Below are 52287 nucleotides of genomic sequence, written 5' to 3'. Positions count from 1 at the left end.
GGAAGCGGCGGTGCTGGCCCGGTTTCACGTGCCGGCCGTGGTACTTGCGGCCCTTGAACGTGCGGTGCAGGCCCTTGCGCATGACGCGTTTGTGGATGGACTTCTTACGGCCGTGGAATTTGCGGTGACCATGGCGGCCCTTCAACGCCCGATGCAGGGCGGTGCCACGCTTCGCGCGCGGGCCGACATGTTTCTTCCGGCCAAGGAAACGGTGATGCCTGCCGGTTTTATTGGTCCGGGCAATCCCGGCCCTGCGGCGCTTCGGCGCGGCCGTCGACGTGTTGCGGACACCGGCGTAGCGGCGGTGGTAGTGATGATGGACCGTGACCCGGCGGCGGGCGATCTTGATGCCGGTCGCTTTCCTGCCCGTCCGTCCGCGCCGGACGTACCGGGAGCGGACCATCAGGCCGGAACCATCTCAGTGACCTTGAACTCGACCCGGAACCAGTTCCGGACCTTCCCGCCGCCCTTGTCCCAGACCGGGAAGTCAAGGTTCACTTCGATGCCGTTGTCCTGGTTTCCTGCCTCCCAGACGGGGAAACCGCCCACGGACCCGAAGGCCCGGTCGGACTCGATGCGGGTGGTGATGGCATCGATGAGGGCGTTGCGGCCATCCACCCACACGTCCTTGGACGCGACATCGGAGGGGATGAGGTATTGGTAGAGGACGACGAGGGCGACTTGGTAGTCGCGCTGCTTCCAGCCGCCATGCTCACCGCCCTGCGCGATCCTCGATTCGGTGATGTGCTCGATGTGGAGGAACGCGGCAGTGCCTGGCATGGAGTTGGTCTGCCAGTTCTCGCCGGTCATCTGCCACGGCACGTCCTTGAACAGGACAGTCAAACCGGGCGTGGGCGCAAGGAAAGACTGGATCTGGGCGATGACCGTCGTGGTACTCACTGGGCGTCCTTACGTTTTGGTGGGTGCCCCGGCACGTATCCCCACATGGCGGGGCACCCTGCATAGGGGGTCAGGCGGCGCGGATGTAGTCCGAGAGGAGGAACTCCGCGAACTCCAGATCGGACGCGACGGCCGGTTCAACACCGGACATGTGGGTGGGCTGGGCGTTCGTGGAGGCAATCTCGATGGCGTCGGATCCGCGGGTCAGGATCAGGGACTTCGCGATGAGGATCACGGCCTGTTTGATTTCGCCGGGCATGTTCGTGACCGTGTCACCCGCCGCGTACGTGCCCACGATCGGGGTAGTGACCGGGATTAGAACGTTCGTGGCCGTGTTCGAGGGAATATAGGCCGGGTCGACCGTGACGATTTCGGAGTTGGACGTGTTCAGCAAGGTCAGTTGCTGGCCCGGCATGATGCCCAAGGCCGTGGTGACGGTGATGGACACGGCGGCGGGGACGGCCGCGGCTTGCAGGGTGGTGTTCGCCCAGCCGTTCAGGTAGCTCACGGTCGCGTACTGCTTACCGGCGCAACGCGAAGCACCAACCGGGATGGTCACGGCCTTCTTCCCGATCCAGACGTTGGACAGGTCCGTCACGGCCGCCATGGATGACGGGGTGGGGCCGGCGCTGGCACCGCACACGGCAATGATGGGGGTGAAATCCAAGGGCACCTTCAGCGCAGGGCCGACCCCGTCGACGTTTTGCACCCGGTAGTACCCGGCCTGCGTGTCAAGGGTCGCGCCAAGTACCTTGCGGCAGATCCTGTCAGCCACGGCACTGGCGCGCTGGAGCTGCATGACGAGCGCCGCGGCCTGGTGCGTCTGGTTGCTGTCGCCGGGGATGAGCTGGGACACGTCAACACCGGTCGGTGCGTTCCGGAACTCAGATGGGGTGACGTAGATGCTGCGGCTCGCGTAGGTGGCGACGTTCGGTGCCGGGATCACTGTGGACGGCGGCACGTTCAGCGTGTAGACGGGCACGGAGGCTCCTAGCTAAAGGAAAGTGTTGGGGTGGTGCCCCCAGCGGCCGTGAGGGTCGCTGGGGGCGCCGGGTGGGGCTGGTTAGCCGATGTTGGACAGGACGGCCTGCGCGATCGGGGCGCGGTTCACCAGCGTGGAGCTGGAGTAAACTTCGCCGTCGAACCGGGGACCGCCGCCGGGGCCGGTACCGCGGGACACGCCGTACTCGAAGTCCTGCACGCCTTCAAGGTCGCGAAGTTCGAACACGTTGGAGATGTTCGAGTTCGGGAAGTTGACGTGGTCGGTGCGGGCGATCAGGGTGCCCGGAACCATGTTCGGGTGAACTTCGATCTTCACCGGCGTGGCCGTGGCCTTGTTGATGTAGTGCCCCACGAAACCGCCGGCGGTGATGTCCGTACGCCCGTCGTTGCCGGGGGTGAAGTACGTGGTGCCGCCGTTGGAAGATCCGAGGATCAGCGCGGACAGCTTGGAGGCGTCCACGCTGGAGCACATGTACGCGGTCGGCGACATGAACGTCTGGTTGAAGAACGCCGTGTTGAGGGCGTCCAGTTCGTTCACGGTCTGACCGGAACCGGTGAACGTTGCGCCGTCCAGGGAAGTGAAGGAAGCGCCGGATGCGAGGCCGGAACCTGCCTGCACGAGGCCGGACGCTCCACCGGTTGCGTAGTCACCGGAGAGGGTGGTGAGCAGGCCGTTGAACTCGTACGGGTTCGCCGAAGAGTCCGAGGACGGGACCGTTGCGGGGGCGGTGGCGAACAGGCCGGGCAGGTTCGCCGGGACGGCGTTGTTCGAGGTCGGGATAGCCGTGATGGTGACCTTGTTGACTACGGTCGTGGTGTAGTAGAAGCCGTTCACGAACCAGTCGTAAGCAACAGCGCCACGCACGGCCGCGACGGTGGCGACCGCGGAGTGGGTGGCTGCGGCGTTCGAGGACGTGGTCACGGAGCCCTGAGCGGATGCGGCCGTGGATCCGCCGTACGAGTAGTTGGTGCCCGTACGTGCAGCGACCTTCACCGGGACGGCCGTGGACGCGGCGATGGTGCCGCCAGTGTCGGACTGGACAACAACCGGTGTGCCCGGGGTGCCAAGCTGGATGTTGGAGCCGTACAGGGACATCTTGTCCGCGCCGACCTTGTACAGGTTCATGGAACCGTACACTTCGATGGCCTTGGCGTCCGCGAAACCGCGGGCCTTCGCGATGGCGTCCTTGGTCACGGTGTAGCCGTAGCCGAGCTTCGCGTACGCAGCCGACACGGTGATCAGGTTGTTCTTGTGCAGCGGGGCCGGTGCGTCGAACTGGGTCGCCGGGTTGGCCTGCTGGTTGTTGATGTTCATCAGCACACGCCAGGTGGCGTAGTCCGCGCCCTGCTCCGGGGTGGAGTGCGCGAGGGAGTTGTAGAAGCTGGACGGCGCCGGGACGAGGGAGATGACACCGGAGAGGTCATAGCCCTGCATGCCCGTGGCGTTGGTGATGCCGGTGGTGGCAGATTTCTTGATTGCATCCAGCGTTTCGCTGGAGATGCCGTTGAGGTCCACGAAGGTTCCTGTTCTTGGGTGTGCGGCAGTAGCCCGCGTTCATTCATGCGGGCTGGCTGGGCGTGAAAAGGGGGTTTTGGTTGGTTAGGTGTTAGAAGCGGTTGAGGGTGTCGGCGTAGCGCCTGTCCGGGTTGATGGCGTCCTTGAGGGCCGCCATGGCCAGGGACTTCTGCGCGACGATTCGTTCGTCCTGCGTGGTGGCCGCTTCTGCTGCCTTGCGGAGTTCGGTGTGCGGGTCGGTTTCGGTTCCGTCCCGTTTGGCGATTCCGGCTGTTCCGGTGGCACCGTTGAGGTACGGTGACTTCCGGTCGTCAGGTTCACGCCCGTATGCTTCGATCTGGTCCTTCAAGACCTGAACCGTTCCCACCAGATCGGCCGTGGTGGCGAGCTGCTTCGCGAGTGGTTCGAGGGCTTCTTTGATCAGGGCGGCAAAGTCGGGTGCTGCCTTCGTGACGTGTTCGGGGTCGTCCTCGACGGGCGACTGGATGGTGTTCGTTCCGGGGATGACGGTTTCGTCGGCGGACGGGTCAGCTTCCGCCGCGACAGGGGATGCCTCGTCGGTTACTGCGGCGTCGGGCTCGGCGGCTGGTTCGTCTTCGACCGCTTCGCCGCCATCCACGATGGTCAGCGCCCCGGGATCCACGACGCCGATAAGGTTGCCCTTGTTGTCGTAGACGGCGAGCAGGTTGTCGGCCTTGGCGACAGGCGCGGCCGGCGCTTCCGCGGCGGGGTCTTCGGTCTTGGTGACCTCGGCGGGCGCGGTGAAGCCCATCTGGGCTTCGATGCTGGCGTTGCGGTCAAGGGGGGTTTCGGCCACGGCGGCCTCCTTCAGGATCAGGGGCGCCTCGTCGGGCGCGGAGGGGAGTGATGCGAGGACTTTCTGGATGGCTTCGGCCGCGCCACGCAAGGCAGCTTCGTTGGCGGCGGACAGTGCCCGGCCCGCTTTGGTGATCGAGGCGATTGCCTCGACGGTTTCGAGGTCGCCGGTGCTGATGGACGCCACAGCCTTGGTGATTTCAGCGGCGTCCTCGGCCAGCATGACTTCAGCGGCTTCCCCGGCGGCGTATCCGGCGAGGATGCTGATGGCCGAGTCAATGGCCATGCATGCGCCTTGCAAATCCCATGCGTTCTCGAAGTCGTCACCGTCTCCGGTGTCGCCTTCCACGGACTCGCGTACGGCGAGGATTTCCACGGCGTTTTTGGCGCGTGCCAGGATCCCGATCCACTTCTGAGCGGTCGCCGCGTCCACGGATTCCCACTCGGGTGAGCCGGGCACCGTCGCGGCAAGCGCGTCCCCCTCAGGGGCGGCGAGAGGCTGAGTCACGTCAGTGTCGGCTTCCTTGAGGAGCTCACGGACGGTGTCAGGGGAGAACATGTTGGGGGCCTCTTCGGCGCCCTTCATGAGGAAAAACTTGGTGCCGTTCGCTGCCTTGCCGACGAGGTCCACGCGGGGGATGTCGGCGTTGACAAGCTCTGACATGTCATCGGGGATCGTGGTCATGGGGTGCTCCTGCTGCGTCGAATGGCCGAACCCTGCGGGCTCCAACCGGTGATTTGGCCCTTCTGGACCATCTGCCATGCGGGCTCGTCGAGGATCGCCTCAAGGACCCAGTCGCCTTGCTTGGCGACCACCACGCCGTCGATGAGCCACGGCTCGGGGTTTCGGTAGATGTACGAGGCAACTACCTGCGCGTGCCCTTCGGTGCCGTCCTCATGGAACAGGCCGGTAATGAGGCCTGTGCCCTTGCGGAGGTACGTGCGTGAGGCGAGTTCCAGTTCGCGGGCGGTGAAGAAGTCCCGGCCCCCGTCCGCGCCTTTCGCGATACGGGGGTCGGGGCCTGCCTGGTAAGCGAGTCCGACGACTAGCCGGTCAGGTACGTCGCTCATGGGTTAGTGTCCTTCGATGTAGGGTGAGGCTGCGCACCGGCAGTAGGGGTGTGCGGGGATGAGGGATTCGCCTACGGGGAAGTGCTTGCCGTCGTTGGGTGCACACACGGACGGGCATGCCCCGGCCGAGGTCACCCACGTCCACTCGGTGACGCCAAGCGCCTGGTATTGGGCCATGGCGGCGTTCGTGAGCATCCGGGCGGTCTCGGTGTGCGCGATCAGTTGCGCACGCCCCTCGTCGCCAAGGACTTCCGCGAGTGCTTTGCCGATGACATCGGCCGGGTCACCTGCATTGACGCCGTCCGCGATGCGGTTCGCGAGACGGTTCATGGTCGTGTCCGTGATGCCTTGGATGGTGTGCCCGGACGCGTCGAGGGCTTCTTTCCAACCGGACGCGGTGATGCTATTCGCGTCGGTCATGCCCGGCTTCCACGCATCCCAACCGGTGGGGATAGTCCCCATCTGCACCGTGGCGGCCATGGTCCCGACGTTGTACGCGTCAGCCCATGCGTCACGCACGATTTCGTCCAACGCTGCGGCCGTCATACGGTCCGTGAGGACTTGACGGGCCGCCTTGCGGTACACGGTCAGCGCCACGTCTCCGAGGCCGTCAGCCGCGGACGTGGCCGCTGTCAAGTCCTGCTCTGACCAGAGCTGCATGATGGCGTCCCGGACCTTCGGGGTCCAATGGTCCGTCAGTTGCAGGTCAACCGCGTGCTGCGGTGCGGCGACCGCCGGCAAGTCCCGCCACGATTGGCTAGGCGTACCAGCGGCCGGTGCTTTTGGGCCAGCATCAGCACCCGCCACCGTGTCAGAGCCGGATTTCGCCAACTCGTTGCGGGCCTGGGCGTTCAACTGGTCCGCGACAGACTCGTGCACGGTCGTGAACGCAAAATCGCGCCACTTCCCAACCTTCGCCCGCGTCTTACGGAACGCGTTGAACCGGGCCATCTCCTTGGCCTGAGCCTTAGCGAGTTCCTCCCGCGGCAGGTCGGCCGCCAACTCCTCGCGGAGTGCGGGGAACCCGTCGAGGTGTGCCGGGTCGAACCACGCCAGCGTCTCGTTGTCTTCACCATTGCCGGTGTTGATCGGGATGGAGGCCTCGGTGTCGATCTTGAACACGTGACCGGCATAGTTGCCGTCCGGCGAGGTCCACTGCCCCGCGAGGGTGGCGTCCGCCGGGAAATCAAGCCCGGTTTCTTCCTCCCACTCACGGATGGCTGCGGTTTGTGCGTCCTCATCCGGGTCAAGGTGCCCGCCCGGGAACTCCCAGCGTCCAGCAGCCGTGTCCTCGGGGTCGAGGTAGCGCTGGATCATCAGGACACGGCCGGTGTCCCGGGCCTTGACGGCAGCGCCGGCAACACTCACGCCAGCGCTTTTTGCCACAGCCGGTGCGGGCTTGACGACAGTCCCCGTTTCGGGGTGGTTGTGTTCAAGTTCCGGGAAGGACGGTTCGTCAGGGTTGATCGGGGCACGCTTGAACTCGTCAATGCCCGGCAACTTGTCCGGCATCAAACCCGGCGTTCCACCGAACGTCTCCTCGTTCAGAGGTACGTCGTCGGAAGGGGCCTTCGTTTCCGGATCCACCGTGCCCGAGATAGCCAGGATCGACTGCAACGGCACAAACCCAAGACGCGGGGTCACAATGCCGCGAGGCACCGGACGCAACGGGTCAGCCGGGAAGCCGAACAGTTCCTCACGGGCCTCGTCCATGGACGCGAAGCCGGACTCGACCGCGATCTTCCACAGTTGCGCTTCCTGCAACCTGTCTTCCTTATCGCGGCCCGTGTTCAGCTTCACCTCGACAGGCAGGCCAAGGTCTTTCTGGACATACCTGTTCAGGTGCGCCTCCACAAACCGGACCCACGGGAGCGTGTTGACCCGGAACTGCGTGTCAGTCTGGGTTTCGCCCGTGGCACGGTTCACGTCATCCGTGATCCCGATATCCTGCGGGACCACACCAAACGCGGCGCAGATTTTCAGATCCAGGAACTTCGGAAATTCCTTGTCGAACGACGCCGGGGCGGTCTGGGTGAACTTCGAACCGGACGGCACGAAAACGATCTTGTGCTTCTGCTCCTGGTCACCGTTGTACAGCGAGTTCCAGAGTTCCTGGAACTCAATGATCTGTTCCGGCGAGGACACGTCCGGCGGGGCTTCCATGAAGCCGCCCGGGATGTTCCCGTCCGTGAACATCTGCAGGAAATGCCACTGCATTCGCATGGACGTGTTGATGGCAAGCAGCACGGTCTCCAGCGGGGCCATCCCGAACGGGGAGTCCGTTTGCGGCCGGAACCGCGGGTACACGATGTCCTCGGCGGTGAACTCCTGGAATATCTGGCCCTTGATGATCTGGTAGTACGCCGGGGCGGGGGCCTTGGGCCGGCGCCCGTGTTCATCGATGTAAGGGTAGATCGTTGAGCCGTCGATGATGTCCAAGCCGATGTATTCCCCGGCCCGGTTCCGGCGCTTCTTGAGCGGCCCGGAGTCGAACGTGAGCATGTTGATCAGCCACAGAGACAGCCACTCGTCATAGGAGTGCTCCCGGTCCGGGTAGGCCAGTGCGGCGCGGGCGGCAGCCACAGCGAGTTTCGTGTCACCTTGCGCGCCGTCGATCGGTGTGAACAGGGGCTCCATGGACCGGATTTCGTCGATCTTGTGGTTCATGCACGTTTGCGCGGTGTCAGAGGCGCGGAGCATCGCACGGAGCGTCTCGTAACTGGTACGCCCATCCCACGCCTGCCGCGACCGGGTGGACGTGTTGATGGACGCCGGGTAATCCATGGCCCGCGGCGTGCCCGAGTACCCTGCGAGAGGCGCCAAGGGCGTGCCGGGGCCGAGCCAGCCGTCAGTGCCCATGCCTTGGGCGTGCTGTGCGGTTGCGATAGCGATGGGGGTACGGTTGCCTCCACGGAAGACGTCAAGCAGGCCCACGGGTCACCTTCCGGTCGGGGGTATTCGGTTTGTTTGGTTAGCGAGGGCGGCTGCCTGCTTTTTCATGGCTGCCAGGAACGCGGAACCCTGCCCTGACTTCACGAGCAGGCGCTGCAGGGCTTGGGACAGTCCGTCGATCTGGTCGTCATGCGCGCCGTTCGGGAACGACGCGGCTTCGTCGATCAGATCCTCAGACCATGCGGCGAGCTCTGCCGTGGGCAGGTACACGTTGTGGGCTTCCACGAACGGGGACACGGCCGCGGCGCGGGCTTCTTTGGACTCGTGCGGGGTGATCGCGATCAGGCCCGGGATTTCCTTCTTCAACATGTCCAGCACGGCGGTGCCGTTTGCTTTGTCCTCGACGAGTTTCGCGGCGGCTTGCGGCCACCTGGCGACCTGCGCTTTGAACGCGGCAAGGGTCTCGGTGAAGGTCATGCGTTTACGGACCTGATCGAGCAGGTACACGTTCGCGCCCCTGTGCAACCAGACCTGACCGACCACGTAGTCGGCGTTCTGCGTGTTCTTGAACGTCATGTCCCACGAGAGGATGATCACGTCGTTGCTGCCGGTGGTGCGCCGTATGCCGGCCTCTTCAACCCAGAGCGGCTGGTTGTAGCGTTGCCAGTCGGCACGCTTGAACAGGCCGCCTTCGGAGGGTGCGGGGCGGCCTTGGTAGAGGGCGTTCCACGTGCGGGCGCCGACGGCGATTTTTGTTGCGGCCCAGTCACGATGGCCCTGCGCGGACACGAGCCCTTCGCCGGGTTTACGCCCGAGCGGGTCAGTCTCGCCCTTGTCCGGGTCGTAATCTGCGACGGCGGGGATGTTGATGACCCGCCACATGTGCCCGTCTTCGGCGTTGATGAACCGCCCGGCCAGGTCGTCCTCGTGCCAGCGGGTCAGGATCAGGATGACCGGCGCGCCGGGGGAGAGGCGGGTGCGGACGGTGGAAGTCCACCAGTCGTACACGTCATCGCGTTGCAGCTCGGAGTCGGCTTCTTTGGCACCCTTGTGGGGGTCGTCGATGATGACCAAGTCGGCTTTTTGACCGGTCAGCGGGCCGCCCACGGACGCAGCGTAAATCCCTCCACGGTCACCGGCGAGCTGCCATTCGGACTGGCTGGCCACGTCCTTGGAAATCGCCAGGCCGAGTAGGTCCCCGTCGGACTTGATCGCGTTCATGACTTCGCGGCTGTTACGGCGCGCGAGCCGGTCCGAGAACGAGGTCATGGCGATGCGCTTGGACGGGTCCTGCGTGAGGACCCACAGCGGGAACGTGATGCCACACCGCAGGCTCTTGCCCTCCTGCGGGGGCATGGACACGATCAGGCGCGAGTCGGGGGTGTTGAAGGCCCGGATCAGTTCTTTGTCGATCAGGTCAAGGGCAGCGGTCTGTTTGATCGCCGGGTTCAGCGCGACGGCCAACTGGCCGGGGGTTTCCCAGACGGTGGGTTCGGGTTCGGGCGGGGCTTCGAATGTCCGGGCCGCGAGTTCTGCCCAGTCGATGCCCATGGCCGGGACTCCTTTTATGGGGTGATGCCGCAGCGGCGGTGCCGCCGGGCGGACAGGTCGTCAAGGGTGACGGACAGGGTGAACAGTGCCGTCCCTTCACTGACGGGCCCGGGGATGATCTTGCGGTTCCAGCCGATCAGGCCGCCACACACCGGGCAGTCCACGGTGAGGGCTACTGGGGCGGCCACCAGCCACGGTCCTTGAAGAGTTGCTGGAATGAGCCGGGGTAGACGAGGCCGAAGTCGCGGCCGTCGGTGAACACTTGGATGCCGGCGCCGAGGGTGAGGGCGGCGTCGGCCAACTCCGCGCACTCGTAGGTGGCGTCGGATGAGAAGTGCCGGGTGATCCAGCGGGGGAACCTGACACCGGTGCGGCACTCAATCCCGATGATGGCGTCGGCCACGAAGTTGTAGGGACGGTGTTCACGGGCCCGTGCCCAGTCCGCGCAGCCCTTGGCTTGGGCTTCGGTGAGGGGGAACCGCGACCAGATCGCTGTCGGCCACGCAGACATGGGGGTGATGGTCACGCCGTTGGGTTGCGCACCGATGCAGGTCTTGTCGTCGAGGGCGATGACAACATGGAACACGTCAGACTTCGTGAACCAGCAGATCGCTTTCGCGATCCAACTGCCCGGGTGCGGGATGAGACCGATCTGACCAGTGAGGCCGCTCATGAACGCAGCCATTCGGGAAGCTCCGGGAGCGCGACAGTCTGGCCCGCAAGTTCATGGGTACAGTCGGACAGGAACTCGATGTGCCCGTTACGGACGAACGAGTGGCAGCGCGGAGACATGGTGATGTTCTCGGGCGCTAGAAGCGCGTCCCACTCCAAGTCCTCGTTGATGAACTTCTTGTGCCCGTAGACGAGTACCGAGGGCGAGATGGTGAGCGATTCTCCCTGACCGGCTACCTGCCATGGCGGATCACTGACCATGTGAAGGTCGTCGCATCCGGGGCACCAGAACTTAGCGTGAGTCATGACGGCCCCTCAGATATTCAGTTGTGGTTGTGCCAGGCGGCCGCGTGGTGCACCGTGCGGCCGTCCGGCGTTGCCAATCTCTTGCCCCGGATTGGCGCGGGGGTCTAATGCTGCTTCAAGGAAGCTTTAGTGCCCCACGTCCGCAACCAGCGTCGCGGACGGTAGAAGAACAAGGGCCGCCGCATCAGGTGCCGTTGATGCGCCCGCGGTGGGCGTCAAGGTCGGTCTGCTTGAAGTACTGCAGGCACCGCGCACAACCACGTGTCGGGCAGATGGTGTCGCAGTGCGGGCAGACGCCGACGTTGTTCCACATGAGTCCGCAGCGGCAGAAGATCCGCGAATCCCGGGCGGTCACCGCGCGGACCTCACGTCAGCTCTTCGGTGTACTTGTCAGCCATCCCCCACTTGATCGCCTTGTCAGCGGGGATCCAGAACGCGTCATCCTTTAGCTGTTCCTCAAGGTCCGGGATGTCGCAATACCGCTTGTAATGGTCAAGGAGCGTCTTCGTCCAACGACGGGACTGCTCCGCTTGCCGCTCGACCTGCAACGGCGTCGACTTCCGGTAACCGTCGAACTGGCCGTAATGGGCCAGGTGTTCCGCGTACCGGGAGATATACCGTTCACCCTTTGTCCCGGCGACCGCGAGCAGCGACCCGCACGAGTAAGCGTGGGACGTGACGATGGTGCGGACCGTGATGTCCCTGCGCTTCGCGAGCTCCACGAGTTCTACGAGCTGGATCAGCACGTGGGCGTAGCCGCCGTTGCTGGAAATGTAGAGCTCAATCAGCCCGTCCTTTTTCTCTCCCTGCGTTTCGATTTCCTTGCGCAAGGGGGAGATGACGGCGGACTCCATGTCCTTGTCAAAGTCGCCGGTGATGTAGAACCGGTTTTCGTCACGGTAGATCAAGGCAGCACTCCATGGGGGATAGGTGAGTGATGGGCTAGAGGATGGCGAGGTCTTGGAACTTGTTGTCCGGGGTGATCAGCCACGACATCATGCCGGGCGCGGACTCGGTGCCGGACCAGTCGGTGAACTGTGGTGACCCGCCGTCCAGGGCCGGGGCTTGCACGAACAGGGTGTTTCCCCAGTCCTGCATGAGCAGGTGGTGGAAGTGCGCGCCGAGGAGCACGTCGGCGTCCCCTGCGGGTTGGCGGCCGGCGGCTTGGTTGCGGAACCAGTTGTAGGCTTTCACCAAGGGGTTGCCGCCTGTGCCTTTGCCGTACACGGAACCGTGCGTGGCCGCGTACACCCAACCATGAACGTCAATGGTTTTCGCGGGTTCGTCCTGCGCGAGCACGAACGACACGTGGCCGAGGCGTTTGTCGCGTTCGGCGACGCGGGCGGCGTCCTCGAAGATCTTCACATCGTCGTTGTCGTGCCGATTCACGCGCTTGCCGTCCACCCGGTGCTCGCCATGGTTCCCGCCAACAGCGAGGACCCGCACCCGGGAGAACAGGGGCGCGAGACGGTCCAGGCCGTCGAGGATCATGGTGGTGCCGGTGTTCAGCTGGTCGCGGCGGTCCATGTCAATTTCGAAGGACTGGTGCGGGTAGATGAAGCAACCCTCGACGAGGTCACCGTTGCCGACGATCAGGAGTTCGCCCGGGTCACGGCCGATCTTCCGGAGCTCCTTCGCCCGGGTCACGGTAGCGTCAATGGCGGCGTCGAAGCGTTCGACCGTGGCAGCGGTGCCGCCGCCGACGCTTTTCCCAAGCTGCCAGTCGTTCCACTCAAGCCCGAGCGTGGTCCCGCCCTCGTAGGTGGGTGCGACACGGCGCCGGTTCGACCTCAGCGCCTTCAAGGTAGCCACGGCATCATAGCCAGAAAGGAAACCATCGGCGCGTTCGATGAACTTGTACTTGTACCACCAACGCTCCGGGACGCTGCCGGCCCCGTTTTGCAGGGTGAGGCGTTCCAGCACAACGTCCAGGTTGTCGGGGATGGTGAGCCCGGTCTGTTCGATGATTTTCGCCCGGTGATCCTCGCTGGTGCGAATTTCCCGGTCGCTGCTGATCGTCGCCGCAACCGGCACATTCGAATCAGTACTGAACCGGACACCCGGTTCGAAGCCTTGCGGGGGACGCACACGCGCGCGACGTGCGTCAGTGTCCGGCGCGGTCGTGCGCGCCAGCTTATCCGCGAGTTCCCCCATCAGATACGCCCACACGTGCACAACGACCGGCGGTGCCGTTCAATCATTTTCTCCGACACGCCAAGGTTCATCGGGGCCAGCCTTTCGAAGACTTCATGATGCCCGGCGGTGGACAAGAGCAGATCGGTCACAGCGGCCCGGTCCGCGTCATCGAGCTTGGGGTCTGTGTAGATGTCGTAGAAGTGGCAGCCGAGATACAGGCGGGGCTTGGGCCGGGAAATGGTGATTGTGGTCATGGTGCACCTCCATGGGGTTTTAGGGTGCCCGTTCTTTATGTCGTGCCGGGGAACGGCGCCGAAGCGGCTTTCTTTAGTCCCACCGGTGGTGGGTGTTTCCGTGCCGCGCGGGGACGCGCTAGGCGTTGCCCTCCCTTGGGGGGTGCCAGTGTCAGGCGGCAAGGTTTTTGTGAGGCAGGCCGCGGGCAGGGTCGTTCATGGCAGGCGCGAGAATGTACGCCCGAACGGTCCTTCACCGGGGATGAGTCGACCCGCGTGTTGACGCGCGGCCTGCCTGGTAATGGGCGAAGCCCGGGGCGGTTCTTTCCGCGTCCCCGGGCTTCGTGATAAATCTTCAATTCTGATTTTGTAGTGTCACAAGGTTTTTGTCAAGTTCACGCGTGCACTTCGCGAAGTAACGCTTCGCTTAGAAGTTACCCTCGGCCACTTGGAACACGGTCAGGCCGATCGCACGCCACATCTCGACAACCTGGTTGCGGTCATCGAAGACGCCGGCCACGTTGTACTTTCCGCGGATGTGCTTGTTGAACAGTTCGTGCTTGACGATTGAGTCTTTGCGGGTGTCACCGGAGGGGCGCATGTGGAGGGCGTGCGCCGGCAGGTTATTCGTGATTAGCCATTGCTCGGTCACGTCGCGGTGGTCTTCGCTGCGGCCGGACATGTAGATGATGCGGGAGCCTCCACCGGCAAGGACTTCGATGACATCGGCTACGTCCACGTTTACCGTGTCCAGATAGGCTTTGGCGCCGTCGTAGATGTCGCGGTCGCCTTTGAGTGCCACGGTCCCGTCGAGGTCCACGAGGTAGACGTACGGCAGGTTTTCGGAGGGCTCCCATGGTTCCCATTCGCTGGTCGATACCGCGTCGGCGGTGGGGTGTGGGAGTGGGCCGTTGGCGATGTACTTGGCGTGCATGGTTTCGATGACCCCGGACGGGATGCGTCCGTCTCCGGTGCGTGCTTCGTTGCGGGTGAGGCAGGTTTCGAGCGGCACGTCGGTGAAGTCCTTCACGACAAGTTCGGCGCCGGTGATGGCGGCGAGAGTGGCCCAGTTGCGGGCGGTGCGCTGGCGAAGGTTCGTGTCATCCACCACGACATCCAGGCCGTTGCGGAGGAATGCTCGCACAAGGTCTGAGGCGGTCTTCGTGATGACGTTCTCGGTGTCTTGCGTGGCTGATTGGGCGTTGATGTGGATCATGCGGCGCAGCGAGTCACGGTTCACGCGGCGGCGGGTGGCGGGAGCTTCTTGGACCCACTGTTCGGCCCACGTGGTTTTCCCGGATCCGGGCAGGCCTCTGGTGATGACTAGCTCAGGCATTGATGGTCTCCTTGGTGAAGGTGGGGCGGATCTGCTTCCATGCCCACTCGCTGATGTCGCGGCCGTCCAAGAGTTGGAACAGGGCCGGGCGCGCTTCGGGGTAGAGGGATGCCGCGTTGGCGTAGTCGCGGCGTTCAAATCCTTCGGGCAGGGCGTCGAGGATTCCGTGGTGTATGGCGTGTGCCATGCCGATGTGGCCGTCGTATGAGTTGTTCAGGTTCTCCGCGATGTCCATTGCCCATTTGTGGAATTCGTCGGGGACGCCGGCGAGGAGGGTTTCATAGTCTTTGCCGGTGGCGAGCATCTCCCAGATAGTGCGTTCGTTCCAGCCGGTGACGATTTTATGCAGCGCAACGTAGTCGTCCTGCTTGATCTTGATGCGCACATCGGAGGTGCGGAAGTGCACGACGTAGCCTTCGGCGTTCTTGCGCGGCTTCCCAGCGAGGGCTTCAGCGAAAGTGGCGAAGCGGAATACTGCAGCCTTCTCACCTGGCCAGTACGCCTCCATGGGACTGGCAGTGATCCCGGTTTCGATGTGGACAGAGCCTAAGAGGATCAGGTCATCCAGTTGGCCGTAATCGAGCACGATTCGGTTTGCCGGGTAGATGATTTCCACGAGGACCGTCACACCCTCAGGTGGGGTCCAGTCCGGGTATTGGGTGCGGAGGATCTGCGTGGCGTGGATGGCCTGCTCGCTGGTGAACGAACCCCGCGTGGCGATGGCGTACCCGTCCGGGGTCGGGTAGACGATCCCGAGGGACCCGTCCAGCTTGTCCGTGACCGTGACAGGTTCGTCAAGGTTGAACGCGGGGTGCTGGTCTTCGGAGTGGTTGAAGAACTTCGGGAACGGTCGGGCCAGGACTTCACCGGTTTCCCGGTGCACGATCAGGCCCCGGCATGCCCGGGTGACAGGGGTCCATGCTTTCTGGAACTGGGCGGTTTCGGTGTAGTTGTACAGCCGGTAGGGCAGGTCCGGGTGGTCGTTGACCCTGATGTGGCCTGCTTCGATGGCGGCGGCGAGGTCACTGTCGCTGAACAGTTCGCTGATGTGCATGGGTTCTCCGTTGTCGGTTTGGTTGTGCCATCGAGTCTACGCGAAGGACGGTAGTAGCGCTACGTTTCCGGGCACTTATCTGCGTGGAAGGCGCGGCCATGTGCGGGTGGGCACGAGCCGGACGAACTTGCCCTCGTAGGTGAGATACCGGCCAATCTCGAAGGCATAGCGCATCAGGACGCGCCGGAACGCGTACCCTTCCACCCCGTCCGGGTCCACCGCGATCACGTCCCCCTTGTACATCCGTGCCTCAGCCAGGACTTTGCGGGCCTGCAAGACACCCGCCCGGATCGCCTTCGCGTGCTTCGTGCTGATAGTCATGGCAGTTTCCTTCCAAGAAAGATCACGATTGGCATGAACATTTTCGCTGCCATCAGCGCGAGGCGGCGTTGGGCAAGGTATGCGTTGAACTGCACGTCGCGTCCGCTGCGACGCAGTGCCGACAGGCAGCGCCGGGCGCGGGGCTCGTCGTCGTAAAGCACCAGGCAGAGGGTTACGAGGTCGTCCGTCCTCGCACTCACAGCCGGTGCGCCTTCACGTAGTCATGGACTACCTTTACGTGCCTCGCATCCTGCAGGGCATCGTGGTGGCCTTCTACTTGGCTTGGGATGGCTTTGATATTGGTGTAGTCGAGGTAGGCGCGGAGGTCGTGCGTGTACATGGGGATGCCATCGGGCAGGTCCAGCATGCGCCCGAACAGTTGCGACAGCACCACGTGGTCATAGGCCGCGAACCATGCCCACAGTTCCGGCTGGCCGGCGGCAAGCAGGAACTGTGTGACCTCGGCCCGGATCTGGGCCTTGGGCTTGTATTCCATCTCGTCGGGCAGTTGCGGGACAACGTTGACCATCAGCCACTCGTGCTTGGCGATCCGGTCCCAGTCAGCGTCCGCGTTCACCGCATAGTATTCGCGCCCGTCATTCGCGACGATGCCGATGCTTATGAACTCGATGGTGTGCCCATCGTCCAGGAACTCGGTGTCGTAGAAGTACTTCATTCGCTTGCCTCCGGCGCCTTGTAGCGGTCGTCGAACTGGCGTTGCTCGTCCATGAAGGTCAGAAGCGCGAGGGCGTGGAACGCGACGGACGCCATGTGAGGCAAGCCCATCTCGGCGTCGTTGTCCTCACCAGCCCAGAACTGTGTGGCGTGGCGTTGCAGAGCGGCGTAGGACTTGGACCACTCGTACCCGCGGCGCCAGTTGTGCGCGGCGTACTTGGCGGCTCCGCGCCCGTAGAGCTGTGCTACCGTCGCTAGGGCCTCTACCGGGATCAGGTCGTGACGCTCAGGCTTGGACCCTTTCTCGCCACCGGTCGCGGACACTGTACGGACCTCGCCTGACGGGCCCGGGGCTGCGGGCATGCCGAGCACGGAGCGCGCCTGCATCCCAGTGAGGAGGTTCTCTTTGTAGACCTTGATCGAGTCCTGCACAGCCTGGGCCTTAGCCTTCTCGTAGGCGGTGGCGGCGTCCTTGAGGGACGGGAGCGTGCCCGAGGGTGGCGTGTCGGCTTTGATGCGGACGTAGTCGGGGATGTGGGTGGCAGGGCCGCCGTGCTGGGTCCAAATCACCGCGTCTTGCCAACGGGCCACAGGAAGGCCAAGGGCGTGCGCCAACGCGACCTCGGCCCGGGCACCACTGGAGTTCTCCCACCCGGCCAGCACGGCCACAGCGTCCGCCCACTCCGCGATCACCCGCATGTCCTCAGCCAGGGCGTTCCGCAGGTCGAAGCCGAGCGCGGCCAAGTCCTCGTGCCCAGTCAGGCCGACAGGGTTGAACCCGTTCCCCCGGTCGTTATCGGCAGGACTGAACGTGGCATGCCCGCGCACCTCAAGGGCGTTGGTGGCCTGGTCGAACGCCTTGAAGTTGAACCCGGGAATGCCACGCATTGGCCCCGCTACGTAGACCTTCATTTCTGGTCTCCTCGTGCGTCGTTGCGGCTGTCCAGTTCCGTTTCGATCTGGTGCAGGGCGCGGCGGTCGGGCAGGGTTTGGCGGGATTCGGTGGAACTCATGATGCTTTCCTCTCGATCAGTGGTGTGTGGTGGGTGCGTTGCGCTTCGGTTTTGGCCCGGCCGTCCGCGATGAGGCGGCCGGCCCCGCAGGACCGGTGGAAGACTGGCATCAGGTCCGTCATGCCCTCTTCGTCCCGTACCGCGCCCATGTGGACACGCATGGCGGGCTGGCCGGGGTGGATCGGGAAACCGCATCCGGGGCACGTTTCGCGAACTACGGCAGTACTGCTTCGTTCGGGGGCAAACATTAGTCGTCGCACCCGCAGCATTCGGAGTCGGCGGCTTCTTCCTCGAGTCGGTACAGTTCCTCGATGACACGGGTTTTCTTGGGCCCGAGTTCCTCGAAGTACTCCTCGAAGTATTCATCCGCGAGCTGCTCGAGGCGTGTGGTGCGGGCGATCTTCGCTGCTGCTTCCGCAGCCTCTTTCTTCTTCGCCTCGTCAGCCTTGGCCTTCTCTTCGCTTTCCAGCAGTGCGGCAACTGCAAGCCAAGTGGCTGCGACCTTACGGACCTTCTCGGCGTCGGCGCCGTCGTTCAGTTGGATGTTTTCGCCGGCGGCGGTGGTGAAGGACCCGCCGTTGACCGTCGTGTTGGTACGACCGATCTTCGGGAGTGCTTCGCGGGGGACGAGGACGAACGCGGACTCCACAGCGTCGGCTACATAGCCCAGATCAGCGATGATTTCCACGCCGCTGTCGGGGCTATACCGGACGGTCCTGCCCGGGGTGCGGTCCAAGATCACGCGCTGCAGGTGCGTAATCGGGCCTTGCACGCCGAAGCTCGCGCCGGGATAAAAATGCTTGGGGTTCATGGGGTGTTCTCCTTGGGTTGGTGTTTGCGGATCTGCATTGCCTGGTAGGTGTCGAGGGCGTCCCCGAGCCGGTACATGGCCGGTATGGGGTGGCCGGTTTCGTCGTGGTCTGGGTTGGCGCGGTGGATGTGGCCGCGGGTGGCCCACATGCGGATGGTGCCGGGCCGGATGTTGAACCCGTAACCGCCGAGTGCGCGGGAGAGTTCGGTGGGTGTGAGGATCGCGTATTCGGCGGCGGTTTTGCTGTGTGCCCGCCAGGTTGCTACTTCGTAGGTGGAGTTGCAGTCCTTGCAGGTGGCGATGGTGTCGCCGGGCAGGGCATAGAGTTCGGCGCCGCACACGATGGGCTCGTCGGGGGTGTCCGGGTGGGATGTCTCGAAACTGCAGGTCCCGGCGAAGACCCTGGGTTGTCGGCGTTCCGCGGCCGTTTGCGCTGTCTTGAGGAGGTTCGCGAGTTCGCGTTTCGCGCCGGGCGCCCACACTGCCATGCGGATCAGGTTGTGTTGGACGATGATCCACGCGGCTAGCTGCTCGTTACCGGGCAGGGACGGTTTCGCGGGCAGTGGCAGGGTCGGGCCGATCACGTGCGCCGTCAGCTTGGCCACCTTGGCTTCCCATGCCTGCACCCAGACCCTGAGGAGCCGCCGGCCCGTGAGCCTGACGTGCAGCTGCAGGTTCGCCTGCGCGGCCATCGCGTCAAGATTCAACGGTGCAGGTGCGTGCTTCGTCCCCGACGAGCCCACACTGTCGCCGTTCACGTCCTGCATTTCCACGGTCGGCCGCAACGTGTCCAGCACGTCGTCCACGGCCCCGAGGTCGTACAAGTACGTGTCCGTGCACGCGTCACACAGGGCCGCACCATCCAGGTTGGGCTTAGCGCAGGAACCGCACTCAGTGGCCGCTGTCATTTGCCCGCCTCGTCATAGTGCGGCAGCAACGCGAACCGCCGGACGATCACCATCTGCTCGAGCCGTGGCTCCTCCTGGTGGACTTTCGCCCGGTACACGGCCAACGTCGCGGCGTGGCACTCAGCGGCTAGCTCCGCGTCCGTGAGCCGCTTGGCTTTCGCGCGCTTGTCCACCGTCTCTGTCATGTGGATGACATCCAGCACCGCACCGCTAGTCATGGTTTTCGGAACGAGGTATCCGGCTGGCCATTCGGTTTCCCGGTATGGGTAGACCGTGAGTTCGAGTTCCTTACTCATGCGGGCATTCTCCTAGTGATGCGGTGTGGTGTTGGTAACAAGTCTACGCGTAGTTCGGTAGTAGCGCTTCGTTTTTGCTCAACTTTTTAGACCGGGCGTGTCGCTGATGGCTCGCAACACTTCTGGGACGACGATGGGCACCAGCCTTGCCTGGGCGTCAGTGAGTTCCAGGCGGGACAGGATGAGTTTGAGGGCGTTGAGGAACTGGCCTGCGGTCTGCTCCGACAGGCGCAGCTGGCGTTCTTCGATGCCTGCCCGGGCCGCTGCGACGGCGAGGTCGCGGGCTTCCTTCTCGGCCTCCCTGAGCAGCTTCCACCAGATGGACGGCTGCGCTTTGAAGGTTTCCTTGTCGATGGGACCATCAGGCCCGGTGCCAAGGTCATGAGAGTCCAGTCCCCACACAAGGTCTGCTTCGGGGAGTTCCTGGACCTTGGCGCGCAACCACAACACCTCAGCCCACTTCATCGAAATCAACCGCATGAGGACTTCCACCGGGTGGATGGTCTCCCCGTCGACGGGTTCGCCAAGGTTCATCAGGATCTTCCTCGCTTCACGGTCCTGCCGACGCTCCTCGGCCTTCATCTTCGACCAGGGGCTCCCAGCCCCGTGGAGCCGGCACCGGGTGGCGTCGGGTTCAGGGGATTTCGTGCATGGGTTCTCTTGCCGGTTCTTCGCCCCGCAGATCAGCCGCCCGTCCACTTGTTGCCCGGCCCGGTAGCGTGGGTCATTGGCCATGGGTGGCTCCTAACTGTCGGACGTGGGCGAGGTATTGGATGGCTTCGTCGGTGGTGAATCCGGCGCGTTCGAGGGCGAGTTTCTCGGTCCATTGCCGGTCCGCCCATGCCTGTGTTGTTTCGTCGGGTTCTTGCAGTGTGGGGTTGGTGACGGCGTGGGTGGTGTCGCGTGGGGATCCGATCGCGCATAGCGGGCCGCAGTACTCGCCCCGCTTCGACGGCCCACCACACGCCCGGCAAACTCCCATAACATAATTTTACCGGTCGATTGGACAAACCAGACTGAAAACGTCCCGCCCGTCCGCGACATGCCCGCACCGGACGCACATCCAACGCTGGGTTTGGATGGCCTCCACGAACGCGACCCACGCCGCGCAGGCCGGGTACACGTTGACCCTCGGTTGCCCGGGGCGCCCGGTGCAGGCGTGGTCAGTGCGGACGTAGTGGGTGGCGGGCCCGTCGTCGTGCCATGCGTGGTCGTGGCCGTGCTGGGAATGAGCGCATCCCAGCACCTCATGGAAGTCCAACGCCTCCAGCACGTCCACGTCGGGCAGGGTCGTGGTCATTCGGGTGCTACTTCCTCGTGGCACCACCGGCAGTACCAGCGACGCAACCACGGCGACCACTGCCCCTTGTGACCGAACAACCGGCAGACGATGTTCATGAGAGGGCGGCTACGGTCTCGGCCATGGCCCGCTGCTGGGTCAGGGTTTTGTGCATGGCCTGGATCAGTGCGTCTTGCGCGGTGATCGTTTCCCGCTGCTCACGGACGAGGGCGCGGGCGGCACGGAGCCGGTCGCCGGTCTTGTCATGCAGGCGTTGGAGGCTGGCGACGGGTCCAACCCACTCGGCATCGGAAGCGCTCATGCCTCTGTAGAGTCCGGCTTGGTAAGCACTCACCACCACCGTGTCCTTAACGAATCCGGCCAAGTCCAGCACGTCGGCTTGGTGCTCACTCATGGTCGAGGTGATGGCCTGCCCGCACCCGTTGCACACGTGCCGGGTTGGGTTGTGCAGCAGCCGCGTCGCGGAATGCTCCTGCAACAGCTTGGCGAGGTCAGACATGGTTCTCCCTGGTGAGTGCTTGCTTCTGTTCCCACGCAGCCATTCGTGCTTGGGAGGGGTTGACGTACCCGCTCGTGACTTCTTCCCGGGTTTGGGGCGCGCCGTCGGGTTCGGCGCGGTGTCTCGGTTCGCGGTCGCTCATATCCCCAGCCTTGCCGCGATTTCGGGGGTGGCCACGACACCATGCGCGGCTCCATGCGCCTGCACTAAGACCAGCGTGAGGGTGCGGACCTCATGTGCCAACGCGAGGGACGCCTGAGCCTGCACGTAGGCGTCGGGTACGCAGTTGCCGGTGTCGGCCTCGTCGGCGTACGGGTTGCCGTCCAGGGCGCGGCTCACTTGGTGGCCTCGGGCTTGATCATGAGTTCCAGCAGTTCGAGCGCGTAGGGCTGCTGTTCCTTGTTGAGGGCGTGGATGTGTTCGAAGATTTCGGGGTGTTCGCGGTAGTACTTGCGGGCCGCGGAGTATGCGGCGCTGTAGCTGGTGCCCCAGGTGTCGTACGGGGCGGCAGCGGCAGCGGCAGCGGCAGCGACAGCGTCAGCGACAGCGACAGCGGCAGCGGCAGCGACAGCGGCAGCGGCAGCGTCAGCGTCAGCGTCAGCGACAGCGGCAGCGTCAGCGGCAGCGTCAGCGACAGCGACAGCGGCAGCGACAGCGGCAGCGTCAGCGACAGCGGCAGCGTCAGCGACAGCGACAGCGGGCTTCTTGGCGTAGTGTTCGCGGACCTTCGCCTCAACCTTCTGGCGGAGTTCGGCGCGGGATGCGGAGCGCTTCTTCCATGCCCGTTCGCGGATTTCGCGGAGCTTGATGATCAGCTCAGCCGCCGGAACGGAGATGAGCGTGGCGAGGAGGTCCGCGTCATCGTGCATGCCGGCCAGCCGCAGCCACGGGCCGAGGAGCTTCTCGATGAGGTAGCGGGTGGCGATGCGCTGGCGTTCCTCATCCAAACCGTCGCCACCGGTGCCGACCATGCGCGGCAGGAACGGGGCGAGGGCTTGGCGTTGCTCGGCGTTCCACCTGTCGTTCAGGCGGATCGTGTATCGGGTCAGGACGGGGGACGCGCATTCTGGTGCGTCGGTGTGGCCTTCACCGGCCAACCAGGCGACGACTTCCATGCTGCAGTGGCCGTCTTCGAAGGAGTTGTGGCTGGATGCGTCGAGGGTGATGAGGCCTTTGTTGAAGGCTTCGAGGCGTTCGGGGATGAGCGTGGTCATGGGGTTCTCCTACTTGGTGGTGGGGGTGAGGATGCTGTCGCGCTGTGCGGGTGGCATGGCGTTGAACTTGGCGATCAGCCGCCAGTTCTTCACGGGGTCAAGCCCGTAGTTTTCGTCCGGCAAGGTGATGGGCCGGGTAGCTGTCGGGATCGCGACTGGCGGGTTCATGATGCGGGCTCGGCTGCGATGCGTGCTTTGAGGTCGCGGATGAGTTCGCGCCTGGTCGCATAGTTGGACGGGGTTTCCTCGATGCCTTCAGCGAGGGCGAGGATCCCGGTGAGGGTGGGGGCTTTCTTGGGTGCCATCGTGTTCTCCTTGGTGGGTGGTTATGTTCGCAATCCTACGCTTGCTACTACCGAACGTCTAGTATTGACGCTTCGTTTTCTTGCAAACTTTTAGGGCGTCCCGAGGGTGAGGAGTTTCACCAAGTCCGAGAGGGTGAGGGTTACGTATTGGTCGCCGGGTTGTCCTTTGCCGCGCCGCTTGTGGACCACGAGGCCGAGGAGTGCCCCGTCGTTCCCTGCTTCTACTTGGGCTTCGGTGACCCAGCCGGCGAGGTTGGTTTTGGCGACGTTTTTGCATTCGATGACGAGTCGGTGGCCGTGGTGGCGTAGTCCGGCGATGTCGCCTTTGTCGGCTGCCCCGGTTTTGACGCGCCGGTCGATGCGGTCGTCGACCTCTTGGGCGAGGTAGTCGGCTATGAGTCGTTCGAAGCTGGTCCCGGCTTGTTTGGCGGTGGCCCTGGTGCGTGTCATGCGGCGTCCTTCGTGGCTAGTCGGCGTGCTTCCCATTCGGCTACTTCTTGGGCGGCGGCTTTGAGTCCTTCCGGGCCGCCGTGGACGGTGGGGGACAGGTCCGCGGGGTGCGTGTCGCGGTAGGCGAGGGCGGACGCGGTGGGCGCATAGGTGGCGGGCCCTCGGCGGACACGCTTCCGGCGCTGCCTGGCGCGGGATGCTTGGATGCGGCGTTCGATGCGTTCCATTTCCGCGACGGCCGCCAGGCGTGCCCGCGCAAGGCCGTCCAGTTCCTTCTGTAGCGCTTCGCGGGAACGGGTGAGGGCTAGTTCCGGGCTTATCACGGCCCCACGCTGGTAACTCATTCCCTGCCTCTTTCCGTAACCGCACGAGCCCGCAGTAGTTCAGCGACTCGGTAGGAGTTGTATGCGCGTCCGTTGCCCGTGCCGTCTGGTAGCCGTGAGTTGAACTCTTCAGCCGCGTCCTCCAACGCCTGTGCGCGCAGGAACGGGGCAGCGGCTTCAAGGGCGGCGCGCATTAGGTTCACGCGGGGCAACCAGCATGTGCAGTCGCGCTCCGGACGAACCTCACAGTCGTCCGAGTGAGGTAGCCACTCCGCCGCCGCTTCTATCGCTTCTTCCGGGATCATTCCGGCCTCCTTGTATCGCACGGCCCATGGTGGGCAAAGTGCAGCCGGCATTTAGGCGCCCTACATGGTCCTTTGAGCTTGAGTAGCTCGGCCTCACGCTCGGCTAGGACGAATTGCGTAGGTCCGAGTTTCCCGTACCCGTTTGCGGCCAACACGGCGGCCTGGTGGGCTTCGAAGTCGGATTCGTAGCGTTCGGGGAATACGTCATCGGAGCTGTCGACTTCATGGAACACGGCCCCACAGGTGCAATCGAGGCTTGATGCGATCCGGTTCTTCGCGAGCACCTCCGCGATTCCCTCGGCCATTGACGCGCTCACTCGGCCACTCCCTTTGCCAACCGAATCTCAATGACATTGGCCTGCTTGCGCAACTTTGAGGCGCGGTCCTTGCACCAATCCGCGAACTCCCGGCGTTCGTCGTTGGACAGGATGATTTCCTCCTGCTGCTCGCCTCGGCCGATGAAGCGGCGGAACCATCGCCCGCGCTTTACGGCTACCTCGCTCACTGTTCCTGGTGTTTCGCATTCAAGCAGCATCCCGAGGCCGTCCAAGACTCTGGCACGATTGCGGTATCTGTCGGCGTAAGCCAAATCGGCGCGCATACTCTCAACCGCGCTCATGCTTGTTCCCCGAGTGCAGCGGTCACGGCGGTCACAGTCGGGCACGGCCACAACGATTCGCGGTAGCCAACCTCTCGGACGCATTGGCCTTCACATGGAGCTTCCTCGATGGTCTTGCAATGGCTGCACAGCTCGAACGGGACAAGATCGGCTTCCGTGAGGTCCGTGCGCTCCTCCAGAGCATCCTGCTTTGTCTGGTATGAGATATCCGCGTCCTCGTCCGTCATCCAGTACGTGACTGGCTTGTGCAGCGCGAGTACGGCGTCGAGTGCGGCAAGGAGTTGGGCGCGGTCTTGTGGTGCGTGAAGGCCGGGGGTTCCATGATCCCGGTACGCTTCAACACGCTTACGGATTGGTGCCAGGAGGGAAGACAGGTCAGACATCGGACGCCGCCTCTTCATGGGGTGTGGTGGTGCTCATCGGGTTCTCCTGTGGTGTTTGTGGGTGTGTGTTCATGGTATCGGGTGTTCGCGTAGTTGGGAAGTGTTGCTTCGTTTGCTGTCAAGCGGAGATGCGATCCATCTCACTGTGCGTGAATAGATCCCGGCGTTTGGCAGCCACAGCGGCAGCCGCTTCGTTGAGATTGGCAAACATGCCGACGTGGTGGAGCTTGCCTTTATGCCCTACTTGCGCCCGCCACTTGCCGCTGGCTTTGTACCAGACGACGCCGCGGACGCCGGACTTATTGTTATGGCGGGCGCCTGCCCTGTTCTCTTGGTTTTGCTTGTGGGTCGCTAAGCGCAGGTGGTCCGGGTTCACGCATCCTGGGTTGTGGCAGATGTGGTCAACGACCAGCCTTGGGGGGATGGGGCCGCGGGCGATTTCGTAGGCGGCGCGGTGGGCCTTGACGACGCGGCCCTCAGTCCGAAACCTGCCGTAGCCGTGTTCATTTTTGCTGGCGGTCCAGTTCCAGCAACCTGGGGTTTTCTCGACCTTCGCCCAGAACCGTTCTGCTGGGGTAAGCTTTGGCATATCGAACTCCTTTTCAGTTCGGTCACGGTCCCGGGTGTTGGTAGCACCGCGGGACCTTTTGCGTTCTCGCATTCTACCATAAAATACGCGAACGACGGCAGTAACACTTCGTTTCTAAGCATCGTAAATGCTGGAGTAATGTCCAAAAAATTGCATGTCGGCTACGTCGGTGCGGCCGTTGCGGTTTTTGCCGACGATCATGGTGAGGTCTCCGCGTTTGTCTCCGATGATTTCGCGGTGGAGGAGGATGACTACGTCTGCGTCTTGTTCGATGGCGCCGGATTCGCGGAGGTCGCTGATGGTGGGCATGCGGTCGGTTTGGGCTGCGCCTCGGTTGAGTTGGGAGAGGGCGATGACGGGGACGTTCATTTGCATGGCGAGGATCTTCAACTGCCTGGACATGTCTGCGACGAATTCTTGGCGGTTTCGTTTGTCGCCGGTGGGTGCGGCGAGGAGTTGGAGGTAGTCGACGACGATGCCGGCGAGGGGTTGGCGTCGGTTGACGGAGCGGGCGAATCGTTTGATGTCGGTGATGGTGACGCCTGAGTTGTCGTCGACGTAGAGGGGGACGGTTTGCCAGTTGGCGCGGCGTGCCCGGATTTTGGTCCAGTCTTCATCCAACAACTGGCGGTCCATGAGGCGTTTGAGGTCGATGTGGAGGTCTGCTGCGACGGCGCGCATTTGTACGTCGGCGTTGGACATTTCGAGTGAGACGAATGCGACGGAGCCGTGGGCGGTGAGGCTTTTGGCGAGTTGGAGGGCGGCGACGGATTTGCCGACGGAGGGGCGTGCGGCGACGATGTAGAGCCCGCCGGGGCGTAGGCCTCCGATGATGGCGTTGAGGTCGCGCCAGGGGGTGGGGACGTGGTTGGGGGCTTCGTCGAGGGTGTCGAGCATGGCGTCGATGGTTTCGCCGAAGGATTCAACTTTGTCGGCTGTGGCGCGGCTGGTGTCGTCGACAGCTTTGCGGGCTTGTTCGACCATGTCGTCTTCGTCGCCGCCCCGGCGGGCCATGTCTTGGATGCTGGCGGCGGCGGTGATCAGTCGGCGGCGGACGGCTGCCCTTGCGACGATGCCTGCGTAGTATTCCCCGGATGTGGGGGAGGGGCACTCCATGGGGAGTTCGTGGAGGTAGGCGGTGTTGCCTCCGAGCATGGGGAGTTCCCCGGCGCGGGTGATGGCGTCTCCGACGGTGAGGACATCGACGGCTTGTCCGCCGGCGTGGAGTTTGAGGATGGTGTCGTAGATGGTTTCGTGGCGGGGCTGGTAGAAGTCGGTCCCGGTGAGGATGTCGCTGATGTCTCCGATGGCGTCCCGGGAGAGGAGCATGGCTCCGAGGGTGGCGCGTTCCGCTGACACGTCCTGGGGTGGGACGTTCTCGGGAGCGGGTTCGGTCATGCGGGTTCCTCCAGCGGCTTGCCGCGGTGCATGGCGGGGGCACGGTACAGGGCTTTGAGGTCTTCGGTGGTGGCGGGCCCGGCGTTGGCTTTGTCACGGTCGTGGAATTCCATGGCCTTTAGGATCCATTTACGCCACGAGTCAGGCCAGCTCGCGGATGTGATGTTCTTTTCCCGGGCGTGGGCGGCGAACTTTTCGGTTTCCAGTTCGAGGTTCAGGGTACGGGTGGTGCCGATGGTGCGGAGCGCCCAGTTTTGCATGGGGGCGGTCATGGTGAAGTTCGCGGGGATGGGCATGGATGTTGCAGTGCGGAGCTCGCTGACGTTGCCTGCGGCAAAAGACGCGTCAGCGTCTTTTGTTAAAGGGGTCGGGTCGGGTCGGGTCGGGGCGTTGTTAGTCACATCGTCAGTAACGGTGTCAATAACGGCGTTACGGTGCTTATCTCGCCACGCCTTCTGTCGTGCCCTGTTATGCTCCCTTTCCGCCTCAACCTCAGTCTTTGTGGGCTGCATTTTCCCCCACTCGTGGAACTTGTAACCAGTCTCCGTCTCCACCCAGAGTCCTACCTGTACAAGCTTTCGTGCGTCCCGCGCCTGTGCTCCTAGTGTGCCGATCATGTGCTTCGGGAGTGCGCCGTCCGTGAGGTTCGCGCCACACCATGCCCCGGCACGGACCCACAGTCCGAGCGCAGAGTTGCCCGCCTCGATGGCCTTTGGGTGAAAAGCAAATCCGTCATCAACCTTGAACCACGCCATCAGCCACGCTCCAGATTGCACGGCATGCAAAGCACGCGCAGGTTGTCTTCGGAGTCAGGACCGTCGTCCCTGTATCGGACGATATGGTCGAGGGAAAGTCCATCTAGTGCCCCGCAGAACACGCAGCGATAACCGTCGCGCTCCATTACGGCCCGCCTGACGGTCTTGCGGATGTTCGGACGGTAATCGCCATCTTGCGACTTCCTCCACACGACAAACCTCCAGCCTCCCGCTGCAGGCATCCATAGCTCCGCGGTCACGAGGGCATTCACATGCACTTGCGACCCGGCCAGCTCCTCAATCACATAGTCGGGAATGAAGCCGTCCGTATCCTGCCTCACCGACCATGAGCCTGCGATGGTCCACAGGCCCAGGGCCGCCAGACGGTACTTACGCGGGATGCTCATCAGCTTCCGAGACGTGTGGAGCTTGTCGTCCACCTTGAACCAAGCCATTATTCTCCGGGCCTTTCAGTGCGTAGATATCAAGCATAAGACCAGCGGCGCTGTGCGAAGTGCACGCGCGCCGCTGGGTGTCATGGTCATGGATTTATTCCCGGGTGATCCCGGCGCGACGTTCAGCGGTCGCCTGGTCCGACGCCCACCCGTTCTTCCCGTCCGCGGCCAGCCAGAACCACTGGCCCGGATGCGTCTTTGAAGGAAACACGTGCGGCTCGACGTTAGCGCTCATGCTGCCACCAGCGTCTCTGCCATGCAGGCTACAAGGTCCCTTGCTGCTGGTGGCGTGACGGCGTTGCCAGCCATTTTGACCTGCTCGCGTTTGTTGCCGAGCATGATGTATTCCTTCGGGAAGGCCATGCCCGCTTTGATTTCGTGCGGCTCGAGCATCCGGAATTCACAGTCGTCCACCTCGGGTACTTTCCATTCGGCCAGGCCGTGGTGGAGACCGTTGGCGGCGAACGTATCGAGCGGCTGCCCCACATCCTTGGGCGCGTTCGTGCCGCGGAGAGTGGTGATCATAGCGAACCGGTCATGCGTGGTGATCGTCGGGATCGCCTTGGAAGTGGCGTGCATCTGCCCATTGCCGTAATACTCCATCAGCATGTGCGTCCGCGGCGGCGTGAGCAGCCCGGTCTCGTTGCGAGTGGTCTGGGTGCGCAGCGCATCGCTGACCCGGGCAGCCTCTTTACCTTCGCGGCCTTCGACGGGCACGAGCAGCGAACGGGTGTAGGCGGTCGTCTGGGTCTGGAACGGTTCGGTGTTGACGGGGCTGATGATCTGCGAGCCGCGCACTGAATCAATGCTGACGGGTTCCTTGCCGTACTTGGCGAGCCCTGCCCGGATCCGTGCGAGGGTCTTGTCGGCCAGTGGCTTCTTGCGGTCCCCGATGCGTTCCCCACGGAGTGACCAGTCGATGGCGTGGGATGCGGGCAGCCAGCCAGGTTCCACGACGGCGTTCTTGCAGGACGCCTTGGGGCAGCGGTAGACGTACTGGGCCCGGTATCGTCCCCATTGCTCGGCTTTCTTGAAGACCTGCATCGAGTCCACAACCTCGTCACAGGACGGGCAGTAGGCCTTGGGCCGGAAGTACTTCTCCACGTCGGGTGCTTTGTTGCCTTTCTTCCAGAAGAGGACGTACATGCGGTCGCGGGACTGCGGGGCTGGCAGGCCGCCGTGTTGGGCGTGCATGCTGTTCAGGTATTGGATGCGGTGTTCGTAGCCGAGGGATGTCATTGCCATCAGCCAGGCGTCGAACATGACCCATTTGGCGGCGTCCACGACGTTCTCGGTGATGATGGCCCGGTAGTGGTGGACTTCCGCGAACCGGGGTACGTCCCACATGGTGGCCCGGGACCGGTCGGCGGCTTCGTCAGGGAGTGTGTCCCCGAAGAGGTCGGCTTGGTTCGTGATGCGCTTCTTGCCCTTGGCCACGGAGTGATTAGTGCATTCAGGGGACGCCCAGAGGATGTCCGAGTTGCCGATGTATCTAGGGTCGGTTTCCTTGATGTCAGCCTGGACGTGGATCGTGTCCGGGTGATTCGCGTTGTGCGAGTCCAGTGCCTTCTGCCAGTGGTTCAGGGCGGTCTTCACGCTGATGCCCGGATTCTGGATGGCACCCGTGCTGCTGCCACCGGCGCCGCAAAACATGTCCGTAATCGTGAGTGTCATGTAAGGGTTCCTTCCTCCGGTTCGAACAGGACGGTTGCGGGGCCGTGCTTGACAGCGTGGTGGAAGCCCTCTGCGGTCAAGATCCGGTGGGCGCGGTAGATGGTTACGGCGATACCGAAACAGGTGCGGATGATGCTCCCATCAGGCAGCGCATCCACCTCGGCGGTGGTGGTGATGGTGCGGTGCTTGACGTAACCCTTGAGCCGGACGACGTCGAGGGCGTGTTCCGCGCCTTCGCTGTAGCCGTAGAGGGCGCTCACCTGGTTGTTGGCGTACTCTGGCTGCCGCTTGGCGTCGGCCAGCAGGTGGGCGTGGATCGCGTCTAACTCGTCGCGGTCGCTCATTTGGCGCACCTGCAGTCCAGGTTGTCTACTTCGGGGTGTCCGCAGCCGGGGCAGAGGTTAACGGTCTGGCGTGGCCGCGTACGGGGCAGTGTCACGGGCGGGCGTAGGGCAATGGTTGGGATTGTTGTGGTCATGGTTTTCTCCTTGTGCGAATCGTGGGGCGACTTGGTGGCAGTCGCGGCAGGTTTGTTTGAGGGGACGGTCGGTTCGGACGGTGCGTTTGAAGTCGATGCCGCAGCGGGCGCAGACAGCGGTTTTGGATCGGGGGTCCACTGTCTGCGCCGCTACAACCGCGAGGCGCGTGGCGGTCACGGGCCGGTGCACGGTGTGCATTAGACGCCGCGCTGCGCCGCGTCGCGTTTGTCCTGCCCGGCCCGTGCAACCTTCTTGCGGGTCAGGTGCCGGCGCTTCGCCTTGGACTTCGCGGTCGGCCAGGTTTCGGCGTCACGGTGGGTCGCGGTTGCAGGGGAGGGGATACGGTCATTCATGGTGCGGGTTCCTTTCAGGGGTGACTTGGGTTAGAAGTTCGGTTCGCCCCAACCGGGCTCGGCCGCCGACGGGGTGCTGCCCCAACCGCTCGACTGCTGCGGCTGGCCGCCCCAGCTACCTGATTGCTGCGGGGCGCCCCCGTTGCGCTGGGCTTGCTGGCCGTCGCCCTGGGTGCGAGTAACCTTCGCCGTCGCGTACTTGAGGGCAGGGCCTATTTCCTCGATTTCCAGCTCAATCGCGGTACGCTTCTCCCCCTCCTTCGTTTCATAGGAGCGGGCCTTCAGCTTCCCCGTCGCGGTCACCCGCATCCCCTTCGTCAATGACGCGGCCACGTTCTCAGCGGCTTCACGCCACACCGCGCAACGCATGAACAGGGTCTCCCCGTCTACCCACTCGTTCGTCTGCGGGTTCTTCGTCCGCGGCGTATCAGCGATGGTGAAGTTAGTGACCGGGCTGCCAGACGGGGTGCGGCGCAACTCGGGATCGGCAGTCAGATTGCCGGTGATCGTCAGGATGTTAGTCATGCTGCTTTCCGTTCTTTCTTGGGTGTATGCGATGTGACATGCCAGCCTTTGTGTTCGGCGCAGTGGTACGCCGTGACTTTTCGGGTGGTGCGGCCAGTGCGCCGGCTGATGGTATTGGTTCGCTGGGCGACCCGGTTCGCGGCGGCAAAGTCGTCATAGACTGCCTTCCCGCCGCTGCAACGAAGGGCCAACGAAATGGCCCGGGTCACCGGGAAGCTGCTTCCATTTCGTGTTCGTCGATCAGGCGGTGCGCCTCCTGCTTGGTCAGTTCCTTGGACGACGTGATGGGCCGCCCAAGGTAGTTGGACAGGTAGGTCAGCTTGTCCTCGCGCTCCATGAGGCCCTGCTCGTGGAGGATTATGTTGAGCTTGGTCAGCTGGGCGGTGGTGATTTCATCGAACAGGCGATCAGGTTCAGGCGTCTCAGCCGGTTCCTCGACCGGGGCCGGCGCTTCCTTCACCACAGGTGGCAGCGCGGGGGCGGGCTGCTGTTTACGGGTGATGGTGCGCTTCGGCTTGGCCGGCGCTTCGGCTACCTGCTCGAGCGGGGTGTTGTCGTAGTCGCCCAACTCGATTTCTTCCACGGAGTTCAGACCGGACAGGGCTTCGGGGGCGACGAGTTTCGCGGCTTCTGCCTTGCACTTCTCGGTGAGCATCCCGATGGGGTTTTCCTGGTACTTGGAGTTAGACGTGTACTTGGCGCGCTTGGCGCGTTCGATGGTCCACTCGACCTTCTGCCAGGCCTGCTGTCCGCGGCGGCGGGCCCGGAATTCGACGCGCTCCTCGTCGGCGTAGACGCGCTCAATCTCGTGGCCCTTCGAGATTGCGATGGCGTGCATCGCCTGGGCGTACAGGGCGGGGGTGCCGTGGACGACGTAGATGGAGCGGACGGCGACCATGGGGGCGAGGCCGAGGGTGTCGCCGTAAAGGATCGCGGCGGCGCATTCTTCGGGCTGCCCCCGGAAGTGCTGCGGGACAAAAGATGTGCCACAGATCGTCTGGGCGATGGCATAGGCGTGGGTCAGTTCGGACGCCCACGCTTCGAGGTTGCGGGTGGTTGCGGTCGCGGTCTGAGTGAACACTGCCGGTGCGGCGAGTGCTCCCGGCTGCTGGATGGTGGCTACTTCGCTCATGCTGCTTCGGTTCCTTCGGTTGGGGTGAGTGGTTCGGTGATGATCGCGTCACGGAGTTTCGCGGTCTTGTGGATGTATGCGGCGGCAAGGAACATCTGGTAGTGCTGCTCGATCTGCTCCCGGTCCCTCGCCAGTTCGTACAGTGCGGTGCCTTCGGCGGTGACGTGCGCGACGTAGGTCGCTGCAATCTCCGGGATGTGCTGCTCGTTGCCGTCCTTGTCGAGATAGAACTCGGCCTTGGCGTACGCGGCAGTCTGCAACGCGGTTTCCCCGTACACGCCCTTGGAGGTCTTGAGGTCGATCTGGATCGGCTTTCCACCGGCCAGAAGCGGGGACGTGGCGAACAGGTCAAAGGTCCCTGCCCACCAGTCGGTGCGGTTTGCGCATGGCCGCTCGGTCAGGAGCGGGGTGATCTGCCACAGGTCCAGGAACTCGGCGTAGCCTTCGACGAACGGGGCGATGTCTTCTGGGGCTTCGACTTCGCCGCCGTGGATCAGTGCTTCCGCGAGGGCGTGGACTGCGGTGCCGCGGATTCCGGCTTCGTCACGGACCTTGGTGGGGAGTTCCTTGAGTTCGCGGATGGCCGCGTCGGCGTCACCTTTCAGGAGTTCGTCGAGGCGCGGCCGGTTGTCCGGGTCGGTGACCCATTCAGCCACGACCCGCGGCGCCCACCGCACGAGCGCCGGCTTGGGGATGCCCCCGCCGATAAGCGTGGTCACGCCCGTGACGGGGAGCCCGTCGAGCTTGTACCGGTGCCCGTTGTGCGTGAACGCCAGGCCCTTCTCCGGTGCCTTGGCCGCACGTTTGGAAGTGGCGGGCGTAGAAATTACGCGTTCCGCTTCGGTTGTGGTCATGGTTTTCTCATTCTCCTTAGTATCCGCTGCCGGTCAGCAGCGTGACAAATGCGGTGGGGGCCAGCAGGAATATCAGCAGGATGCCGGCGAGGATCAGTTGGCCGAGGACGCGGCCGGTGATGCGGTTCATGCTGCCAGCGCCTCGGGAACGGTGGTCGTGTCCGTGCGGGCTTTGAATCCGGCGTACTGGAGCAGGAACCAGATGCCTTCACGGAGCTGGGTGTCCACGATGTCGAGCAGGTCGGGGGTGTTGTCCAGCGTGAAGGAGCCGTTGCGGCGGATGCGGTGGTGGGTGCCGTTCTCGATTTGGGCGAGTTCGTCGAACGCGTCATAGACGGGGGCGATGGTACCCACGGTTACGGTGCCGTGCAGGATCCACGACAGTTGTTCGGCCAGGTCCTGGAAGTCCGCTTCCTCGTACAGGCCGGCGGGGGTTTCGTCGTAGAAGTTCGACACGAGCGCCCGGACAGTGGTCTCTGCTTCGGGGCGGGTGAGTCGATAGAAACGCATCATGTTCTCCTTTGGTCGGTCCGGGCTGCTTTGTATGTTCAGCGTATTGCACATGCGAACTTCGCGCAAGGTCTTACTTATGCGAACTTTCCGGCGCGTCGGTGCCGGTCGCGATCTGGTAGATGCGGGAGCGGGACAGGCCCGTGGCGGCCATGATGTCCTGCCGGGGGACGCGGGCGGCGACGGCCTGGCGGATCAGGGCGTCCCGGGCCTCGATGTCGCGTTCGATGGTGCGGACGGCCTTTTTGATTTCGGACAGTAGCCGGCGGCGTGCGGCTGCCCGCTTGGTGTTGCGTTCCTCTGAGGCATGGGAGGACATCAGACGGCCCTCTGCAGGATCTTCACGGCGGCGCGGGCGCGTTCCCAACGTTCACCGTCGTCAGCGGCCGGTGCCGTGCCGATGAGCTCCAGCCTGGCGGACGCCATGACGATGTCTTTGTGGGCGTTTTCGAGGGCCGCGCGGAAGTGCAGGCGGCGTGCTTCTGCGTCCATTACCGTTGACTTCGCGTCCGTGGGTAGCGGCACTACCTTGCGTGGCAAAAAAAATGATTTGAGTGACATGGGGTTTTCTCCTAAAGGGGTGGGTGGGGTGGTTGCGTTTTGGTCCGTCCCGGCTGCATGAAACGGACCGCTTCGCGTTATCGGCGGGACGGTCCCTGCTGGGAGTCCTTGTACTTTTCGAGGTCGCGGCGCCGGATGCGGATCGGTGCCGTCCGGCTGCCGGGCGTGACTCCGACGCGGTAGGAAACGATCTTGCCCTGGGCGCACAGTGTGCGGACCGTTTTGGCGCAGACCTGCAGTTCTTCTGCGGCCTGCATGGCGGTGAGGTCGGGTTCTCGGGTCATGCTGTGCCACCTTCCGCATGGGAGTTTGATGAAGTCCAGGCACACGCCGCAGGTTTCTACGTGCATGCCGGTTGGGTCGATCCGGTCGGAACCGAAGCGGTGCCCGCATGCTGCGGTGTTTTGTCCGTCTTCGCATTCGTGGTAGGCGTGCATGAGCAGCACGTCGGTGGCTGTTGCTGTGTTCGAGCGCCCGAGACCCGGGGCGTCGTTTTCGTTCATTGCAGGCAGTTCCTTTTCCCCTTGTTCGGCAGTGCCGGTTCTCCGCCCCCTGACGGGTGGTCCGCGCTAACTACCTCCGTTCGGTGGACTAAATATAGGCCCACACTCATGCGAACTGCAAGTATGTTTGCATGAGTCCTTGGGGTAACCTTGGGGAATCCTTGGGAAACTAGGGAAAATCTGCGTAATAAATGCGGGATTCGGAATTACACGGTTGTAGTTCGCGAACTACTGTTGACAACGCGAACTTATAAAACAAATGATTGGATTAATTCGCTCAGGAAAAATGCAATCTCACGCGATAGAATGCGAACATTGACTATCAGGTATTTCACAGAAAGGATAGCTGAATGAACACGCTACAGACCCCCGAGGGGAAGCTCCTGCAAGACGCCCAAAGACGTAAGGGCATGTCAGCACGAAAAGCAGCCGAGCTAGCCGGCATGTCAGACACCCGCTGGCGCAACATCGTCAACGGTTACCAGGCAATCGGCCAAGGACAATCGATCCACATCGTCGCGCCCGCCGAAACACTCGCCCGCATGGCCCGCGTCGTCGGCGTATCCGGAGAGGAATTCGCCGCCGCCGGACGCGAAGACGTACAAGCCGTACTCACCGAGCTCTGGCCCGGCGAACAAGCCGGCTGGTCATGGTCCGCGGACACCGGCGTAATGGCGGCCGTGCCCACGACCGGCGGCGGCCCCAAAGGCGAACGCGGATTACGCCGACTCATAGAATCCAAACGAGCCGGACGCACCATAGCGTCCCTGTCCGACGCCTGCGGTGGCGACCCTACGCCGAGACGGCTGCAGCAGATCATCGCGGATGGCATCGACGCGTTCCCCAAAGCCAACACCATCCAAGGGCTCGCCCGCGGCTTGGGCGTGTCCATTACCGAAGTGGTGATGGCCTGCGCCGTGTCCCTCGGCCTGGAAGTCGAAGACGCCACCAGTGACGCGCTGGTGCTCGCCGGGGCCGGTAACCTACCCGCATCCTCCCGGGCGATCCTGCAGAACATGGCCAAAGAACTCATAGCCGCCCAACACGAAGCCCAACACCACGACGACCCACACGTAGCCTGACATGGCCGCCATAGAAGACCGCTGGCAAAGGAAGGATAAAACACGCACCGACCGCTACGGGCAGGGCCTGCGCTGGCGTGTCAACTGGATCGAACCTGACGGCCGCCGTCGTAGCGCCAGCTTCGCTGTGAAAGCCGCCGCGCAAGCCAAGCTGGACGAAGTACGCGGAGACCTCCATAAAGGCGTGTACCGGCCTGTGGACGCCCGCCGGACCCTGTTCGAGGACTACGCGGCATCGTGGCAGGAACAACAGATCCACCAACGCGACTCCTCCCGGGTGAACATCGACCGGCGGATGCGCAACGACGTGCTCCCCTCCTTCACCGGCAGGGCGCTCGAAGACATCACCAGACAGGAAGTCCAAGCCGCCGTCCTCACCTGGTCCCGGACACTCGCCCCAGCAACCGTCAAGGTCAGCTACGGGTACCTGGCGTCAATGATGAAAGCCGCCGTGCTCGACGGCCACCTAGACGCATCCCCATGCGTCGGCATCCGCATGCCCAAAATCGAACACGTCCCCATCGTCCCCCTGCCCACGGAACAGGTGCAGCGCATCGCCAACACCATGCAGGCTCACTACCGGCCGATGGTGGCCTTTTGTGCTGCCACGGGGATGCGCAGCAGCGAAATGCGCGGACTGACGTGGGACAGGGTGAACCTGCGCACCGGCACGGTCCGCGTGGACCGGCAGTTCATCGGCACGAACTCCCGCACACCAGTGTGGGGGCCGCCCAAGACGCGCTCCAGCATCCGCAGCATCGCCATCGGACCCGCGACCGTGGAACTCCTCAAGACCCTCAAGGAAGGCCCGGCCAACGCCGGCGGCCTCGTGTTCGGCAACACCTTCCGCGGGGCGATCCTCCGGAACACTGCCAGTGACATCTGGCGGGAAGTCCGCGAGACCATCCGCGAGGCCAAGCACGGCGACATAGGCGACGGCTGGCACCAGCTCAGGCACTACCACGCAAGCATCCTGATCCAGGGCGGCATGTCCCCGGTCGCCGTCGCGCACCGCCTCGGACACAAGGACGCTCACGAGACTTTGAACACCTACGCCCACATGTTCCCGGACGACGACACCCGGGCGTCAGCGCTCAGCGACGGCTTGATTCTCCCAACACCCCAGTGACGCCCCGCGAAACGTTTCCGCAGGTCAAGGGCAGGTAAGCACAGAACCCGGCGTATCGGTCAACCCATCCCTCAGCCGTGTGTGAGTGAATTCACGCATTCCGGCGGCCAAGAGGTCCCGTGCCAGACCTTAGAATGGACAGTGAACGTAGAAGTTCCACCGCCGGTTCTGCGTTCGCAGCCGGCGGTTTTTCTTTGCAGCGTTCGAGGTGTCCGGGCAGACCGAAGTCCCGCCGATGCCAGTGCCGCAGGATTACTCCGGGCGGCCGCCATCTACGTACGAGGACGTATGTAGCTGACCCTAGGAAGGTAGTTCTGTGAGCCAGTCATCAGATTCTTGTCTTGATACGTGGATGGGCCGCGAAGCGCTGGCCGAGGCCATGATTCCGGTGATCGGCCGGCTGTACCGTGAGAACAACGTGGTGACGAGCATCCACGGGCGCAGCCTCATCAACAAGTCGTCGATGAACATCCTGAAAGCCCACCGTTTTGCGCGCCGGATGAGCAAGGACGAACTCCTGCTCGAGGAAACCGCGCCGCTACTGAACACGCTGGCCGAACTTGAACTCGGGGCCGCCGCGATCGACATCGCCCGCCTGAACGAGAAGTACAAGGCCGAGGCCCCGGGAACGCCGTTGGAAGACTTCCTCCGCGCCGAACTTGCCGGGGTTGTGGGGCGCCGCGGCGCGGACGACCGGACCAGCACCGACGTCGTTCTTTACGGTTTCGGCCGCATCGGCCGCCTGCTGGCGCGCCTCCTGATCGAAAAGGCCGGCGGCGGGCACGGCCTGCGCCTGCGCGCCATCGTGGTCCGCAAGGGCGCCGAGAACGACCTCGTCAAGCGCGCCAGCCTGCTGCGGCGCGACTCCGTGCACGGTTCCTTCGAGGGCACCATCCGCGTGGACGAGGCCGGCAACACGATTACGGCCAACGGTGTCCAGATCCAGGTCATCTACTCGGACAACCCCTCCACCGTCGACTACACGGCCTACGGGATCAAGGATGCCCTGGTGGTCGACAACACGGGCCGCTGGCGTGACGCCGAGGGCCTGTCCCAGCACCTGCAGAGCAAGGGTGTCGCGCGCGTGCTGCTCACGGCTCCGGGCAAGGGTGAGCTGAAGAACATCGTCCACGGCATCAACCACTCCTCCATCGAGGACACGGACACGATCGTCACCGCGGCTTCGTGCACCACGAACGCCATCACTCCCGTGCTCAAGGCACTCAACGACAAGTTCGGCGTCATCCACGGACACGTGGAAACGGTGCACTCGTTCACGAACGACCAGAACCTGATCGACAACTTCCACAAGGGCGACCGCCGCGGCCGCTCGGCCGCCCTGAACATGGTCATCACCGAAACAGGTGCGGCCAAGGCGGTGGCGAAGGCCCTCCCGGAACTGCAGGGCAAGCTGACCGGCAACGCGATCCGCGTTCCCACCCCTGACGTGTCGATGGCGATCCTGAACCTGAACCTTGAAAAGGGAACCACGAAGGAGGAAGTCAACAACTACCTTCGCGAGATGTCCCTGCACTCGGAGCTGCGCAAGCAGATCGACTTCATCGACTCACCCGAGGTCGTCTCCACGGACTTCGTCGGCTCCCGCCGTGCGGGCATCGTGGACGGCCTGGCCACCATCGCCAACGACAAGAACCTCGTGGTCTACGTCTGGTACGACAACGAATTCGGCTACTCCTGCCAGGTAGTGCGCGTCATGGAGGAAATGGCCGGCGTGAACCCGCCGTCGTTCCCGGCACGCAGTGTCGCCGTTGACCTGGAGCCGAAGGCAACGTTGGAGCCTGCCGGGGTCTAGCCTGCCCTGGCCAAGGCCAGGAAAGACACAGGGTTTTCCCGGCTGATGCGCTGGTATCAGCCGGGAAACCTGACCAGAATGGACGCATGGAAAGCGAAAAGATTCTGGAACACGAAACAACGCTGGAACACGCCTTGGACGTGGCGCGCGCCAACCTTAAAGAAGCCCAGCGCCTGCTTGACCAAGCCAAAGCCGCGCATGCTGCGGGTGATATCTCCGAGGACCGAGTCATCCAGTTGGGGTCCCTTTTGGAGCTGGCAGCCGAAGACCTGAAACGCGTCACCAAGGAGCAGTAAGGCGCCGCAGCAGCGGGTTGCGCGCTGACCCGTGGGGCAGACGTTGTCCTGCGCTGTGATTATTCCGACACCGTGACTTGTCCTCCACACTGTGGATATCGGCATCGGCTGTCAACGCCTCATCTAGTCTCAAGGGACGTATTCCTCCCCGAAAGGACGCAATCCCTTGAGCACCACCTGGGCCGTCTATCGACGCGCCCGCCGCCAGTCCCGGCAGGCCTGGGTGCTGGTGATTCTGATCATCGCGGGTGGACTTGCCGGCATTGGGTGGTTCTTCAGCAACGGACAGTTCGCAGTTGGCCAGGACCCGGTCAACGGACCAACGGAAGCTCCGGTCTTCGACCCGAACTGGATGAAGCCGGTGGAAGCTGTTCAGCCGGTACCGGTCGGTTCGGCCGTTGATGCCTTGGACGCGCTTCCTGTGAAAGGGCGTGCAGCCAAGGACAACTACGACCGCAACGAATTCGGCCAGGCGTGGCTCGACGTCGACCGAAACGGCTGCGATACCAGGAACGACATCCTGAGGCGGGATCTTACGGCGGCAGAGTTCACGGCAGACTCCAAATGCAGGATCGCTTCCGGGGAGCTACGTGAGCCATACATCGGGCAGGACATCCATTTCCGCAGGGGCTCCGAAAGCAGCTCAGCCGTACAGATCGACCATGTGGTGGCTCTCGGGGATGCCTGGCAGAAGGGCGCCCAGCAGCTCACCGCCAAACAGCGCCAAAGCCTCGCCAATGACCCCCTCAACCTCATTGCCGTTGACGGTCCCGCCAACGTGAAGAAAGGCGCGAGCGACGCCGCGAGCTGGCTCCCTGCCAACAAGGGCTTTCGCTGCCATTACGTAGCCCGGCAGGTTTCCGTCAAAGCCGCGTACCGGCTCTGGGTCACCCAGGCGGAGAAAGACGCCATGAGGCGCGTCCTGGACTCGTGCCCCGGTCAGCGGACCATCAGGGCGATGTAGCCGCCTGAGGGCGCGGGGGCGGCCGCGTCAGGCGTGGTTCCTCCGCGCCAGGGGAAGCACCAAGTGGCCGTGTCCAAGCTGCCAGACCCCGCCGTCGTCGATCCTTTCCAGCACCACCCGCTGGAGCGAGGTCTCGCGGGGGAGCCGATCGAGGTTTTCCAAGCCACGCTGCCGGAAGGTGAAGTAGACAGCGTCGCCCGGAGCGTCTGAGCAGCGGTCCAGGGTGAATCGGCGGGCAAAAGCGGCGATGTTGCTGTCCGGCAGTTTCCGCGCAAGGTAGGGATCCAGCATCCAGGAGTCGCAGCTCGCCACGGAGACCGCCTTGTCCGGGAAGTATCGCTCGAAGAACCCCCTGGCCTGACTGAAGCTCGTGTCCACGACGGCAGGGGAGAGGCCGCCATCCTCGGGGATGTGTACGCCCAGCACCCAGGAGTCGCTAACGGCAGCGGAGCCTCCCGCGTCGCCGCGCACAAGGTGGAATTGCAAGCGGCCGATCCGGAAGATGTTTCCGGCCATGTGGAAGGTCAGCCACGCCCACGTGTCCAAGCCGAAGCGCCCATGAACCCGTCGGTTGATACGAAGGTTCAGTCCCACATCGGCCAGGATCGCGGCGGAGGACTCCGGCAGGATGCCAAGGGAAAGATGATAGCGGTGGACTACCGGTGCGAAGCGCAGGAGCGCTTCGATCCAGTCCGTTTCCGTGCAGCCATCCGCGGAGGCAGACCTGCTTGGAAAGGCGCCCAGGCGTGCGTGAAGGCTGGCAAGGGCCTGTCGCGTTCCGTCTCCGGGAGCTGACGCCAGCAGCGAGGCACACGCCAAAGCGTCCTCGCCATGGATGTCGAGAAGCTTGAACAATTCGTCCTGCGCGATGCCGGTCATCGCTCAGTGTCCGAAGGGGTCCGGGTCAACACCCGGCATCCAACTCAGCCCGGGAACTCCCCAGCCGTTCTTTTTGGCCTGCTTCATGGCTTTCTTGGCATAGCGGTCAGCCAGGCGGTCCACATAGAGCTTGCCGTCAAGATGGTCGAATTCGTGCTGCATGACCCTCGCGAACCAGCCTGTTGCCACGAAATCCACCGGTTTGCCGTCGCCGTCGAAGCCCTGGACGCGGGCCCATTCGGCCCTCTGCAGCGGGTAGTGCTCCCCGGGGAACGACAGGCAGCCTTCGACGTCTTCCTCAGGATCGGGAAGGGCGCCGGGGATCTTGGAGAGGGTGAGGACCGGGTTCACCAGGACGCCTTCGTCGGGCGCGTCGTCCTCGTTCGCGTATTTGAAGATGAAGATGCGTTTGCCGACCCCCACCTGGGGTGCGGCCAGCCCGACGCCGTTGGCGGCTTCGTTCGTCTCGAACATGTCGGCAATCAAGGTGCGCAGCTCGTCGTCGAACTCTTCCACCTCGCTCGCCCGGCGGTGAAGCACGGGCTCGCCCCAGATGGTGACTGGCAGGACGGTCATGTCAGGTGTTCCTCTGGTTCTCGGGTCTGGAATGGCCGAAATCGGCCGGAACAAAACAAAGGCCGCACTGGATAACCAGTACGGCCTTTGGCTGCGATCGATAAACTGCTACCAATCTCATGAGGGTGAGCGACGGGGGTTGAACCCGCGACCTCCTGGACCACAACCAGGCGCTCTGCCAACTGAGCTACGCCCACCATGAGCCTTTTATGCTTTCGGAATGACCCGTTAGCTGCGAAGGCAACGACAAAAACTATACCCCGTCTTTGGGGGTGCTTTTGCCACTTTTGACCGTTTGGCTGAAAATTCCCGAAAAGGTGCCGCAGATCACGTGCTTTCCGGGGTCTCCGGTCCGGCTGCAATCTGCTTGGAAATCTTCTGTGCCGTTGCCGTATCAGGACCAGGGGCCGGGACGAACACGGCCTCGCGGTAGTAGCGCAGTTCGTCGATGGAGTCCCTGATGTCACCAAGTGCACGGTGGCCACCGTGTTTGGCGGGCGACTGGAAATATGCGCGGGGGAACCATCGGCGCGAGAGTTCCTTGATGGTGCTGACGTCGATGACCCGGTAGTGGAGGTGTTCGACGATGTTGGGCATGTCCCGCGCGAGGAACATCCGGTCGGTTCCGACTGAGTTGCCGCCCAGCGGTGCCTTCTTCGGATCCGGTACCCACTTCTCGATGTACTCCAGGACGATCGCTTCGGCTTCGGCCATGGTCTTGCCGTGCGGGAGTTCGTCCAGGAGTTTCGAACGGGTGTGCATGTCGCGCACGAAGTCGTTCATCTGTTCAAGCGCGGCGTCTTCGGGTTTGATGACGACGTCGACCCCATCACCCAGGATGTTCAGCTCCGAATCGGTGACCAAGGCCGCGACCTCGATCAGGGCGTCGTTTACCAAGTCGAGACCGGTCATCTCACAGTCGATCCAGACGATGCGTTCATTAGTAATAGGCACCCGCCCAGCCTACCGTTCGGGCGCACAGGAAGGGTGGCGGGGCGCTCCATTCCGCGTCTGCGGCTTATCGCGGCTGGTAAACTGGGCCGTTGTCGAGCGGTTGTTGCCTGCCTCGATGAGCTGGACCAATGTACGTAGGGACTGGAATTATCATGACGGCAGGCGGAACGGGCGTGGGCACCTCAAATAGCCGGGATGAGGCAAAGGAACCCGCAGCGCTGTCGGAGAAGGCCGCCGCGAGTCTGTATTCCCCGGAAGCCGCGCGCATCGGCGTCGGCACCCCCGGCCAGATCAAGGCCTATGTGGCAATCTGGCAAGGATTTTTTGGATCCCTGATGATCTTCGTCGGCTCGATCGGTGCCGGCTGGATCGCCAACGGCTCGCCCATGTTCAGGCATCCCCTTGTCATCGCCCTGCGCACGGAGGGTTGGGGCGTGACGACCTCCACCATCCTGCTGACGGCAGGGGCCATGCTTCTGGTCAGGTCATGGTTGAGGCTCGGGCAAAGGCTCAAGGATTGGGGGCCTGGCTCGCTCAGATCCGTGGTTCTCGCTGTTGCGGCGTGGGCGGCGCCCCTGATGTTTGCCGTTCCCATCTATTCGCGCGACGTGTACGCCTACACCGGCCAGGGCAGGCTGGTACTGGAAGGCCAGAACCCCTACACCGCGGGGATTTCCTCGCTCAGCAACTGGTTTTCCCTGGGCGCTGATCCTGCCTGGGCGGAAGCCAAGACGCCGTACGGACCGTACTTCCTGTGGCTTGCCAGGTGGGTGGTGGGCATCACCGACGCCCAGCCCGATTTTTCCGTTTTGCTCTTTCGCGTTCTTGCGACTGTGGGAGTGCTGCTCTGCGTGGTGTATGTTCCCAGGCTCGCCGAGCTGCACGGGATCAATCCCGGCCGCGCTCTGTGGATCGCCGTGGCCAACCCGCTCTTTCTCATCAGCTTCGTCGCCAGCGCCCACAACGATGCCCTCATGGTGGGCCTGGCGGTGGCCGGCATGTACTTTGCAGCAACCGGGCGCCACATCACCGGGCTGCTGCTGGTCACGGCTTCCATCGGCATCAAGCCGATCACAGTACTTCTCTTGCCTTTCATAGGCCTCATGTGGGCGGGTCCGGCAGCGAGTTGGGCCCGCAAGTTCTTTTTCTGGGGCGCGACGGCGGGTATCAGCTTTGCCGTCCTGGCAGTGAGCGGAATTCCGTACAACCTTGGCTTTGGATGGGTCTGGGCCATCCTCGACCCGACACCCGGCTACACGGGATACTCGCCTTCGGGCTTCCTCGGCCAGCAGGTCGAGGTGATCGCCAATCTCCTGGGCCTGCCGGGATCCACCGTCGCCACTGGGCTCCGGACCCTCATGAAGTGGGCCGGAATCGGGCTGGTGGTGTTACTGATGTTCCGCGGCGACTATTCACGGCTGGTGAGACGCGCGGCCCTGGCGTTTGCCGCCGTCGTCATGCTTTCTCCGATTATCCAGCCGTGGTACATCCTGTGGTTCATCCCGCTGCTCGCGGTCACAGGCATCAGGGACGACTGGCAGATCAAGTCCCTCTATGTCGCGGTCACGTTTTTCGTGGCCTTCGGCGCCCAGGACCAGATTTCGGTGCTGTCCTTCGTGGAACTGAACGTCAAAGTGTCCTCCCTGTCCTTCCTCGTGGCCTTGGGATTCACCGTCTACCTGATGGTGTTGGACGTCCACACGCGCAGACTGTTGATCCGTTCCACCCCTGCGCAACTGCTCCGCAGGCTTGAGCGGCGGCTCAGGCGCTCTGAATAGCGGTTCTTGCGCCGGACTTGCGGCCCAGTTCCAAGGTCCGCTGCACGGACCACCAGAGCAGGACAACCAGAAGCACGTTCCGGGTGGTGAGCACCGTTGCCATCACGGGGTTGGCATGGATCAGCGGCGTGTAGAACAACGGGTAGATCACGAAAGTCGTCATGGCGATCCCCATCAGGAGCGCGGCAGGAACCCGCCAACGATTCCAGTCGTGGGTCAGCCCGGCGATAACCACCGGCGCGAGCCAGATGATGAATTGCGGCGAGCCCACCTTGTTGAACACGATGAACGCCGTGGTCATCATGAGGGCGCCCTCGAGGAACAGCTCTTCCGCTTCGGCACCCCGCCGAAGCGCCCAAAGCAAAAGGGCGGAGCCGGCGACGGCGGCAAGCACCAAGAGCGGCTGCATCATGAATGCCGCCACATTGGCTCCAGGCCCGTACACCTCGGTGGAATTGATGGCGACGTTGTCTGCGATTTTGGAGCCGCCGATGTTGAGCACGCTCAACCAGACCCAGGGGGTTGAGAACGTGGCTTCCAGTTGCATGCCGCGTTCGCCCTGGTTGGTTAAAAAGTCGAGGATATGCGGGAGGCCCCCCGAAACGTAGGTACCCAGTGCGACGGCGGCAGTTACGGCGGCGCCGCAGGCGATGATCCGCAGCCTGCGGTGGCTCGCGATGATGATGGGCACCAGAACGGCGGCCGGCCAGACTTTGATCCACGTGGCGATGCTGAGGAGGATGCCGGCCGCCACGGGCCGGGTGGCGGCATAGAGCAGCGCGACCAACACGATGGGTGCCGTGATGCCCTCCACGCGGGCGAAGCTGAGGTAGCCCATGAAAGCGGTAAAGAACAGCCACCACCAGGCAGGGGCAATTCCCGTTGTCCTGCGCGGGCCGCGGGTCAAGATGAACAAGCCGGCGGCATTGAGTGCGGTGATGATCAGCGTCCACACCAGCAGGTATGGACCCGGGCCCGCGATGTTGGCCAGGAAGATCGGAATCTGGGCGAGGACCGGGTATACCCAGGGACTGATCGCTCCGTGGAGATCTGCGGGGTTGTAGCCGGTGATCGCCCACTGGCGGTACTGCTCCGTGTCGCTGAACGTGTTTCCGGACAGGAAGAAGCTTGCCATCCAGCCGAGGAAATAGAGATGGATGGCGGCGAAACCCCACCAAACGCTCGACGGACGGCCGAACCAGGCGACGGCGGCAGGCGGCAGGGCGGCGTCGCGCACGCGGGCCAGCCCGGCAAAGAATCGAACGGAAATCTCAGGACTCCTTGGCAGCGGCGGCCGGTTCGTTGGCCGGGATCTTCTTGCCCAAAAGGTACAGGCGGCGTACGGACCAGCAGAACAGGACCACCAGCAGGACATTGCGCACCGTCAAGACCAGCGCCATCCAAGGGTTGTTGTGGCTGAGTGCGTCATAGAAGAGGGGGTAGATGAAGTATGTGGCCACCCCAATGGCGATGAGCATCGCCGCGGGAACCCGCCATTCCTTCCAGCTGTGGGCAAGCCCGACGGCGACAGCAGGCGCCAGCCACACCATGAACTGGGGTGACCCGACCTTGTTGAATACGACGAAAGCCGTGGCCATGGTCAGGGATCCAGCCAGCAACAATTCGGTGCGGTCCGCCCCGCCGGTTCGCTTGCCGTTGTGCAGTGCCCAGAAGGTCAGGGCGGCAACCAGGATGGCGGCCAGGACAAGAAGGGGCTGCATAAGGAACGACATGAAGGCCGTGCCAGGTCCATCCACCTGCATCGAGTTGATGTCGGTGTTCATGTACATTCTCGAGTCACCCACATGGAGGACCGAGAGCCACAACCATGGAGTGGTGAAGGTGGCTTCCAACTGCATGCCACGATCGCCTTGCTGGGTCAGGAAGTTAAGGAGCTTCGGCAGTTGACCTACGGCAGCCGTGAGCGCGACGACTAAGACGCTGGTGAGAATTCCGGCAGCCACCACTTTGGTTCTCTGCTTGACCACGGTGAACAAAGAAAGCATGACGGCAGCCGGCCAGACCTTCATCCAGGTGGCAACGCTCAGGAGGGTCGAGGCAATGAAAGGGTTCGACACCCCGTACGCCAAGGCGATCAGCACAATGGGGGCAGTCAATCCGTCCACCCGGGCGAATCCTAGCCAACCCATGATGAAGACGAAGACCAGCCACCACCATCCCGCCGGGATAGCCTCGCGACGGCGGCCCCGTCCCGTGAGCTTGGCGAGAGCGACTCCGTTGAGCAGGGTGATCATGAGCACCCAGAGAAAGAAGAACGGACCGGGTCCAGCCAAGCCCGCAATGGCCATAGGCACCAAGGCCAGAACGGGGTAGACCCACGGGCTGGGCCCGCTGCTGAGGTTCTCATCCCGGAACCCGGCAGAGGTCCAGTCCCGATAGATGAAAGTGTCGCTGAAGGCCTCGCCCCGCAGGGAAAGGATCAGGGCGAACACGAGGAAGACCAAGTGGACGACGCCGAAGCCTACGAGCAGGCCCTTGGGAGAATTGAGCCTTGCCTCCACTGAAGAGGGAAGAACACGATGCCGGAACCGTGTGAGCGCGCTGAAGAATGAGTCCGTGGAAATGGGAGGATCCTTGTCAGGTAGTTATCGTCACAGGGTGCCGTAAGAGCCCCATCCATCCTATCTCAGGCCACTTTCGCGGGCAGACCCACGGTCCGGTTGGCCCCGGGATGCCAAGGGTGGCGATGCTACAGTTGCAATAATCCATGGCAGCCGGCAGTGCCACTTTGGCCCGGATGCGGCAGGGAACCGGACAGGATTTTGTTTGATGGTGACGTCGAAGTTTCGTGAGCGTGAGGTGGGGAGTTCGTTGGCTCATCCAGAGGCGCTTGGAGATTCCAACGCCCCGGTACACGGCACTGTAATTGCCAAGGCCGCAAGGACGGCAATCCTCCAGGGATTCATCGGGTCTTTGCTCATGGTGGCAGGTTCGGTAGGGGTCGGCTGGCTGGCCAGTAGCAGCGCCTTGATCCGCACGCCCCTCTTCATCATGGCCAGGACTTCACCGGTTGGCGTGATCCTCTGCACCGTGATGCTCTGCCTCGGGGCACTCCTGCTCCTGCGCTCCTGGCTGCGCATTGCCCAGCGGATCGGCGGTTGGAACCCGTCCTCGCGTCCTGTCCTTCGGCGCGCATTGTGGATGTGGGCAGTCCCGATGATGGTCAGCTTGCCGTTGTTCAGCAGGGACGCATATGCCTACATCGGCCAGGGCCGCCTCATGGAGCAGGGCCTGAATCCATACACCAACGGCATCTCCGCCCTGAGCAACTACTTTTCGCTTGGACCCGACAAATTGTGGACCGAAGCACCGACGCCTTACGGTCCGCTGTGGCTCTGGATCGAACAGGGCGCCGTGTGGGTGAGCGCCAGTGTCCCCGAGCTCGCATTGATTCCCTTCCGCCTGGCCGCCCTCGCCGGGGTCATACTGCTCGCTGTCTACGTTCCCCGCTTGGCTGCCCTCCACGGCGTGAACCCGGAGCGGGCGCTCTGGCTTGGGGTGCTCAACCCGGTTCTCCTGATCAACTTCATCGCCAGCGCGCACAACGACTCCTTGATGTTGGGACTGGTTGTTGCCGGACTGTACTTCGCCTCCGTCAAACGACCCGTGCTTGGAATCGTGCTGATCACGGCCTCGATCGCCATCAAGCCGATTACTTTGATTGCCTTGCCTTTTGCCGGGCTGCTGTGGGCCGGCGCCCGTGCCGGCTGGGGCCGGCGAATGCTCTGCTGGTCGGCGACGTTGGGTTTGTCCTTGGGACTGCTGGCAGCCGCAGGATTGGTGAACGGCCTGGGATTTGGCTGGCTTGGCGCCCTCCAGACTCCCGGCGCCGTATGGATCTGGTACGCGCCGGTGGGGTTGCTGGCACATACGGCGGGATTCGTCGTCGGGCTTTTCGGGGGTCCCGGCGTTCCCGTGACGGATGTTATCCAGACCGCCGGAACGGCGGTCTCGGCGCTTGCCATCGTCTGGCTCGCCGTACGGACGCCGGGTCGCGGACTGGGCTTGCCGGCGCCGCTCCACGACGAAACCGAGTTCAACAAGACCGTGCTTCGCCGGATGGCGTGGGCTTTCGCCGCCGTCGTCGTCCTGGCGCCGGTGATCCAGCCTTGGTACATGGTGTGGCTGCTGGTGTTCTTTACCGTGACGGGCATTGCCGACGGCGCCCAGCTTCGGACGGTCTTCTATTTGACGGCGTTCTTCACGCTTATCGCCCTGACGGACCAATTGAGTGTCTTCCCGTGGATCCCCATTGAGGTGGTGCGCGGAGTGGCCATCGCCATCGCGGTCTCCTTCATCGCCTACCTGGTGTTCTTTGACAAGAAGACCCACGTGCTGTTCCGCCCACGGCGCGGAATTTTGAAACTCAAGCTCAAGCCGAAGTCCTGAACCGGATTCACCCGAGGTGTTTCATCGCTTCACGTAGGGACAACGGGCTCAGCCTGGCCTGTCGGGTTTCCACATAGCTCCTTACCCATTGAGGATCGGTCTTGGCGTACTCCCGCAGGGTCCAGCCGATTGCTTTCCTGATGAAGAACTCCTTGTCGGCCAGGTTGGCGTCAAGCGCCGTGGCGAGAAGTTCTTGGTCCGTGGCAGTCTTTGCCTTGAGCTGGGAGGTGATGGCAGCGCGACGGATCCAGAAGTCCGGGTCGCTTGCCCATGCCCGCAAGAGCGGGGTCAGCGTGGTCCGGTGGTGTTGCAGAAGGACGCCAATACGGTCGGAAACGCCGTCAACAAAGTCCCACCATGCGCCTGTCCGGATGATTTCCTCATACAGCGGCAACATCTCCAGATCATTGGCCACGGACTTAAGCGAGGTCAGATCGATGGCCGCGTAGCGTTCTTCCCGCCATGTAGCTTCCCGCCACAGCCGCCCGACATCGTCACGAAGTTCGGCAGGCGACCCGAAGGGGAGTTCCTTAGCGGTCGCGAGGACCATGCGGCGGACTGCGGGGACCCTGACACCGAGGTAAGGCATGGATGATTTCATGTACGCCTGTGCCGCTTTCGCACGGTCCGGATCTGCCTCTGCCTGCAGGCGTTCGCGGATGATGGCGATTCTGCGGTGTTCCATACCGCGACTTTAGGACACTCCTGCGCCGGGGCGGACCCGCTACCAGGTTGACTGGGATGGCGGCGCCCATAGAGTGGGTGGAAGAGTTCGTCCGGCGGCCGGTCCGGCCCCTGGTTCCTCATGCTTGGAGGCCTCAGTGTCGATGGTGAAGACCCCAGAAGAGATTGCGCTCATGCGCGAAGCCGGGAGAGTGGTTGCCAACACGCTTTCGGAGGTTCGTACGCACGCCGGGGTTGGAGTGTCCCTCAAGGAACTGGACGAGGTGGCGGCCGCTTTCATGGGGGCCGCCGGAGCCAAGCCCGCGTTCCTGAATTACCGTCCGCGGTGGGCGTCCACGCCCTTTTCAGGGGTCATTTGCACGAGCGTCAACGACGCCGTGGTGCACGGCATCCCGGACGGATATGTGTTGCAGGACGGCGATCTGTTGAGCGTCGATTGCGGGGCATTCGTGGAGGGTTGGTGCGGGGACGCGGCAGTCAGTTTCATTGTGGGCACTGTGGATCCGGTGGACCAGGAATTGATCGATGCCACGGACGCCGCCCTCGCCCGCGGAATCGAGGCCGCCAGGATCGGAAACAAGATGGGCGACCTTGCGTACGCCATTGGCGGAGAAGCCAAACGCAGCGGCTACGGGATCCTTGCAGATCATGGCGGGCACGGCATTGGCCGGGCCATGCACGCCGAGCCGAGCGTGCCGAACATCGGACGGCCGGGCCGTGGAGTGAAGCTCGTGGAGGGCCTGGTGATCGCTATCGAGCCGATGTTGATCCTGGGCGGCCGCGACGACTACTACCACGACGACGACCAGTGGACCCTGCGCTCCGCCAACGGCCGCCGTGCGGCGCACAGCGAACACACCGTGGCGATCACTGCAGACGGCCCGGTTGTGTTGACACTGCCTTAGCTGGGTTGTTTCTCCGGCGTACGGGGTTTCGAGAATCAGCGCCGCAGGCGCATGACCGCCCTTCCGGATACCTCTGTGGAAACCGTAAAGAAGCCAGCCGCCTCGAACAACTTCACAGTCCCCTGGTAGAGATCGGCCGGACCGGCCTTGGGCCGCAGCGAGGGATCCACGGGGTAGCCTTCCACGATTTCGGCGCCGTGCGCGAAGGCATGCCCGACGGCGGCTTCCAGCAGTGCGGCGGCCACCCCGCTCCGGCGGTGGCCAGGAGAAACCACGAAACAGCTCACCGACCAAACTCCCGTGCCTTCCTGGGCACCTGCTCCCGCGGTTCTGAGGACCTGGGATCGTTCGATGCGCGGATAGCACTGGCGCGGCTCCACCGCGCACCAGCCCACCGCTTCGCCGCCCCGGAACGCCAGGACGCCGGGTTCGGGGCCGTCGTTGAATTTGGCTTTGAGCTGTTCCTTGCGCGCATCAGGGGGAGTGGTCTTCCAATCCTGACCGGTGAGGGCGAACCACCGGCACCAACAGCGCGAGGGCTCGCCACGGACGCCGAAGAGCCTTTCGACATCCGGCCAGCTTGCGGGGCCCGCGGTGATGGCGTGTCACCTAATGCTGCGTGGGGTCAGTGATTAGGTCGACCCCGTCCGGAGGGGCGGCCCCGAGCCCGTCCGGTCGGCTGCGTGATCTCGCCTTCGGCTTGGCCGCCCGCCTGATTCCGGCGTCGCGTTCGCGGTGTTTGGCAAACCGTTTGTGATTTTTGAGCGCCGGGGGTCGCCGCCCGAAGATCAAAACAAGTGCTACGAGTGCCGCGCCCGCCAGCACCGCAATGACCCAGATCGATTGTTGTCCGTCCAAGTTCTTCACCAATCTCAGGTCGTCGATTGTCTGTGCTCAGTCGTGGTAGTCCGGCTTGTCCGGCGCGGAACGGATCCTCAGCGAAACACTAGATTGGCTCGTAAAACACCGTCGCGAGTGGTCCACACCCGACTTTTGAGCCTCTTGCGCTGCCGTTGTTAACCAACGCAGCCGATATTGGCCGAGCTCAAGAGGCGATACACCCTGACCGCGAACAAGCCCCGGGTCGTTGATGTCCAGATCGCTGGAAGTCCAGCGTGGAACAGCTCACGTTCACAGATGACGCTGATGCTAAGAGAAGAGCGGCTCTGGACTACGTTTCCGCAGTTCAGAGCCGCTCTGGGTGCCCCGGGAGGGAATCGAACCCCCGACCAAGAGATTAGAAGGCTCCTGCTCTATCCTCTGAGCTACCGAGGCAGGCGACGCACGCACAGCACGTGGTTGAGGCGCCATCAAGAGTTTACATTGCGGCGGCTGCCTGTGTAGTCGGCTCGGTTTCGACCGTGACTCTCCCCCCACAGGCGGGCATTGGGCCCGGCTATCCACATACGCGAAGTGGATACTGCCGCGGATTTGCGCGGCACGTGAAGCTGAAAGGGCCAGACAAGCAGCTCAACTCACGTTAGGACAAGACCATGAACGACATCATCACTGTCCGGGGATTCGTTGCCACGGAACCCAAAAGTTCGACTACCCCGGGCGGAACGGGGACGGCCTCGTTCCGGCTGGGCTCCACCGCCCGCAGGTTCGACCGCGCGAACGATGCCTGGGTGGATGGCAACACCAATTGGTTCAGCGTCCAGGCGTTCAGGCATCTCGCGGGAAACATCGGATGCAGCGTCAAGAAGGGCCAGCGGGTCATCGTGGTCGGGAAACTCAAGTTGAGGCAATGGGAACACGACGGCAAGATCTACCACGTTGCCGAAATCGTCGCCGAGTCGGTGGGGCACGACCTCATGTGGGGCTCGGCGAATTTCATCCGGACCACTGGTAGCACCGGCCCGCAAAGCACGCCCCTGGCCGCTGAGGCGGAGCCGGAGAACCCGTGGCCCTCGGACGAGGAAGATGGTGAAGACGGCCCGCACGACGACGAAGACGGCAGTGCCGCAGCCGAGCGGGAAGCTATCCTTCCGGCCGGAGAAAGCGATGAGTCGGTTCTCGTTGATACTCACACCGGAGAACTCGTGGATGCTCTGAAATGATGCGGCCTGAAATGACGCCGGCGCCTGAAACAGGGATGCCACGGACATCTGCGGATGCCGTG

At 63.4% G+C, this 52287-nt stretch carries 69 protein-coding genes and 2 tRNA genes (1 of these 71 cut by a window edge); 11 read left to right on the top strand and 60 right to left on the bottom strand.

Features of this window, described 5'->3' with window-relative positions; all coding sequences use genetic code 11:
* The 21 genes from QRN59_RS20515 to QRN59_RS20415 form a co-directional block, all read right to left on the bottom strand.
* On the bottom strand, nt 1-403 hold the 5' portion of the coding sequence (locus QRN59_RS20515; RefSeq protein WP_284984296.1) for a hypothetical protein. It extends 95 nt beyond the left edge of the window; only the first 403 of its 498 coding nucleotides appear in the window; its start codon is at nt 401-403; its stop codon lies off the left edge, out of view.
* The gene (locus QRN59_RS20510; RefSeq protein WP_284984295.1) at nt 403-900 is read right to left on the bottom strand and encodes a hypothetical protein; all 498 of its coding nucleotides are present in this window, start codon (nt 898-900) and stop codon (nt 403-405) included. Before QRN59_RS20510 ends, QRN59_RS20515 begins: the two co-directional genes overlap by 1 nt.
* A gap of 70 nt (nt 901-970) precedes the next feature.
* The gene (locus QRN59_RS20505; protein WP_284984294.1) at nt 971-1882 is read right to left on the bottom strand and encodes a hypothetical protein; all 912 of its coding nucleotides are present in this window, start codon (nt 1880-1882) and stop codon (nt 971-973) included.
* A gap of 81 nt (nt 1883-1963) precedes the next feature.
* Nucleotides 1964-3418, bottom strand: coding sequence for a pilus assembly protein (locus tag QRN59_RS20500; RefSeq protein ID WP_284984293.1), 1455 nt, complete (start codon nt 3416-3418; stop codon nt 1964-1966).
* A 91-nt stretch (nt 3419-3509) separates the two neighbouring features.
* A complete protein-coding gene (locus tag QRN59_RS20495; protein WP_284984292.1) occupies nt 3510-4919 on the bottom strand; it encodes a hypothetical protein in 1410 nt (469 codons plus the stop codon).
* Nucleotides 4916-5305 carry an XkdF-like putative serine protease domain-containing protein gene (locus QRN59_RS20490; RefSeq protein WP_284984291.1) on the bottom strand — a complete coding sequence of 130 codons (390 nt, stop codon included), beginning with the start codon at nt 5303-5305 and terminating at the stop codon, nt 4916-4918. Before QRN59_RS20490 ends, QRN59_RS20495 begins: the two co-directional genes overlap by 4 nt.
* A gap of 3 nt (nt 5306-5308) precedes the next feature.
* Entirely contained in the window at nt 5309-8239 is a 2931-nt protein-coding gene (locus tag QRN59_RS20485; protein WP_284984290.1) for a phage portal protein, read from the bottom strand.
* Between the two features lie 3 nt (nt 8240-8242).
* Nucleotides 8243-9748, bottom strand: coding sequence for a phage terminase large subunit (gene terL, locus QRN59_RS20480; protein WP_284984289.1), 1506 nt, complete (start codon nt 9746-9748; stop codon nt 8243-8245).
* Between the two features lie 14 nt (nt 9749-9762).
* Nucleotides 9763-9936, bottom strand: a complete 174-nt coding sequence (locus tag QRN59_RS20475) for a hypothetical protein (protein ID WP_284984288.1) — start codon at nt 9934-9936, stop codon at nt 9763-9765.
* Nucleotides 9921-10421 carry a hypothetical protein gene (locus QRN59_RS20470; protein ID WP_284984287.1) on the bottom strand — a complete coding sequence of 167 codons (501 nt, stop codon included), beginning with the start codon at nt 10419-10421 and terminating at the stop codon, nt 9921-9923. The genes QRN59_RS20475 and QRN59_RS20470 overlap by 16 nt, the downstream gene beginning before the upstream one ends.
* Nucleotides 10418-10726: a ubiquitination-like system serine protease family protein gene (locus QRN59_RS20465; RefSeq protein ID WP_284984286.1), complete on the bottom strand. Its 309-nt coding sequence runs from the start codon at nt 10724-10726 to the stop codon at nt 10418-10420. The genes QRN59_RS20470 and QRN59_RS20465 overlap by 4 nt, the downstream gene beginning before the upstream one ends.
* Before the next feature lie 184 nt (nt 10727-10910).
* A complete protein-coding gene (locus tag QRN59_RS20460; RefSeq protein WP_284984285.1) occupies nt 10911-11081 on the bottom strand; it encodes a hypothetical protein in 171 nt (56 codons plus the stop codon).
* A 10-nt stretch (nt 11082-11091) separates the two neighbouring features.
* On the bottom strand, nt 11092-11634 hold the full coding sequence (locus tag QRN59_RS20455) for an ATP-dependent Clp protease proteolytic subunit (RefSeq protein WP_284984284.1): 543 nt from the start codon (nt 11632-11634) through the stop codon (nt 11092-11094).
* A 34-nt stretch (nt 11635-11668) separates the two neighbouring features.
* The gene (locus tag QRN59_RS20450) at nt 11669-12880 is read right to left on the bottom strand and encodes a hypothetical protein (protein WP_284984283.1); all 1212 of its coding nucleotides are present in this window, start codon (nt 12878-12880) and stop codon (nt 11669-11671) included.
* On the bottom strand, nt 12880-13116 hold the full coding sequence (locus QRN59_RS20445) for a hypothetical protein (RefSeq protein ID WP_284984282.1): 237 nt from the start codon (nt 13114-13116) through the stop codon (nt 12880-12882). Before QRN59_RS20445 ends, QRN59_RS20450 begins: the two co-directional genes overlap by 1 nt.
* 406 nt (nt 13117-13522) lie before the next feature.
* Nucleotides 13523-14431 (bottom strand): phosphatase domain-containing protein, encoded by a 909-nt coding sequence (locus QRN59_RS20440; protein ID WP_284984281.1) that lies wholly within the window; start codon nt 14429-14431, stop codon nt 13523-13525.
* Nucleotides 14424-15485: an RNA ligase gene (locus QRN59_RS20435; protein ID WP_284984280.1), complete on the bottom strand. Its 1062-nt coding sequence runs from the start codon at nt 15483-15485 to the stop codon at nt 14424-14426. The genes QRN59_RS20440 and QRN59_RS20435 overlap by 8 nt, the downstream gene beginning before the upstream one ends.
* Before the next feature lie 75 nt (nt 15486-15560).
* Nucleotides 15561-15806, bottom strand: a complete 246-nt coding sequence (locus QRN59_RS20430) for a hypothetical protein (RefSeq protein ID WP_284984279.1) — start codon at nt 15804-15806, stop codon at nt 15561-15563.
* Nucleotides 15803-16006, bottom strand: coding sequence for a hypothetical protein (locus tag QRN59_RS20425; RefSeq protein WP_284984278.1), 204 nt, complete (start codon nt 16004-16006; stop codon nt 15803-15805). Before QRN59_RS20425 ends, QRN59_RS20430 begins: the two co-directional genes overlap by 4 nt.
* Nucleotides 16003-16482: a 3'-5' exoribonuclease domain-containing protein gene (locus QRN59_RS20420; protein WP_284984277.1), complete on the bottom strand. Its 480-nt coding sequence runs from the start codon at nt 16480-16482 to the stop codon at nt 16003-16005. Before QRN59_RS20420 ends, QRN59_RS20425 begins: the two co-directional genes overlap by 4 nt.
* Nucleotides 16479-17393: a dATP/dGTP diphosphohydrolase domain-containing protein gene (locus tag QRN59_RS20415; RefSeq protein ID WP_284984276.1), complete on the bottom strand. Its 915-nt coding sequence runs from the start codon at nt 17391-17393 to the stop codon at nt 16479-16481. Before QRN59_RS20415 ends, QRN59_RS20420 begins: the two co-directional genes overlap by 4 nt.
* 130 nt (nt 17394-17523) lie before the next feature.
* Here QRN59_RS20415 and QRN59_RS20410 point away from each other — a divergent pair, with 130 nt between their 5' ends.
* A complete protein-coding gene (locus QRN59_RS20410; RefSeq protein ID WP_284984275.1) occupies nt 17524-17745 on the top strand; it encodes a hypothetical protein in 222 nt (73 codons plus the stop codon).
* Here QRN59_RS20410 and QRN59_RS20405 read toward each other — a convergent pair.
* The 5 genes from QRN59_RS20405 to QRN59_RS20385 all read right to left on the bottom strand — a co-directional run bounded on the left by QRN59_RS20405 (nt 17742) and on the right by QRN59_RS20385 (nt 20491).
* Nucleotides 17742-18305, bottom strand: coding sequence for a hypothetical protein (locus QRN59_RS20405; protein WP_284984274.1), 564 nt, complete (start codon nt 18303-18305; stop codon nt 17742-17744). The genes QRN59_RS20410 and QRN59_RS20405 overlap by 4 nt on opposite strands.
* Nucleotides 18302-19213, bottom strand: a complete 912-nt coding sequence (locus QRN59_RS20400; RefSeq protein WP_284984273.1) for a hypothetical protein — start codon at nt 19211-19213, stop codon at nt 18302-18304. The genes QRN59_RS20405 and QRN59_RS20400 overlap by 4 nt, the downstream gene beginning before the upstream one ends.
* Nucleotides 19210-19509 carry a hypothetical protein gene (locus tag QRN59_RS20395; RefSeq protein WP_284984272.1) on the bottom strand — a complete coding sequence of 100 codons (300 nt, stop codon included), beginning with the start codon at nt 19507-19509 and terminating at the stop codon, nt 19210-19212. Before QRN59_RS20395 ends, QRN59_RS20400 begins: the two co-directional genes overlap by 4 nt.
* A gap of 78 nt (nt 19510-19587) precedes the next feature.
* On the bottom strand, nt 19588-20244 hold the full coding sequence (locus QRN59_RS20390) for an HGGxSTG domain-containing protein (RefSeq protein ID WP_284984271.1): 657 nt from the start codon (nt 20242-20244) through the stop codon (nt 19588-19590).
* Nucleotides 20234-20491 carry a hypothetical protein gene (locus QRN59_RS20385; protein WP_284984270.1) on the bottom strand — a complete coding sequence of 86 codons (258 nt, stop codon included), beginning with the start codon at nt 20489-20491 and terminating at the stop codon, nt 20234-20236. The genes QRN59_RS20390 and QRN59_RS20385 overlap by 11 nt, the downstream gene beginning before the upstream one ends.
* Nucleotides 20492-20551: 60 nt before the next feature.
* Between QRN59_RS20385 and QRN59_RS20380 the strand changes: the two genes are divergently transcribed.
* Nucleotides 20552-20881, top strand: coding sequence for a hypothetical protein (locus tag QRN59_RS20380; RefSeq protein WP_284984269.1), 330 nt, complete (start codon nt 20552-20554; stop codon nt 20879-20881).
* Nucleotides 20882-20903: 22 nt separating this feature from the next.
* On the opposite strand, the gene QRN59_RS20375 is transcribed toward QRN59_RS20380, so the two are convergent.
* The 25 genes from QRN59_RS20375 to QRN59_RS20255 all read right to left on the bottom strand — a co-directional run bounded on the left by QRN59_RS20375 (nt 20904) and on the right by QRN59_RS20255 (nt 34695).
* Entirely contained in the window at nt 20904-21308 is a 405-nt protein-coding gene (locus QRN59_RS20375) for a hypothetical protein (protein ID WP_284984268.1), read from the bottom strand.
* Nucleotides 21301-21450 carry a hypothetical protein gene (locus QRN59_RS20370; protein ID WP_284984267.1) on the bottom strand — a complete coding sequence of 50 codons (150 nt, stop codon included), beginning with the start codon at nt 21448-21450 and terminating at the stop codon, nt 21301-21303. Before QRN59_RS20370 ends, QRN59_RS20375 begins: the two co-directional genes overlap by 8 nt.
* Nucleotides 21447-21647, bottom strand: coding sequence for a hypothetical protein (locus QRN59_RS20365; protein WP_284984266.1), 201 nt, complete (start codon nt 21645-21647; stop codon nt 21447-21449). The genes QRN59_RS20370 and QRN59_RS20365 overlap by 4 nt, the downstream gene beginning before the upstream one ends.
* Nucleotides 21644-22522, bottom strand: coding sequence for a hypothetical protein (locus tag QRN59_RS20360; RefSeq protein WP_284984265.1), 879 nt, complete (start codon nt 22520-22522; stop codon nt 21644-21646). The genes QRN59_RS20365 and QRN59_RS20360 overlap by 4 nt, the downstream gene beginning before the upstream one ends.
* Nucleotides 22523-22531: 9 nt before the next feature.
* The gene (locus tag QRN59_RS20355; RefSeq protein WP_284984264.1) at nt 22532-22690 is read right to left on the bottom strand and encodes a hypothetical protein; all 159 of its coding nucleotides are present in this window, start codon (nt 22688-22690) and stop codon (nt 22532-22534) included.
* Entirely contained in the window at nt 22687-22827 is a 141-nt protein-coding gene (locus QRN59_RS20350) for a hypothetical protein (RefSeq protein ID WP_284984263.1), read from the bottom strand. Before QRN59_RS20350 ends, QRN59_RS20355 begins: the two co-directional genes overlap by 4 nt.
* A gap of 90 nt (nt 22828-22917) precedes the next feature.
* Complete coding sequence (locus QRN59_RS20345) at nt 22918-23277, bottom strand: putative PDDEXK endonuclease (RefSeq protein ID WP_284984262.1); 360 nt, start codon at nt 23275-23277, stop codon at nt 22918-22920.
* A complete protein-coding gene (locus QRN59_RS20340; RefSeq protein ID WP_284984261.1) occupies nt 23274-23621 on the bottom strand; it encodes a hypothetical protein in 348 nt (115 codons plus the stop codon). Before QRN59_RS20340 ends, QRN59_RS20345 begins: the two co-directional genes overlap by 4 nt.
* 597 nt (nt 23622-24218) lie before the next feature.
* Entirely contained in the window at nt 24219-24524 is a 306-nt protein-coding gene (locus tag QRN59_RS20335) for a hypothetical protein (protein WP_284984260.1), read from the bottom strand.
* Nucleotides 24521-24907 (bottom strand): hypothetical protein, encoded by a 387-nt coding sequence (locus QRN59_RS20330; RefSeq protein ID WP_284984259.1) that lies wholly within the window; start codon nt 24905-24907, stop codon nt 24521-24523. Before QRN59_RS20330 ends, QRN59_RS20335 begins: the two co-directional genes overlap by 4 nt.
* Before the next feature lie 118 nt (nt 24908-25025).
* Nucleotides 25026-25496, bottom strand: coding sequence for an HNH endonuclease signature motif containing protein (locus QRN59_RS20325; RefSeq protein ID WP_284984258.1), 471 nt, complete (start codon nt 25494-25496; stop codon nt 25026-25028).
* Nucleotides 25497-25610: 114 nt separating this feature from the next.
* Nucleotides 25611-26894: a replicative DNA helicase gene (locus tag QRN59_RS20320; protein WP_284984257.1), complete on the bottom strand. Its 1284-nt coding sequence runs from the start codon at nt 26892-26894 to the stop codon at nt 25611-25613.
* Complete coding sequence (locus tag QRN59_RS20315; protein WP_284984256.1) at nt 26891-27295, bottom strand: hypothetical protein; 405 nt, start codon at nt 27293-27295, stop codon at nt 26891-26893. The genes QRN59_RS20320 and QRN59_RS20315 overlap by 4 nt, the downstream gene beginning before the upstream one ends.
* A 353-nt stretch (nt 27296-27648) precedes the next feature.
* Nucleotides 27649-28104: an HNH endonuclease gene (locus QRN59_RS20310; protein WP_284984255.1), complete on the bottom strand. Its 456-nt coding sequence runs from the start codon at nt 28102-28104 to the stop codon at nt 27649-27651.
* A 94-nt stretch (nt 28105-28198) separates the two neighbouring features.
* Nucleotides 28199-28339, bottom strand: a complete 141-nt coding sequence (locus tag QRN59_RS20305; RefSeq protein ID WP_284984254.1) for a hypothetical protein — start codon at nt 28337-28339, stop codon at nt 28199-28201.
* Complete coding sequence (locus tag QRN59_RS20300) at nt 28336-29778, bottom strand: DNA cytosine methyltransferase (protein WP_284984253.1); 1443 nt, start codon at nt 29776-29778, stop codon at nt 28336-28338. The genes QRN59_RS20305 and QRN59_RS20300 overlap by 4 nt, the downstream gene beginning before the upstream one ends.
* Complete coding sequence (locus QRN59_RS20295) at nt 29775-30122, bottom strand: hypothetical protein (protein WP_284984252.1); 348 nt, start codon at nt 30120-30122, stop codon at nt 29775-29777. The genes QRN59_RS20300 and QRN59_RS20295 overlap by 4 nt, the downstream gene beginning before the upstream one ends.
* A gap of 332 nt (nt 30123-30454) precedes the next feature.
* A complete protein-coding gene (locus QRN59_RS20290) occupies nt 30455-30610 on the bottom strand; it encodes a hypothetical protein (RefSeq protein WP_284984251.1) in 156 nt (51 codons plus the stop codon).
* Between the two features lie 30 nt (nt 30611-30640).
* A complete protein-coding gene (locus QRN59_RS20285) occupies nt 30641-31135 on the bottom strand; it encodes a single-stranded DNA-binding protein (RefSeq protein WP_284984250.1) in 495 nt (164 codons plus the stop codon).
* Between the two features lie 205 nt (nt 31136-31340).
* Nucleotides 31341-32267 carry a hypothetical protein gene (locus QRN59_RS20280; protein ID WP_284984249.1) on the bottom strand — a complete coding sequence of 309 codons (927 nt, stop codon included), beginning with the start codon at nt 32265-32267 and terminating at the stop codon, nt 31341-31343.
* A complete protein-coding gene (locus QRN59_RS20275) occupies nt 32264-33121 on the bottom strand; it encodes a hypothetical protein (protein ID WP_284984248.1) in 858 nt (285 codons plus the stop codon). Before QRN59_RS20275 ends, QRN59_RS20280 begins: the two co-directional genes overlap by 4 nt.
* Nucleotides 33122-33247: 126 nt before the next feature.
* Complete coding sequence (locus QRN59_RS20270; RefSeq protein WP_284984247.1) at nt 33248-33634, bottom strand: hypothetical protein; 387 nt, start codon at nt 33632-33634, stop codon at nt 33248-33250.
* A gap of 70 nt (nt 33635-33704) precedes the next feature.
* On the bottom strand, nt 33705-33950 hold the full coding sequence (locus QRN59_RS20265) for a hypothetical protein (protein ID WP_284984246.1): 246 nt from the start codon (nt 33948-33950) through the stop codon (nt 33705-33707).
* Nucleotides 33950-34123, bottom strand: a complete 174-nt coding sequence (locus QRN59_RS20260; RefSeq protein ID WP_284984245.1) for a hypothetical protein — start codon at nt 34121-34123, stop codon at nt 33950-33952. The genes QRN59_RS20265 and QRN59_RS20260 overlap by 1 nt, the downstream gene beginning before the upstream one ends.
* Nucleotides 34124-34269: 146 nt before the next feature.
* The gene (locus QRN59_RS20255; RefSeq protein ID WP_284984244.1) at nt 34270-34695 is read right to left on the bottom strand and encodes a helix-turn-helix domain-containing protein; all 426 of its coding nucleotides are present in this window, start codon (nt 34693-34695) and stop codon (nt 34270-34272) included.
* A 350-nt stretch (nt 34696-35045) separates the two neighbouring features.
* Here QRN59_RS20255 and QRN59_RS20250 point away from each other — a divergent pair, with 350 nt between their 5' ends.
* The 5 genes from QRN59_RS20250 (at nt 35046) to QRN59_RS20230 (ending at nt 39979) form a co-directional block, all read left to right on the top strand.
* Nucleotides 35046-35777 (top strand): helix-turn-helix domain-containing protein, encoded by a 732-nt coding sequence (locus tag QRN59_RS20250; protein WP_284984243.1) that lies wholly within the window; start codon nt 35046-35048, stop codon nt 35775-35777.
* Nucleotide 35778: 1 nt separating this feature from the next.
* A complete protein-coding gene (locus QRN59_RS20245) occupies nt 35779-36906 on the top strand; it encodes a tyrosine-type recombinase/integrase (RefSeq protein WP_284984242.1) in 1128 nt (375 codons plus the stop codon).
* 316 nt (nt 36907-37222) lie between these two features.
* Nucleotides 37223-38719: a glyceraldehyde-3-phosphate dehydrogenase gene (locus QRN59_RS20240; RefSeq protein WP_284984241.1), complete on the top strand. Its 1497-nt coding sequence runs from the start codon at nt 37223-37225 to the stop codon at nt 38717-38719.
* An 86-nt stretch (nt 38720-38805) separates the two neighbouring features.
* Nucleotides 38806-39015, top strand: coding sequence for a hypothetical protein (locus tag QRN59_RS20235; protein ID WP_284984240.1), 210 nt, complete (start codon nt 38806-38808; stop codon nt 39013-39015).
* A 166-nt stretch (nt 39016-39181) separates the two neighbouring features.
* Nucleotides 39182-39979 (top strand): HNH endonuclease family protein, encoded by a 798-nt coding sequence (locus QRN59_RS20230; protein ID WP_284984239.1) that lies wholly within the window; start codon nt 39182-39184, stop codon nt 39977-39979.
* Nucleotides 39980-40006: 27 nt separating this feature from the next.
* Here the strand turns inward: QRN59_RS20230 and QRN59_RS20225 are convergent, their stop codons facing one another.
* The 4 genes from QRN59_RS20225 to orn all read right to left on the bottom strand — a co-directional run bounded on the left by QRN59_RS20225 (nt 40007) and on the right by orn (nt 42388).
* Nucleotides 40007-40858 carry an acyltransferase domain-containing protein gene (locus tag QRN59_RS20225; protein ID WP_284984238.1) on the bottom strand — a complete coding sequence of 284 codons (852 nt, stop codon included), beginning with the start codon at nt 40856-40858 and terminating at the stop codon, nt 40007-40009.
* A 3-nt stretch (nt 40859-40861) separates the two neighbouring features.
* A complete protein-coding gene (gene def, locus QRN59_RS20220) occupies nt 40862-41434 on the bottom strand; it encodes a peptide deformylase (protein WP_284984237.1) in 573 nt (190 codons plus the stop codon).
* A 124-nt stretch (nt 41435-41558) separates the two neighbouring features.
* Nucleotides 41559-41631: transfer RNA gene (locus QRN59_RS20215), tRNA-His, on the bottom strand.
* A gap of 130 nt (nt 41632-41761) precedes the next feature.
* Nucleotides 41762-42388, bottom strand: a complete 627-nt coding sequence (orn, locus tag QRN59_RS20210; RefSeq protein WP_284984236.1) for an oligoribonuclease — start codon at nt 42386-42388, stop codon at nt 41762-41764.
* Between the two features lie 152 nt (nt 42389-42540).
* Here orn and mptB (QRN59_RS20205) point away from each other — a divergent pair, with 152 nt between their 5' ends.
* Entirely contained in the window at nt 42541-44166 is a 1626-nt protein-coding gene (mptB, locus tag QRN59_RS20205; protein WP_284984235.1) for a polyprenol phosphomannose-dependent alpha 1,6 mannosyltransferase MptB, read from the top strand.
* Here mptB (QRN59_RS20205) and QRN59_RS20200 read toward each other — a convergent pair.
* A complete protein-coding gene (locus tag QRN59_RS20200) occupies nt 44150-45403 on the bottom strand; it encodes a glycosyltransferase 87 family protein (protein WP_284984234.1) in 1254 nt (417 codons plus the stop codon). The two genes, mptB (QRN59_RS20205) and QRN59_RS20200, sit on opposite strands and share 17 nt — an antisense overlap.
* Before the next feature lie 34 nt (nt 45404-45437).
* Nucleotides 45438-46688, bottom strand: a complete 1251-nt coding sequence (locus tag QRN59_RS20195) for a glycosyltransferase 87 family protein (RefSeq protein WP_284984233.1) — start codon at nt 46686-46688, stop codon at nt 45438-45440.
* Nucleotides 46689-46956: 268 nt separating this feature from the next.
* Between QRN59_RS20195 and mptB (QRN59_RS20190) the strand changes: the two genes are divergently transcribed.
* Nucleotides 46957-48576, top strand: a complete 1620-nt coding sequence (mptB, locus tag QRN59_RS20190; protein WP_284984232.1) for a polyprenol phosphomannose-dependent alpha 1,6 mannosyltransferase MptB — start codon at nt 46957-46959, stop codon at nt 48574-48576.
* A 7-nt stretch (nt 48577-48583) separates the two neighbouring features.
* Here mptB (QRN59_RS20190) and QRN59_RS20185 read toward each other — a convergent pair whose 3' ends face one another.
* On the bottom strand, nt 48584-49261 hold the full coding sequence (locus QRN59_RS20185; protein WP_284984231.1) for a DNA alkylation repair protein: 678 nt from the start codon (nt 49259-49261) through the stop codon (nt 48584-48586).
* Nucleotides 49262-49397: 136 nt separating this feature from the next.
* Here QRN59_RS20185 and map point away from each other — a divergent pair, with 136 nt between their 5' ends.
* Nucleotides 49398-50165 (top strand): type I methionyl aminopeptidase, encoded by a 768-nt coding sequence (gene map / locus QRN59_RS20180; RefSeq protein ID WP_284984230.1) that lies wholly within the window; start codon nt 49398-49400, stop codon nt 50163-50165.
* A gap of 35 nt (nt 50166-50200) precedes the next feature.
* On the opposite strand, the gene QRN59_RS20175 is transcribed toward map, so the two are convergent.
* Both QRN59_RS20175 and QRN59_RS20170 read right to left on the bottom strand, forming a co-directional pair.
* Nucleotides 50201-50764: a GNAT family N-acetyltransferase gene (locus tag QRN59_RS20175; protein ID WP_284984340.1), complete on the bottom strand. Its 564-nt coding sequence runs from the start codon at nt 50762-50764 to the stop codon at nt 50201-50203.
* Between the two features lie 603 nt (nt 50765-51367).
* Nucleotides 51368-51440: transfer RNA gene (locus QRN59_RS20170), tRNA-Arg, on the bottom strand.
* 218 nt (nt 51441-51658) lie between these two features.
* On the opposite strand from QRN59_RS20170, the gene QRN59_RS20165 reads away from it, so the two are divergent.
* On the top strand, nt 51659-52225 hold the full coding sequence (locus tag QRN59_RS20165; protein ID WP_284984229.1) for a single-stranded DNA-binding protein: 567 nt from the start codon (nt 51659-51661) through the stop codon (nt 52223-52225).
* Nucleotides 52226-52287 lie beyond the last annotated feature (62 nt).

It is taken from the genome of Arthrobacter sp. efr-133-TYG-118 (assembly GCF_030209755.1).
Classification (GTDB): domain Bacteria; phylum Actinomycetota; class Actinomycetes; order Actinomycetales; family Micrococcaceae; genus Arthrobacter.
This window is presented reverse-complemented; position numbering and strand designations above follow the sequence as displayed.

Bases quoted from the DNA above. Each gene is read 5' to 3' on its own strand.
- QRN59_RS20495 (WP_284984292.1), bottom strand. From the start codon at position 4,919: ATGACCACGATCCCCGATGACATGTCAGAGCTTGTCAACGCCGACATC.
- QRN59_RS20490 (WP_284984291.1), bottom strand. From the start codon at position 5,305: ATGAGCGACGTACCTGACCGGCTAGTCGTCGGACTCGCTTACCAGGCA.
- terL (WP_284984289.1), bottom strand. From the start codon at position 9,748: ATGGGCATCGACTGGGCAGAACTCGCGGCCCGGACATTCGAAGCCCCG.
- QRN59_RS20470 (WP_284984287.1), bottom strand. From the start codon at position 10,421: ATGAGCGGCCTCACTGGTCAGATCGGTCTCATCCCGCACCCGGGCAGT.
- QRN59_RS20465 (WP_284984286.1), bottom strand. From the start codon at position 10,726: ATGACTCACGCTAAGTTCTGGTGCCCCGGATGCGACGACCTTCACATG.
- QRN59_RS20450 (WP_284984283.1), bottom strand. From the start codon at position 12,880: ATGGGGGAACTCGCGGATAAGCTGGCGCGCACGACCGCGCCGGACACT.
- QRN59_RS20445 (WP_284984282.1), bottom strand. From the start codon at position 13,116: ATGACCACAATCACCATTTCCCGGCCCAAGCCCCGCCTGTATCTCGGC.
- QRN59_RS20440 (WP_284984281.1), bottom strand. From the start codon at position 14,431: ATGCCTGAGCTAGTCATCACCAGAGGCCTGCCCGGATCCGGGAAAACC.
- QRN59_RS20435 (WP_284984280.1), bottom strand. From the start codon at position 15,485: ATGCACATCAGCGAACTGTTCAGCGACAGTGACCTCGCCGCCGCCATC.
- QRN59_RS20430 (WP_284984279.1), bottom strand. From the start codon at position 15,806: ATGACTATCAGCACGAAGCACGCGAAGGCGATCCGGGCGGGTGTCTTG.
- QRN59_RS20420 (WP_284984277.1), bottom strand. From the start codon at position 16,482: ATGAAGTACTTCTACGACACCGAGTTCCTGGACGATGGGCACACCATC.
- QRN59_RS20415 (WP_284984276.1), bottom strand. From the start codon at position 17,393: ATGAAGGTCTACGTAGCGGGGCCAATGCGTGGCATTCCCGGGTTCAAC.
- QRN59_RS20405 (WP_284984274.1), bottom strand. From the start codon at position 18,305: ATGAACCCCAAGCATTTTTATCCCGGCGCGAGCTTCGGCGTGCAAGGC.
- QRN59_RS20400 (WP_284984273.1), bottom strand. From the start codon at position 19,213: ATGACAGCGGCCACTGAGTGCGGTTCCTGCGCTAAGCCCAACCTGGAT.
- QRN59_RS20395 (WP_284984272.1), bottom strand. From the start codon at position 19,509: ATGAGTAAGGAACTCGAACTCACGGTCTACCCATACCGGGAAACCGAA.
- QRN59_RS20390 (WP_284984271.1), bottom strand. From the start codon at position 20,244: ATGGCCAATGACCCACGCTACCGGGCCGGGCAACAAGTGGACGGGCGG.
- QRN59_RS20385 (WP_284984270.1), bottom strand. From the start codon at position 20,491: ATGGGAGTTTGCCGGGCGTGTGGTGGGCCGTCGAAGCGGGGCGAGTAC.
- QRN59_RS20380 (WP_284984269.1), top strand. From the start codon at position 20,552: ATGCCCGCACCGGACGCACATCCAACGCTGGGTTTGGATGGCCTCCAC.
- QRN59_RS20375 (WP_284984268.1), bottom strand. From the start codon at position 21,308: ATGTCTGACCTCGCCAAGCTGTTGCAGGAGCATTCCGCGACGCGGCTG.
- QRN59_RS20370 (WP_284984267.1), bottom strand. From the start codon at position 21,450: ATGAGCGACCGCGAACCGAGACACCGCGCCGAACCCGACGGCGCGCCC.
- QRN59_RS20360 (WP_284984265.1), bottom strand. From the start codon at position 22,522: ATGACCACGCTCATCCCCGAACGCCTCGAAGCCTTCAACAAAGGCCTC.
- QRN59_RS20355 (WP_284984264.1), bottom strand. From the start codon at position 22,690: ATGAACCCGCCAGTCGCGATCCCGACAGCTACCCGGCCCATCACCTTG.
- QRN59_RS20350 (WP_284984263.1), bottom strand. From the start codon at position 22,827: ATGGCACCCAAGAAAGCCCCCACCCTCACCGGGATCCTCGCCCTCGCT.
- QRN59_RS20345 (WP_284984262.1), bottom strand. From the start codon at position 23,277: ATGACACGCACCAGGGCCACCGCCAAACAAGCCGGGACCAGCTTCGAA.
- QRN59_RS20340 (WP_284984261.1), bottom strand. From the start codon at position 23,621: ATGAGTTACCAGCGTGGGGCCGTGATAAGCCCGGAACTAGCCCTCACC.
- QRN59_RS20335 (WP_284984260.1), bottom strand. From the start codon at position 24,524: ATGAGCGCGGTTGAGAGTATGCGCGCCGATTTGGCTTACGCCGACAGA.
- QRN59_RS20330 (WP_284984259.1), bottom strand. From the start codon at position 24,907: ATGTCTGACCTGTCTTCCCTCCTGGCACCAATCCGTAAGCGTGTTGAA.
- QRN59_RS20325 (WP_284984258.1), bottom strand. From the start codon at position 25,496: ATGCCAAAGCTTACCCCAGCAGAACGGTTCTGGGCGAAGGTCGAGAAA.
- QRN59_RS20320 (WP_284984257.1), bottom strand. From the start codon at position 26,894: ATGACCGAACCCGCTCCCGAGAACGTCCCACCCCAGGACGTGTCAGCG.
- QRN59_RS20310 (WP_284984255.1), bottom strand. From the start codon at position 28,104: ATGGCTTGGTTCAAGGTGGACGACAAGCTCCACACGTCTCGGAAGCTG.
- QRN59_RS20305 (WP_284984254.1), bottom strand. From the start codon at position 28,339: ATGAGCGCTAACGTCGAGCCGCACGTGTTTCCTTCAAAGACGCATCCG.
- QRN59_RS20300 (WP_284984253.1), bottom strand. From the start codon at position 29,778: ATGACACTCACGATTACGGACATGTTTTGCGGCGCCGGTGGCAGCAGC.
- QRN59_RS20295 (WP_284984252.1), bottom strand. From the start codon at position 30,122: ATGAGCGACCGCGACGAGTTAGACGCGATCCACGCCCACCTGCTGGCC.
- QRN59_RS20290 (WP_284984251.1), bottom strand. From the start codon at position 30,610: ATGAATGACCGTATCCCCTCCCCTGCAACCGCGACCCACCGTGACGCC.
- QRN59_RS20285 (WP_284984250.1), bottom strand. From the start codon at position 31,135: ATGACTAACATCCTGACGATCACCGGCAATCTGACTGCCGATCCCGAG.
- QRN59_RS20280 (WP_284984249.1), bottom strand. From the start codon at position 32,267: ATGAGCGAAGTAGCCACCATCCAGCAGCCGGGAGCACTCGCCGCACCG.
- QRN59_RS20275 (WP_284984248.1), bottom strand. From the start codon at position 33,121: ATGACCACAACCGAAGCGGAACGCGTAATTTCTACGCCCGCCACTTCC.
- QRN59_RS20270 (WP_284984247.1), bottom strand. From the start codon at position 33,634: ATGATGCGTTTCTATCGACTCACCCGCCCCGAAGCAGAGACCACTGTC.
- QRN59_RS20265 (WP_284984246.1), bottom strand. From the start codon at position 33,950: ATGTCCTCCCATGCCTCAGAGGAACGCAACACCAAGCGGGCAGCCGCA.
- QRN59_RS20260 (WP_284984245.1), bottom strand. From the start codon at position 34,123: ATGGACGCAGAAGCACGCCGCCTGCACTTCCGCGCGGCCCTCGAAAAC.
- QRN59_RS20255 (WP_284984244.1), bottom strand. From the start codon at position 34,695: ATGAACGAAAACGACGCCCCGGGTCTCGGGCGCTCGAACACAGCAACA.
- QRN59_RS20250 (WP_284984243.1), top strand. From the start codon at position 35,046: ATGAACACGCTACAGACCCCCGAGGGGAAGCTCCTGCAAGACGCCCAA.
- QRN59_RS20245 (WP_284984242.1), top strand. From the start codon at position 35,779: ATGGCCGCCATAGAAGACCGCTGGCAAAGGAAGGATAAAACACGCACC.
- QRN59_RS20235 (WP_284984240.1), top strand. From the start codon at position 38,806: ATGGAAAGCGAAAAGATTCTGGAACACGAAACAACGCTGGAACACGCC.
- QRN59_RS20225 (WP_284984238.1), bottom strand. From the start codon at position 40,858: ATGACCGGCATCGCGCAGGACGAATTGTTCAAGCTTCTCGACATCCAT.
- def (WP_284984237.1), bottom strand. From the start codon at position 41,434: ATGACCGTCCTGCCAGTCACCATCTGGGGCGAGCCCGTGCTTCACCGC.
- mptB (WP_284984235.1), top strand. From the start codon at position 42,541: ATGACGGCAGGCGGAACGGGCGTGGGCACCTCAAATAGCCGGGATGAG.
- mptB (WP_284984232.1), top strand. From the start codon at position 46,957: ATGGTGACGTCGAAGTTTCGTGAGCGTGAGGTGGGGAGTTCGTTGGCT.
- QRN59_RS20185 (WP_284984231.1), bottom strand. From the start codon at position 49,261: ATGGAACACCGCAGAATCGCCATCATCCGCGAACGCCTGCAGGCAGAG.
- QRN59_RS20165 (WP_284984229.1), top strand. From the start codon at position 51,659: ATGAACGACATCATCACTGTCCGGGGATTCGTTGCCACGGAACCCAAA.